Below are 57,671 nucleotides of genomic sequence, written 5' to 3' on the forward strand. Positions count from 1 at the left end.
CTCAATGCCTATTTCAATAAAGAAGGCATCACCATTGCCTTTTTACCAACACAAATATGTGAGCAGTTTATGACGCTAGAGAATCACTCTCTGCGCTATTTACTAACAGGCGGTGACAAGCTCAAACAGGTGAAGTCTGTTCGTTACACACTTGTGAATAACTATGGCCCAACCGAAAATACCGTCGTGGCAACAAGTGGGATCATTCACCCACATCAAGGCACGCTTCCTATCGGAACAGCGATTGCCAATACCCGCTTTTACATCATGAGTTCGTTATATGACCTCTCGCCGCCAGGCGTACCTGGTGAGCTGGTCATTGCAGGGAAAGGACTGGCAAGAGGGTACTGGAATTTGCCGGAGGAAACGGACAAACGCTTTGTGGCCGATCCATTTTATCCAGGCGAGCGCATGTACAAGACAGGCGACCTTGTGAAATGGACCGAGGATGGCGAGCTCATCTATCTCGGTAGAAAAGACCATCAAGTCAACATTCGCGGTTTCCGAATCGAGCTATCTGAAATTGAAGCTCAGCTGCTTGCGCTTGATGCAGTACAAGAAGCCGTCGTGACAACCACGCAAGATGGGAGCGGTCAAGACGCGCTTGTCGCTTACGTGATCACAAGTGAAGAAACGGCCACTGTGCAAGAAAAACTAAAGCGTACGTTGCCAGAATATATGGTGCCATCATGGATCATTCGTCTTGACCAAATGCCGATGACGGCAAATGGTAAAGTCGATCTCAAAGCATTGCCAGCTCCAGATATGGAGGCAAATCAAACGGCATACGAAGCGCCAAGAGACGAAGTAGAAGCCCTTCTGTGCGACATCTGGGCAGAGGTGTTAGGGGTAAATCAGGTCGGAATCCACGATCATTTCTTCTTCTTAGGAGGAGATTCGATTAAAGGGATTCAACTAGCGAGCCGGTTGACACAAAAAGGCTGGAAGCTTGATATGAAACTACTATTCCAATATCCAACGATTGCGGAAATTCGCCCATACATGGAAGAAGCCGATCAAATGGCAGTAGACCAATCACCGGTTGAAGGTGAAGTCATCTTAACGCCGATACAGCGCTGGTTCTTTGAAAGAAACTTTAGTAGCCAACATCATTGGAACCAATCCGTCATGCTTCACTCTACGAATGGTTTGGATGAAGCAATCGTCAAGCGAGTGATCGAGCAACTGATGATACACCACGATGCATTACGGATGGTTTATCCGATCGAAGAGGGACGTATGATTCAGCGTCATCTTGGCATACAAGAAAACGAAGTGACAGTGGACGTGATTGAAGTACAAGGTGGGCTATCACAGCAAATGCAGCAAGTAGAAGAATTGGCAAATGACGTGCAGGCAAGTATTTCACTAGCAGAAGGGCCATTAGTCAAAAGTACGATTTTCCGAACGGAACAAGGAGATCACCTATTGCTGGCTGTCCATCATCTCGTCATAGATGGTGTGTCATGGCGCATTTTCCTTGAAGACTTTATGGCGCTTTATATGCAGTCGAAGCGAGGAGAGGTCTTCACGCTTCCTGAAAAAACACATTCATTCCAAGAATATGCCCAGAAGCTGACAGAATACGCTATGTCAGATGATCTGTTAGCCGAAAGATCCTATTGGAAAAAGGTGCTTACCCATTCAGGCACACCGCTCAAGAAGGATCGCGTAACGGGCGACCAAAGAATGCTGCATACGCAGACACTTCGCTTTACGTTATCGGAGAAGGAAACACATAGCCTGTTGACTGATGTACACGAGGCTTATCACACAGATATAAATGACATTCTGCTCACAGCATTAGGATTGTCAATGAAAGAGTGGACAGGCGAAGACAAGCACTTTATTCATTTGGAAGGGCACGGAAGAGAGGAAATCCTTCCAGCGCTCAATCTATCACGCACGATTGGTTGGTTCACGAGCATGTATCCGGTGTTATTAGATATGTCTCATGCACATGATCTTTCCTATCAAATCAAGCATTTAAAAGAGGAACTAAGACATATTCCAAACAAAGGAATTGGCTATGGCATTTTGAAATACTTAACGCCTGACAAGATGAAGGACGATATCGACTTTGATGTTACACCAGAGATCAGCTTCAACTACCTTGGACAGTTTGATGAACACCTTGGTGGAAGTGAACTCAACCGATCCTCATGGAATGCGGGTCAATCACTAAGTCCTCATTCAGAAAAGCCTCATGCGTTAGATATTGTTGGGTTCGTGGAACAAGGCATGCTTCATGTGACGATTTCCTATCATGGTCTTGAGTTTGAAGAACGCACAATGGAGCAGTTCAAAGATGTATTAGAAAAGAACGTGAAGGTACTGATTTCTCATTGTATCGCACAGGATGAAACTCAGATCACACCAAGTGATGTAGGGGATGATGACCTCACAATGGATGAACTGGAAAAGCTGATGGATCTATTTTAAGCAAACGAAGAGGTGGCCTATGAGCAAGCAGAAAATTCAAAAGGTATATCCTTTAACACCGATGCAAGAGGGCATGCTATACCATGCCATGCTAGACCCAAATTCCTCCTCTTATTTCACACAGCTTGAACTTGGAATAAGCGGAGAGTTTGATCTAGGTCTTTTTGAAAAGAGTATCAATGAGCTCATCCGGACATATGACATTCTCCGTACAGCCTTTGTATATCAGCAATTACAAAAGCCTCGTCAAGTTGTACTTGCTGAACGTCATGCAGATGTCTATAGAGAGGATTTAACCAATCTCAATCATCAAGCACAACAAAAGGTTTTAGATCAATATAAAAAGCAAGTGAGGAAACAAGGATTTCATTTAACGAATGATCTATTGCTGAAAGTCGCTGTTTTTCAACTGGATGAATCAAACTGGCATCTGATTTGGAGCAACCATCACATGATCATGGATGGTTGGTCCATGGGTGTCATCATGAAAAAACTGTTTCATTATTATGAATCCTTCCGAAATGGGCATTCCCCTGATCGCACGCAGGGGAAGCCTTATGCAGATTACATTCAATGGCTTGGGAAGCGAAACAAACAAGAAGCAGAAGACTACTGGAAGAAACGTTTAGACGGTGCGATGCAGCATCAGGGGATATTACAGCAGAAAGATGCCAACGGTCAATATGATCACAAGGAATGGACGTTTACATGGGACGCAGAAATGGTAGAAGCCATTCAAGGCTTGGCAAGACAATGCCAAGTAACAGCACCCAACCTGTTCCAAGCTGTTTGGTCGGTTCTTTTAGGCACATACCATGCGTCCGAGGACGTTACATTCGGAACGGTCGTCTCAGGTAGACCGCCTAGTATATCCGGTATTGAGCAGATGGCAGGATTATTCATCAATACCATTCCTGTTAGAGTGACATTGGATCATAAACAAACGTTTAAACAACTTTTTCAACACGTACAGCAGCACGCGCTGGAAGCGGAAAACTATGATTTCATGCCGTTATATGACATCCAACAACAGACCGCTGCTGGAGGGCAACTATTCGATCATTTGGTTGGCTTTGAGAATTATCCGTTAGATCAAGAGTTATCAGGGGACACCATGTCCACGCGTCTTGGCTTTTCTATTGATGTGAAGGATGGCTTTGAACAAACGAATTTTGATCTGAATGTGCTTGTCTATCCAGGTAAAACGTGGACGTTGAAATTAAAATACAATGCGATGGCTTTTGAGGAGCATGTGATAGCGAACATCTCCAAGCACCTCACTCATCTCATGAAGCAAATCATCCAAGATCCGGATGCGTGCCTACATGAAGTGTCATGCATCACTGAAGAAGAAAAACAACAAATTGAAACATGGAACAAGACAGAACGGGATTACCCGAAGCATCTGTCGATTCTTGAACTGCTCAAAGAACGTATCAAGGAACAACCAGACCATCTCGCATTAGTCGAAGGAGATCAATCTTTCACATATCAAGAGCTTGGGAAAGAAATTGAACGATTAGCGGGTCATTTAGTCGAAAAAGGCGTAAAACCTGAAGATGCCGTGGCTGTGTATATGGATCGATCAGCAAATGCAGTCGTTGCCATTTTATCTGTCCTATATGTAGGCGCTGCTTATGTACCGATTGATCCAGCTCAACCTGAAGAACGAATGAGATGGATGCTTGAAGACAGCGGGGCATCACTTTTGCTTTATGCTGACAGACAGCCGCCAGTTGGGAAGGACATTCAAACTGTCGATGTGTTGCACGTACCTCACAATAGACAGACGCTATCACTCGCCGATGTATCTCCGTCCCAACTCGCATACATCATGTATACGTCTGGCTCAACGGGACGCCCAAAAGGTGTTCAAATCGAGCATCAACATATTGTGAGATTAGCCCTTTCACAGGAAAAACTCAGTTTAAGTACCGCGGATCGCATGGCACATACAGGTGCAGTCAGCTTTGACGCCATCACATTTGAAATTTTCACTACGTTGCTAAATGGCGCTACTCTGTTCCCTGTTGATCGCGACACTTTACTGGATATGAGCCGTTTTGAACAATTTATCCAAACGCATCAGATCACGGCACTCTTTTTAACGACAGGATTATTCAATCAGCTTGGTCAGCAACGACCACAGATGTTCAAAGGGTTAACCACGTTGATAACAGGTGGAGATGTACTGAATGTGAAAAGTGCGGAGCTTGTGAAAAAAGCCAATCCATCCGTGGTGCTACTGAATGCATATGGTCCAACAGAAAATACAACGATCTCCACGGTTTACGAAGTGAGTGGGGAGGAAACAGGCTCGATTCCAATTGGTCAGCCGATCAATCATTCGTCAGCTTATATTTTAGATGACTTTCAGCGGCTTCAGCCAATCGGCGCCCCGGGGGAATTATATGTTGGTGGTGACGGTGTTTCAAGGGGATACCTCCATCGTCCAGATTTAACAAATCAAGTGTTTATGGCGAACCCTTTTAAAGAAGAAGGACGCTTGTATCGCACCGGTGATGTGGTGAGGTATGGAGCAGACGGACAAATTGAATTTCTTGGACGGGCGGATGATCAAGTGAAAATTCGCGGCTTCCGTATTGAGCTCGGTGAAATTGAAGCCGTTCTTCAGCAAGTGGCAGGAATCGATGATGCGGTTGTACTTGTTCATGAGACTTCTTCTCATGAAAAGGAAATCACTGCTTACTACACAGGTGCCATCACAGAGGAAGAAGTTCACACGTTATTCAATCGAGATCTACCTGCTTATATGGTGCCGCATCATGTGATGAAGATAGAGACATTTCCACTCACATCAAACGGGAAAGTAGATCGAAAAGCATTACCAAAGCCAGATGAAGCGCAACGTATGCAAATTGAAACAACGCCACCTCAAACCAAGACGGAACAGGCGCTTGCTGATATTTGGGAAGAGTTGCTTGGGAAAACCGTTGGTGTAGAGGACCATTTCTTCATGGTGGGTGGACATTCACTGAAAGCCATGATGATGTCAGCAAAAATACAAGAAGTGTTTCAAAAGGAAGTCCCGATTCAGGTGATTTTCAAGCAACCGACCATTCGCTCACTTGCGGCGTATATTGATCAGGACGGACAGAAGCAAGAGCCTTCTATTCTACCTGTAGAAAAAGCGGAAGTGTATCCGGTGTCACCTGCTCAGCGGCGCTTATACATTTTACAGACGCTTGAACCTAACAGCACGAATTATCATATCCCGATTGTCTTAACACTCGAGGGTACACTTGATAAAGAAAGGCTTCGCTCAGCATTTGTGCAATTGATCCAAACCCATGAGATCTTGAGAACAAGTTTCCATATGAAAGGGGAAGACATTGTACAGAAGGTGCATGACCAAGTTTCATTTGACCTTTCGATTCATGATATCAAAGAAGAGGATGCAGAAACTTATCTCGCGAAGCGCCAAGCGCCGTTTGATTTAACAGCGGCACCACTTTTACGAGCTGAATTATTGAGAGTAAGTGAAGAACGTCATCTTCTTTTCATTGAGGTGCATCATCTGATTACAGATGGCACTTCCATGAAGACGTTTATTCAGGATTTAGCAAAGTCTTATGATGGGGAAACCTTGGCAGATAGAGTGATCCATTATAAAGACTATGCAGTGTGGCAGCTTAGCACACAGGAAACAGAGAAGCAACAGGAGCACCAAGCGTATTGGTTAAAGCAATTCGAAGGAGACTTACCGGTTTTAGATTTGCCAACAGACTACCCGCGCCCAGCTGAGCGAGACTTTTCAGGGGAACGTGTCATGTTTGGTTGTGACCAAGAGACGACTCAGCGCATTCATGAATTGCTTCAGAAAACGGATACGACCCTGTATATGTTTCTGTTATCTGCATTTCAGGTCCTTCTCGCGTCCTATAGTGGACAAGAGGATGTCATCGTTGGATCTCCAGTTGCAGGACGGACGCATCCTGATATACAGGACATGCCGGGAATGTTTATCAATACCATCGCGATGCGCGGAAAGCCGGAGCAGACGAAATCATTTTTACAGCTTCTTGAAGAAATAAAAGAAACAAGTGTAAATGCTTTCGCACATCAAAGCTATCCGCTTGAAGAGTTAATCGCCCGTCTGACACTAGACCGTGATACAAGCCGAAGCCCGCTGTTTAGCGTCTCATTTAATATGCAGAATATGGAGGTTCCAGCCTTAAAGCTCGGTGAACTTGAGATTTCGCCTTATGCCATTCAGCATCAATCGGTCAAATTTGATCTCTCACTAGAGGCATTCGAACGTGAGGGAGAATTAAAATTAAGTTTTGACTATGCAACAGCGTTATTTAAAGAAGAAACCATTCGCCAGCTAAGTACACATCTTCTTGCGATTATACGTGAGGCGATTCGCGAGCCTCAAAAGCGGATAGGTTCATTTCATATATTGAATGAACAAGAGCAGATGGAGCGTTTGAAGACAAAAGATGAAGAGCTAGTGAGTCACCATGAGCCTTTTCATGTCCAATTTTCACGTCAAGCAAAGGAATCACCAGATGCGATTGCTGTCATGGATGATCAAAGGAAACTCACTTATCGCGAGCTGGAGGACATGTCGAATGCACTCAGCTATGAGTTGATGGCTCGTGGCATTGAGAAAGAAAGTCCTGTGGCGCTTATCCTTGATCGATCCGTATATATCATCGTGTCAATGCTTGGTGTGATAAAGGCAGGAGGCGCATTTGTGCCAATTGACCCAGCATTTCCTGCTGAACGTATCCGATATACATTAGAGGACGCTGGTGCATCATTCATTGTGACAAATGAAGCCCGTCTAGATGTATATGAGGATCAGTACCCGATTCAGGTGATTCCTGTAGAAAAAGCCGTAGATCAAGCGCATTCGCAACGACCACTTCCAAAGGTATGTGTGGATCAGCTTGCTTATGTGATATATACATCCGGTACAACAGGAAAGCCGAAGGGCGTGCAACTCACACATCGCAATCTATCACACTACGTCAATTGGTTGACGAAAGAGGTATCGTTGCAAGAATGTGATCGCACAGCGTTGCTATCATCTTATGCATATGATCTAGGATACACGAGCATCTTCCCGATCTTGAAAGCGGGCGGTTCACTCTATCTTCCGCGTGAGGATGTGTATACAGATCCTGTGCAGCTGAAACGCTTTATGCATGAACAAGAGTTAACCTATATCAAAATGACGCCATCCCTGTTTCATATGATGGCAGATTCAAAGAATGATGACTTTGATACGTTGCGACTTGTCATTCTTGGGGGAGAACCAATAATCCCAGAGGATGTTGACACATTTATTCGACAACATCCATACGTCACGGTGATGAACCATTATGGACCGACAGAGACGACCATCGGTACAGTGTCAAAGCTAATCACAATGCAAGACCTAGAAGACTTGAAGGCGCGTCCGGTCATTGGACAGCCGATTGCACACACAAGAGCACTTGTATGCAATCAAGCGCAACGTCTCGTGCCATATGGCGCACCAGGAGAGCTGTATATATCAGGTGATGGTGTGTCTAGAGGATACTTGAATCAACCTGAATTAACAGCAGAGCGTTTTCTTGAAAATCCGTATTTCCCTAATGAACGGATGTATCGCACAGGAGACTTGGTTCGACAGCATGCAAATGGAGAGATTGAGTTTCTAGGAAGAGTGGATGATCAAGTGAAGATCCGCGGCTATCGTATTGAAAAGCAAGAAATCGAACATGCCGCACGCACCATTCCGCTTGTTCAAGACGTCTATGTCAAAGTGATTCAGATGTCCCGTTTACCAGAGCTGGTGCTATATTACACAGCGGATGAACAGATTGGAACACTGACGTTTAGAGATCAGCTGTCAGACATCTTGCCGAATTACATGATTCCGACTTACTTTGTCAAAGTAGATCACATCCCGCTGACGCCGAACGGGAAGGTGGATGCGAAGTCACTGCCACTTCCGCATCATCACGGTCAGACAAACCGAACGGAGCATGTACCACCAGAAACAGCGCTTGAACAGGCGCTATGTGACATTTGGTCAGAGGTGCTAGAAGTGGATTCAATCGGTGTCCATGACCACTTCTTTGAATTAGGTGGACATTCACTCAAAGGCATGGTGCTGATTTCTAACATGCAAGCCAAGCTGAACAAGCATGTGCCGCTCAAAGTCCTTTTTGAAAAACCAACGATAAGAGCGATTGCCGCATATATGGAAAAAGCAGATTCTTCGCTGGCTTCATCGATTCAGCCAGCTGAAAAGCAAGACTTCTATCCAGTCACTTCTGCACAAAAGCGAATGTATGTGATGCAACAGCTTCATCCAGAAGCGGTCACTTATCATATGCCAGCCGTTTTCATGATGGAAGGAAGCCTTGATCTTCAGAAATTAGAAGGAGCGCTTCAAGCATTAATCAATAGACATGAATCTTTGCGTACGGCTTTTGTTGAAATTGACGGTGTGCCTGTCCAAAAGGTCTATCGCCAAGTGCCGTTTACGTTAGAGGTTGTTGAAATAGAAGAAAAGCAGCAGCAGGCTGTCGTGGATGATTTCATCACACCATTTGCATTACATCAAGCGCCATTAATGAGAGCAAAAGTGGCCAAGCTGTCTGATGAGACATACATGTTCATGATGGACATGCATCATATCATTGCCGATGGTGTGACGCGTAGCTTGTACATTCAAGAATTGGCGCAGTTATATGAGGAAAAAACGTTGCCACCGATCCAATTGCATTACAAGGATTTCGCAGTATGGCAGCAAGAAGAAAAACAACAAGCATTACTTGAAAAAGAACGACAGTATTGGTTGGAGCAATATGCACAGCCTCCAGCAGATTTGGCGTTGCCACTTGATTTTCCGCGCCCTGCTGTTCAGACATTTGAAGGTGATCGCGTCGATCAATGGTTATCTGGTGAAAAGGCACAGCAAATCAAAACGCTTATGGCCGAAAAAGGGCTGAGCTTGAATATGGTGATGCAAACCGCCTTTGCGATCTTCCTTCATAAACTAACAGGGCAGACAGATATCGTCATAGGGGCTGTAACAGCTGGACGTACACAAGCAGCACTTGAGCATATACCTGGAATGTTCGTCAATACGCTCGCACTGCGTAATGAAGTGAAGCTTGAAGAAACAGTAGAACAGCTGCTTCAGAAAATGAAAGATCGTAACCTATCAGCCTATGAACATCAAGGGTTTCCATTTGAGGAGCTTGTGGCGTTATTAGATCTTCCAAAAGACACGAGTCGTAATCCGTTGTTTAGTGTCATGCTGACAACAGATGAACGGGATCTGACGTTACCTGATCTCAAGGGAGTGAAGCTCTCTAGAAAGGAGCAGGATACGGTCCATGCAAAATTTGACTTAACGCTCGGTGTATGTCAAGAGCAAGACCAGGTAGGTGTACGCTTTGAGTATGCAACGGCTTTGTTTAAAAAGAACACCATCGAGCGCTGGAGTCGATACTTTGTGCAACTCTTGGATGAAATGATGGCAAAGCTGAATCAGCCAATCTCAACACTATCGATGTTAACGGAAGCAGAAAAGAGAGACATGGTGAGCGAATGGACAGGCCCAGTCCTTGACGTTCCGACAGACCAAACCGTCCACGCCCTCATTGAAGCCGAGGCGCAGAAATCACCGCATCTGAAGGCAGCTACTTTCTGCCATACAAGCTGGACGTACGAGGAACTGAACAACCGGGCGAATGCAGTCGCCACGGGTCTCATGTCTCGAGGAATCAAACGAGGGGATCGGGTAGGGATTCTCACTCGTCCGTCTCTTGAGATGTCGGCCGCTGTACTAGGTGTTTTGAAAACAGGTGCGGCATTTGTTCCGATTGACGCCGATTATCCAGATCAGCGCATTGCATATATGCTCGAGGATTGCGGGGCAGAGGTGCTTCTCATCCAGAGAGGACTCACCGCACCATCTTCTTTCACAGGACAAGTCCTGCACATCGAAGAGGCGGTTGAAGGAGAAGCGCACGATATTCATGTTTCGATCACATCGAATGATCTTGCGTATATGATTTACACATCCGGTACGACTGGACAACCGAAGGGTGTCATGGTCGAGCATCAGTCACTTGTGAACCTTTGTTTCTGGCACAACGATGCCTTCCAGGTGACAAGTGACGATCGAACCGCGAAATATGCCGGCTTTGGCTTTGATGCCTCCATCTGGGAAATGTTCCCGACATGGATCGCCGGCGCGGAGCTGCACATCATTGACGAAGACATTCGTCTCGATCTGATAAAGCTCAATGCCTATTTCAATAAAGAAGGCATCACCATTGCCTTTTTACCAACACAAATATGTGAGCAGTTTATGACGCTAGAGAATCACTCTCTGCGCTATTTACTAACAGGCGGTGACAAGCTCAAACAGGTGAAGTCTGTTCGTTACACACTTGTGAATAACTATGGCCCAACCGAAAATACCGTCGTGGCAACAAGTGGGATCATTCATCCGCATCAAGGCACGCTTCCTATCGGAACAGCGATTGCCAATACCCGCTTTTACATCATGAGTTCGTTATATGACCTCTCGCCGCCAGGCGTACCTGGTGAGCTGGTCATTGCAGGGAAAGGACTGGCAAGAGGGTACTGGAATTTGCCGGAGGAAACGGACAAGCGATTTGTGGCTGATCCATTTTATCCAGGCGAGCGCATGTACAAGACAGGCGACCTTGTGAAATGGACCGAGGATGGCGAGCTCATCTATCTCGGTAGAAAAGACCATCAAGTCAACATTCGCGGTTTCCGAATCGAGCTATCGGAAATTGAAGCCCAGCTTCTTGCGCTTGATGCCGTACAAGAAGCCGTCGTGACAACTACGCAAGATGGAAGTGGTCAAGACGCGCTTGTCGCTTACGTGATCACAAGTGAAGAAACGGCCACTGTGCAAGAAAAACTAAAGCGCACGTTACCAGAATATATGGTGCCATCATGGATCATTCGTCTTGACCAAATGCCAATGACGGCAAATGGAAAAGTCGATCTTAAGGCATTGCCAGCTCCAGATATGGAGGCGAATCAAACGGCATACGAAGCGCCAAGAGACGAAGTGGAAGCCCTTCTGTGCGACATCTGGGCAGAGGTGTTAGGGGTAAATCAGGTCGGAATCCACGATCATTTCTTCTTCTTAGGAGGAGATTCGATTAAAGGGATTCAACTAGCAAGCCGATTGACACAAAAAGGCTGGAAGCTTGATATGAAACTACTATTCCAATATCCAACGATTGCGGAGATTCGCCCATACATGGAAGAAGCCGATCAGATGACAGTAGACCAATCACCGGTTGAAGGTGAAGTCATCTTAACACCGATACAGCGCTGGTTCTTTGAACGTAAGTTCAATCACCAGCATCATTGGAATCTGTCCATGATGCTTCATGCGCCGAATGGATTTGACTTAGCGATTACAGAGCGCGTCATGCAAAAACTGGTTTCCCATCATGATGCATTACGTATGGTCTATCGACAGGAGCATAATGACATTCTGCAATACAATCAGCTAGAACTCACAGAGACCATGTCCGTGATTTCTTGTGATGTCACGCAAGAGCAGGATGTGAAAACGGCGATCTCCACTTATGCCAATGAGTATCAGCGTCAGCTGAACCTTGAAAAAGGACCATTGATGAAGGTGATATGCTTCCATACAGAAAATGGCGACCATTTGTTGATTGTGACACATCATCTCGTCATTGACGGTGTATCATGCCGGATTTTACTAGAAGACTTTATGTCGCTTTATCAACAAGCGGAGCAAGGGAAGACGCTAGTCCTTCCGCCAAAGACACACTCCTTCAGAGAATGGGCTGGAGCAGTCGAGCGTTATGCACAGTCACATACATTAAAAACCGAGAGTGAATATTGGAGCGAGATTGAAAGTGTGCCATTTACGACATTACCTGTTGATCATCAAATCACAGCGAGAAAAGTGGCTGATGTCAAAGCTGTCCAAATGCAATTAACCGAGACAGAAACCGAGCACCTTCTCACCGATATTCATCACCCGTATTCAACAGATATGAATGATATTCTGCTTTGTGCACTTGGTCTAGCTGTTGGAGAATGGACCGGACAACCTCAAGTCCATGTGCAGCTTGAAGGGCATGGGCGGGAGGATATTTTATCAGGACTCGATGTATCCCGTACGGTTGGTTGGTTTACGAGTATGTATCCAGTCATTTTAAAAGCAAGTCCGGATCAAGACATAGCAGGTGCGATTAAAGGAACAAAAGAAATGCTTAGACGTGTGCCGAATAAAGGAATTGGCTACGGCATTTTGAAGTATTTGACCATGTCACAGTTGAATGAACAACCTTTGCAACCTGAGATTAGTTTAAACTACCTCGGTCAAATTGATCAGGATGTCACGACAGAATTGTTTGGACCATCCCCATATGATATGGGACGGCAAGCAAGTCCTGAATCAGAAGCCATTTATAAGCTAAATCTCAGCGGTCTCGTGAAAAACAATCAATTCATTCTCTCTTGTTCTTATTCCGCACAGGAATATGACGAACAGACCATTCAGCAGTTCGTGGCGCTGTTAAAGGAAAAACTAAAGGCGATCATCACGCATTGTTTAGCACAACATGAGCGTGAGTTTACGCCAAGTGACTTCTCTGCGTCCGGTCTTGGAATGGATGAAATGGATGATATTTTTGACATGCTTGAAGAGAAATTGACATAACACCACTAGATAGACATGTAAATAGGGAAGGGAGGAATGAAATAGATGAGTCAATTTAAAAGGGATCAAGTTCAAGATATGTATTATTTGTCACCGATGCAAGAAGGCATGCTGTTTCATACCCTCCATCATCAAGAAAAGGGCTTTTATGTAGAGCAAATGGATATGAAAGTGAAGGGTACACTGCGCCATGACTTGCTAGAGGAAAGCATGAATATCATCGTGGATCGGTACGATATTTTTCGTACCGTCTTCCTCCACGAGAAAGTGAAGCGCCCGATCCAAGTTGTCTTGAAGAAACGACCATTTCACCTTGATGTCATAGATATACAAGGGCTGAATGAAAAAGAGCAGCTTATGCGGATCGAGACGTTTAAACAAGAGGATCAACGAAAAGGGTTTGATCTTTCGAAGGATCCACTCATGCGTGCATCATTGTTTCAAACGGCTCCTTCAACCTATCGTTGGATATGGAGTTATCATCATATCCTTTTGGATGGCTGGTGTTTTGGACTTGTTGTACAAGAGTTATTTGCGGTGTACGAAGCGCTCCTCAATGGAACGTCTTATAAGCTTCAACCAGTTAAACCGTATAAAGAATATATTGAATGGCTAGAAAGACAAGACAAACAAGCCTCTCTTCAATATTGGCAACACGCGTTAGCGGGATTTGATGGACAATCGACCTTTAAAGAACAACGAAAACGAACAAAAGATCATGAGCTAAGTGAAATAGAATGGTCACTTAGCAAAGAAGAGACAGTTGCTTTATCGGAGCTCGCGTTACAGCAGAATGCCACATTAAGTAGCGCTCTTCAATCGGTTTGGTCCATTCTATTGAGCAGATATCAGCGATCAAACGATGTTCTGTTTGGTACCGTTGTGTCAGGTCGTCCGGCAGACCTTGCTGGCGTTGACAGAATGGTTGGACTGTTCATCAATGTCATCCCGCGAAGAATTCAACTGACAGACGAAATGACATTTCGTTCTCTATTAACAGACACGCAGCAGCGTTCACTTGCAGATGAACCACACCAATATATGCCGATTTATGATATTCAGGCAAAGGTAGGTCACAAGCAGCTCATCGATCATATTGTGGTGTTTGAGAATGTTCCGACTGCTAAGCAAGATCAGCAAGAGGCGCTACTAGGGTTTTCGATAGAAGAAATGAACATTTATGAAAAATCGAATTATGATCTCAATTTGCTCGCATCACCTGGAGAGCAATTGCAATTGAAGTTAGCCTTTAATCAAAAAGCCTTTGATCGCGCGTTTGTTGAACGATTAAAAGAACAGCTCACTTTCTTACTAAAAGAAGTGGTCAAGTGTCCGGATCAATCGGTTCATACGCTGACTCTCATTACAAAACAGGAAAAACAGCGAATTCTTGAAGAATTTAATGCACCAGAACTGGAGCATGATCAGCTCTATCTGACGAAATGGTTTGAGCATAATGTCCGTAAACAGCCAAATGCGATTGCATTGTCAGCCGGAGGGCAAACCATCACATATGCGGAGCTAAATGAACAAGCCAACCGAATGGCGAGGCATTTACAGAAAAATGGGGTGGCCCATCAAACGGTGATTGCCATCTTAGCAGAGCGATCGCCAGAACTCATTATGAGTCTGCTTGCTGTCTTAAAGGCGGGGGCAACCTACGTCCCAATTGACCCTGAATATCCAGACAGCCGCATTCAATATATGTTGAAAGATAGCAGAGCAACCCATCTTCTGACGCATTCATCCTTCATCAGTCAGGCGAAGGGGTTCGCATTTAGTGGCACATATCTTTTCGTAGATGATCAGGAAATTTCACTGATGAGCTCAGAGAATCTGCCACTTGAAGCTGGTTTGCACGACGTGGCATACATGATGTACACATCTGGCACAACGGGGCACCCAAAAGGGATTATGACTACACATTCTAATATCGCCAGGGTTGTCAAAAATACGAATTACTTAACCATTTCAGAGACAGATACATTACTCTCGTTATCAAATAGCGTTTTCGATGGCTTTACCTTTGATGTATATGGTGCTCTTTTAAATGGGGCAAGACTTGTGCTACCGAAAAAAGAAACCATTTTAGACATGAGACAGCTGACTGAACTCATAGCGAAAGAGCGCATTTCTGTCATGTTTGTCCCGACCGCCCTATTCAACCTCCTTGTAGATGAGGGGACAGATTGGATGCGCGGCTTGCGGAAGGTGCTGTTTGGAGGAGAGCGTGCATCCGTTCCGCATGTGAGAAAAGCCTTTGCTGTGATGGGGAAAGGGAAGTTGATCAACGTTTATGGTCCAACAGAATCAACGGTCTTTGCCACATATTATCCTGTAAATGAAGCCATTTCAATGGAGGAAAAGTCGATTCCAATTGGAAAGCCACTGAATCAGACGGGTGCTTATATATTGGGTGTGCAAGGACAACTTCAGCCGATTGGAATGATTGGAGAGTTATGTCTGAGTGGGAAAGGACTGGCAAAGGGTTATTTAAACCGTCCTGACCTGACAGAACAAGCCTTTATCTCGCATCCATTCGTTTCCGGTGAGAGATTGTATCGAACGGGAGATCTCGCTTATTTCCGAGAAGACGGCGTCATTGAATATGTAGGTAGAGCCGACGATCAAGTGAAAATTCGTGGACACCGCATTGAATTAACGGAAATTGAAGCCCATCTCCTCATGCAATCGGGTGTAAAACAAGCCGCATTGATCACTGATCATGATGAGACGAATCATACAAGGCTATTGGCTTATATCACGTGTGAGGATGATTGGAAGGACAAGCTCGATGTCATCAAAGCAGGGCTGAAAGAGCGTTTGCCTGCTTATATGTTACCTCACGAGCTGATCGTGCTTTCGAATTTGCCACTCACACCAAATGGGAAAGTCAATAAACGACAGTTGCCAAAACCGGAAGCGGTACAAGGCAATCGGCATGTGAAGCTTCCAGTGGATGAAGTAGAACAAAAGCTACTTCTCATTTGGAAAGACGTACTTGAACGAGATGATATTAGCACAGATGATCATTTCTTTGACATTGGCGGGCATTCCTTAAAGGCGATGTCTCTGTTGTCAAAAGTGTCTAAAGAATATCAAGTGCAGATCCCGATTCAACAGTTGTTTGAAACGCCAACAATTGCAGGACTTAGTCAATATATTCGTAAGCAGGATCAAGAGGCATTTGGCTATCTTGTGTTCAATGAAACTCAATCATCAACAGTCTTTGCACTACCACCATTACCAGGCTACGGCTTTATTTATCATGAAGCATCAAAAACCTTAGACGATGTTCGCCTCATCGCCTTTGATTTTATAGAAGCAGATCAGCGCATTGGGCAATATGTACAGCATATCCAACACCTTCAGCCAGAAGGGGCACTGACCTTAATGGGATACTCTGGTGGGTGCTATCTAGCCTTCGAACTCGTGCAGGCCATTGAACGTACAGGGCGAACGGTTGAAAAGGTCATCATGATCGATTCCTATAAAAAAATTGGCGAAAGTGATTTACAAGGACGATCCATTGAGGACGATATTCAAGCGATTGTACAACAATCGAAGCAAAGTGAACTCGCACAAGCGGCACTCGTCCAAGAGGACCTCGCAATGAAAACGCGGGCCTACTATGAAACGTTTGTCCATGGCATCAACAAAGGGGAAATACAAGCAGATATCTACTTCATCCAATCGGAAGAACACATTGCGATACCGGACTGGATGGAGGAGTGGGAGCATGCAACGACCGGTGCCTTTATTCACCTACAAGGCTTTGGTCAACATGCTGACATGTTCAAAAGAAAAGAATGTGCAGCAAAAAATGCACAGCTGATCAAACGTATATTGATGAACAGCGAGAAAGAACCAGTCTTGTAAACTTTAGCTTAGGCAGGGATGCAGTGTTGCCCCTGCCTAACAAAAAAGGGAAGGAACTCATATGAAACCATCAATTAATCAAACAAGTGAACATGAATCAATGAATACGATTTTACAAGATCTCAAGACGACGATCCTACAAACCAACGAAATCGAACGCTTCGCTGTTTTTTCACGTGAAAAAACCATTCGACCGCGGCCATATCACCTCTCTCATTTATTTCTCGACAAGCAAATTGTGCAGGAGGCCGCAGTTGAACAGACTCACACTCAAGCGGTCGCGCCTGTTTTGACAGACATGCCCCCAGCCCTTTCTTATGGAGGAGATCTTGATCTCACACGAGGAGCGCAAACGCTGCAAGAAGTGCTAACAGAGGCGACAAAAACGCCAAATGGGCTCACCTATATCGTGAATAGCGACAACGAACTACATCAATCCTATTTGCAGTTACAGGAAGACGCCGAACGAATTCTGACCGGCTTAAGGGCAAAAGGTCTTCAGCCGGGCGATCCTGTCTTCTTTCAATTTTCATCGAACCATGCCATGGTGACGTCATTTTGGGCATGTGTGTTAGGTGGATTTGTGCCGACGCTCGTCTCTGCTGCTCCGACCTACCGAGAGATGAATGCAGCGGTAAAGAAGCTCCATCATTCTTGGAAATTGCTAGATCACCCGCTCATTTTGACGGATGAAACATTGGTCGAAGAGGTACAAGGGCTGTCCTTACTGTGGCACACGAATCAATTGCGTGTAGAGGCTGTTGAGCCGATGTTGTCTCTAGAGAGGGATACACATCATCACCCTGTCACTCCAGATGACTCAGTCTTTTTTATCTTAACGTCTGGTAGTACCGGGATGCCAAAATGCGTAGAACACTCACACAGAAGTGTCCTTGCGAATGTAAAAGGAACAATTGCCGCGAACCAATTTACACAGAATGATGTCTCATTAGACTGGATGCCATTAGATCATATTGGCGGTATTGTGATGTTTCACCTTGTCAATGTATTTACAGGCTGTCAGCAAATTCGGGCAAAGACAGATGACTTTATTGCACAGCCATTGCGGTGGCTTGATTGGATCGAGCGTTACCGTGCGACAAAGACATGGGCACCTAACTTCGCCTTTGCGATGATCAATGATTATGAGAAAGAAATATCATCTCGATCATGGGATTTGTCTTCGATGACAAGTATGATCAACGGGGCTGAGGCAGTTGTGCCGAAAACGATCCATCGATTCTTAGATTTACTCGCTCCGCACGGATTAAAGGGAGATGTGATCAAGCCAGCCTTCGGAATGTCTGAAATATCATCAGCGGTTGTCTTTTCATTTGCCATTAAGCGAGGCGATGAAAACAGTGGAGTTCTGACCTTTGAAGAGACGTCTCTCACGGAACAGCTTCGTCCTGCCGCGGCGCGTGAAACAGGTACCGTCAGCTTTACAGAGCTAGGAAAGCCGATTCCGGGTATCACGATCCGCGTTGTCAACCACAATGATGAGATTTTACCAGAAGACCATATTGGTCGCGTGCAAATAAAAGGTTCAACGACAATGAAGGGCTATTATCAGAACGAAGAAGCGAATCAAGAAGTCTTTCAATCGGATGGCTGGTTTCACACCGGTGATTTAGGTTTTCTGCACGAAGGCAGGCTCACATTAACCGGCAGAGAAAAAGATATGATCATTATCAACGGGAAAAATTATCACAACTATGAAATTGAAGCCATTGCTGAAGAAGTGCCAGGTGTAGAAACGAGCTTTGTCGCTGCGTGTTCTGTTCGAATGGAAGCATCATCTTCTGATGAACTGATTGTCTTTTTTACACCAAAACTGTACGAGCCTTCTTATATCATGAGGGCTAGTCAACAAATGAAATCCCATATTGCGACAAAAATGGGTTTGTCTGCATCGCGAATCATTCCAGTCCAGAAGCACGCATTTCCGAAAACAAGCTCTGGAAAAATAGAACGAGCGCAGTTGAGCAAACGATGGCAAGAAGGCGAGTTTGACGAAATTATCAAGGAAATGGACATACGTCTGGAAAATGTTCATACCTTACCAGATTGGAGTTATCAAAAGGAATGGGCACCTGCTCCACTTGATCATTCAACAGACCAAACGATAGGTGACATCGTCATCTTTGCCGACTCATTAGGACTAGCTGATCACTTATCATCCCTTAATCACGCACAAGAAACCATTACGGTTGAACCGGGACTAGAATTTCAACAACTCTCACACACACACTTCATCATCCACCCGAATCGACCGTCTGACTACGAACAACTCTTTGAGACGCTCCGTTCGTATGGCGTTTCGGTGAAACAGCTGATACATCTTTGGAATTATACACACAAACAAGATCAACATGTGAATGTCGATATGGCAAAGCAAGCCCAGTCAACTGGCAGCATGAGTGCCTTGTTTTTAACAAAAGCGCTAGCCGCTTATGAGGAACAAGTGGCAATCACCTTTGTCTCATCACATGCCATGCAACTACCAGAAGACGAAAAACATGATGTAGAAAAAGCGACGACAGCAGGGCTCATGACAGCTGTCCAACATGAATGGCCGTTTATCGAGGTGCAGTGTCTAGATTTCTGCCTAACAGATTCAGGATCTATCGCATCACATGCAGCGGCGATCATGAGAGAACTGACACAGGAAACACGCCATCATCTGGCTGCTTATCGGGCTGGCGTTCGTTATATTCCCTTATTAACGCCACTTCCATTAGACAAAGAACAGCAGATGAAGAATCCGCCAATTAAAGCATCTGGTCTTTACGTGATGACAGGCGGGCTCGGTGGAATTGGAAAGATGATGAGTGAGTATTTACTCGACTCTCACCAAGTACATCTTGTCTTACTCGGGAGAAGAGAGAGACATGACCTCACTGAGGAGCAAAAGGAGACATTGTCATCGCTAGAAAAAAGAGCGCAAGTCGTGGGTGGCACGGTTGTGTATGAAAAAACCGATATCACGGATGCACAAGCCATTGAATCCATCATATCGAGGCATGAGGAGACGGTTGGCCAAACGTTACAAGGCGTGATTCATTTCGCTGGAATCATTCAAGAAGAGTTGCTGGCTGACATGACACCTCATTCCTTGAACGACATGTACGAAGCGAAAGTATATGGAACCGTTGCGTTACATGAAGCTGCTTCCCGACGACAGCATGTCTTATTTATGTCCAGCTCGTCCGCACGTACGCTTAAGGGCGGGATGACAGTCGGAGCCTATTGTGCCGCCAATGAGTTTGTCGAGCAATTTGCCCAATATCAGAAGCTAACGTCTACAGTGAAGCCGTATTGCTTTAGCTTTAGTATGTGGGATGAGGTCGGGATGAGCGAGGGCTCCATGATCAAAGGGATTTTAAAAGAAAGAGGCTATCTCCCAATTCCAAAGCAGGCAGGCTTCAATACGATACTGGCAGGGTTAATGACAAATGTCGAATTGATTTACACAGGTCTAGACCGAACGAAACAAGAGATACAAGAACTAGTGAACGAAGACATTCAAACGGAACAAGCGATGTATATCTTTTTCAAAACGGATCAAACAAAGGCAATAGAAGAACGGCTGTATCAATCGATCCATACATTTTTACAGCCACGTCTATCAAGTGAATTTACAGTGCACCTGTATCCTGAGGAATACTGGAAGGAAACAGAGGACGGGATGCCGGACGAAGCACATTTCTTTGGCCTAATTGAGGAGAGCAGTAAGGAATCAGAAAAAAGAGCACCACAAACAGGTTCTGAAAAACTGCTTGCCCAGATTTGGTCAGATCTCCTCGGTGTCTCGAATATAAGCTGCGGGGATCATTTCTTCCTACTCGGAGGTCATTCGCTAAAGGCAACGCAAATGTTATCAGCGATTAGACAAAGAACCGGTTTTGAAGTGCCGCTATCTGTTCTTTTTGAACATACAACACTCGGTGAATTAGCGGAATGGATGGATACACATGCGAAAGCAGATGAAGCCATTCCGATGAGAAAGATAGAAAAGGGCCAAGAGATTCCGATGTCTTATGCACAGCAAAGGCAGTGGTTCCTCTATCAATTAGAGCCAGATCTACCATTTTACAATAATACGATTTCGTTCCGAATGAATGGACCTTTAGATCTTGAAGTGCTTCAAAGTAGTCTACAACATATGGTGCAAAGACATGAATCATTGAGAACGTCCTTTGCGATGAGCGGAGAAGAACCCGTTCAAGTCATTCATGAAAACAGACACATTCCAGCGCTTGAGATCATTGATTTATCAGGACTGACATCGCAGGAAGAAAAAGAGCAAAAGGCTTCTGAATGGGCAAAAGTGGAGGCGAATACACCTTTTCACTTAGAACATGAAGCGGTTTTCCGTGTCAAACTGATCAGGCTTTCCGCCACAGAGCATATACTGCTCATGTCGATTCATCACATTGTATCTGATGGATGGTCTATTGGGATTGTAGCGAGGGAGTTATCGGAATGTTACACAGCGGCGATTGAAGGGCGAGTACCTGATTTGCCGGCGCTACCGCTTCAATATGCTGATTATGCGCTCTGGCAGAAGGAGTATTTGACAGGGGATACATTGGATGGACAGCTTGCTTATTGGAAGGAACAATTTTCAACACCTGTCCAAGAGCTGGAATTGCCGTATGATCAACCGCGACCAGCCGTTCAATCGTATAAAGGAAAAACGAAAAAATATCGACTGTCCAAGGCATTATCTGATCAACTTGCAACTCTTTCCAAGGAGACAGACAGTACACTCTACATGACAATGCTATCTGCTTTCTCTACATTGTTACATCGTTTGTCTTCCCAAGACGAGTTCGTGATTGGATCGGTCATCGCTGGAAGAAATCGAACGGAAATAGAGCACTTGATTGGATTTTTTGTGAACACATTGGCACTTCGGATCGATCATGGCAACAACCCATCCTTTATTGAATTATTAGAGCGTGTCAAGGAAACAACGATTGGTGCATATTCGCATCAGGACGTGCCGTTTGACATGGTGGTAGATGAATTGAACATTGTGCGTGATGCGAACAAGCAGCCACTCTTTCAAGTCATGTTCGTTCTGCAAAACTTGCCGCTTGAAGCATCTCCAATGGGAGAAGCGACATCGGTTTTAACCATTGAAGATAACGATACGGCGAAGTTCGACCTTTCCCTTTTTGTATTTGAAGGGGCAGAAGGGTTGCAATTATCACTTGAGTACCATGCGGATTTATTCCATGACGAGACAATGGATCGATTCCTCCGATATTACGAGCACTTGCTCGAAAGTATTTGTGAGAATCCAACACAGCCAATCAGACAAATGAATTTTCTACCGGAAATGGAAAAGCATCAGCTACTTTATGAATGGAGTGGCAAATCGGAGAAACCAACAGGTTCCCTTCTCATCACGGAACGATTTGAGGAGCAGGTGAGGAAAGCGCCACATGCGATCGCCCTTGAATTCCAAGGAGAGCAGTGGACATATCGTGATGTACAAGAGAAAGTCGATCGGTTAGCAGCTTATTTGCAGCAACGAGGCGTTGTCCCGCATGAACCAGTGGGTCTTCTCATCGACAGAACACCTGAAATGATCTTAGGGGTGCTGGCGATTATCAAAGCAGGTGGAGCTTACGTACCAATTGACCCTGAGTATCCAGATGCTCGAATCGAGTATATGTTGAAGGATACAGGAATCAAGATGTTGCTAACGAAAAACGAGTGGTTGAAAAAGGTGTCGATCAGTCAAACGGAGCTGATCTGTCTTGATCCAGGTTATGAAGAATTTTTACCTGATGCAGAAGTGACGCCTCCAGCCCTTTACCCAGAAGGTCTCGCTTATATCAATTACACGTCGGGATCAACCGGACAGCCAAAAGGAGTGCTCATTCCACATCAAGCGGTCATCCGGCTTGTATGTGAAACAGACTATGTCGCGCTTGATGAACAAACACGTATCTTGCAAATGGCTAGCTTCTCCTTTGACGCCTTTACGTACGAAATATGGGGCGCGCTATTAAATGGGGGAAGACTGATACTCACAGATCGAAATACCATTTTATCCATGGATACACTGGCTGACACGCTAAAGGCATACAACATATCAACAGGATTCCTGACTGTTCCGTTGTTTAATCGATTAACAGAAGAACATCCAGACGTTTTATCTGGATTCAAGGCATTACTGGTTGGCGGAGATGCCTTGTCAGCGGCGCATATCCGTAAAGCACTACCGTATTTGCCTGAAGGGCTTTTAAATGGCTATGGACCTACTGAAAACACAACGTTTTCTTGTGTGCATCATATTCGGGAATTGGACGAAAAGCAGACGACAGTACCAATCGGTCAGCCGATAGCCTATTCACAGGCGTATATATTAGACAAAGATCTCCAGCCAGTCCCGCAGGGCGTCATCGGTGAGATATACGTTGGCGGAACAGGGCTTGCACTCGGATATCTTGGAGACGAAGAAAAAACAATGCAATCATTTATTCCGCATCCTTTTCAAGAAGGAGAGCGTTTATATAAAACAGGCGATATGGGGCGCTGGCTACCAAACGGTATGATCGATTGTCTTGGCAGAATGGACCAACAAGTGAAAATTCGTGGACACCGTGTAGAATGTGGAGAAATTGAAGCCGCGATGCTGCGCTTTGAGGACATAACGGAATGTGCTGTCATCCCGCATCAGCACGAGAGTGGTCATAAACGATTAATCGGTTATTTTGTCCAAAAAGGCGCATTGACCCAGCAAGATATTCGCCAAGCTTTGAAAGGGATGCTACCAGACTATATGGTGCCAAGCCTATTCATCGAAATGGAAGAGTTGCCGCTCACACCAAATGGGAAGGTAGACCAAAAACGTCTCCCATCGCCAGAGTGGAAACAGGAAAACGTGGACACGCCGGTTGATGGACCAGTGAGTGAAGAAGAGCGCGTCTTAGAACGAGTATGGTGCCAGTTGCTCGGTGCGTCTGCCATTGGTAGACACGATAACTATTTTGAGCTAGGCGGCGATTCTATTATTGTCATACAAATGGTGGCTCGCTTGGCGCAGGAAGGTTATACAATTCAGCCGAGAGATGTATTCGAAAAGCAGACGATTTCACAGCTTGCTCGCGTCATGCATCAGGCAGATGCTTCTGTGTCATATGACCAGTCACCTGTCACCGGAGATGTTCGCCTGCTGCCAATCCAATCATGGTTCTTTGAACAATCCATGACGAACCAAGATTACTGGAATCTATCGGCACATATTGAAATCAATCAGTCTGTATCATTTGAACAGCTCACGCAGGTATTCACAAAGCTTGTTGATCACCACGATATGCTCAGAGCGAAATATACAAGACATGCTGACGGCACTTGGACACAAACCATTTGCGAGCCAGGCATCACCCCTTGTATCACATTCTTTGATTTAACGGACATTACTAAAGAGGAGGCGCTTGAGCAAATCCGCTTAGAGACAGGGGCTTGTCAAGCCACATTGTCATTAGAAAGAGGAGAAGTGATCAAGGCCATTCTTTTTCACACAAGTCATGATACTTCTGAACTTTTTATCGCTGCACACCATCTCGTCATGGATGGCATTTCATGGCGCATGATACAAGAAGATGTATTAACTGGATTACAGCAGCTTGGGGCAGGTCAGGACTTGGTATTTGCGAAGAAAACAGCCTCTTACAAACAGTGGGCAGATGCATTATATGACTATGCACAATCAGATCAATTACAAGAGCAGGCCGCTTTTTGGCAAAGCATGATCGACAAAGAGGAAGAGGGTTCGCCTTTTCATAGACCTGCGCTTTCTAATATAGAAGAACATGTAGACATTTTGTCAGTTCAATTGACGAAAGACGAAACAGAGCGTTTATTAAAGCAGGCATCACAAACGTACCGCACAGAGGTGAATGATTTACTGTTATCAGGGCTAGTACAAGCCATCGGACAACAGGTGTTGATTACGTTAGAAGGGCACGGACGCGAGGATATATTTGAACAGATGGATTTGTCACGGACAGTAGGTTGGTTTACAAGCTCTTATCCTATTTTTATTCCTTTTATAAAAGCCGATGTTGGTCGACAAATCAAAGACGTCAAAGAAACCTTAAGGGCTGTCCCGCAAAAGGGAATCGGCTACGGTTTGTTGCGATATATGACAGAATCTCATTCTCTCAAAACGGTGACACCACAAATGAGCTTTAATTACCTTGGTCAATTAGATCAGACGGATGATGAAGTAAAGCTTTATATAGCAGATGAACGAAATGGACATGTACACGATCCGAAGGCGGAAAGGCAGCATTTGATTGATGTGTACGGCTATGTCGTGAATGGACAGCTTCAGATGAACTTTATGATTCATCGAGAGCTACTCCAGCATGAAGAAGTACGCCAATTGTCTGAGCGATTCAAGGAGAAAATGGAGGAAGTTCTCTCCCATTGCTTAGAGGCACCTGGAGGTTATACACCATCTGATTTCCCGATGGTTCAGCTAACGCAGCAGCAAATTGATGCGCTCCCAGACAATGTGGTGGATGTGTATCCGCTCTCTCCGATGCAGCAAGGAATGCTGTTTCATGCGCTGTTAGATCAGGCGTCTCAAGCCTATTTTGGTCAGGTGCATATGACATTAGAAGGTTTAACAGACGGTCAAGCATATGAACAGGCATGGAATCTCCTTGTGCAGCGTCATTCCATTTTGCGGACAAGATTCGCATGGGAAGGGTTACAAGAGCCTGTACAGCTGATTCAATCTGAAGGACATATTCACCTCACTCAGCATGATGTGCGCCACCTGAGTGAACAGGATCAACAAGAGACAATTGAACAATTTTTGGCATCCGATCGTTTAAACGATTTTGCATTAGAAGATGTGGAAGAACCGCTTATCCGCGTTGCTTTATTCCATTGTGATGATCAGAAATCGACGTTTGTCTTTAGTTTTCATCATATTTTAATCGATGGCTGGAGCTTATTCAGCTTCATTGAAGAGTCCTTTGCGCTGTATCGTTCCCTTGTGGACAAACGAGAAATCAATCTTCCTGCTGTGCGCCCGTATAAAGATTTTATTGAGTGGCTGCACAAGCAAGATGAGCAAAAGGCCAATGAGTTTTGGAAACAATATATGTCAGGAGTAGAGGAAGCAACACCGCTTCCAGGAGATGGCGAGCGTGCGCTGAATCATGAAGCGGGCATTACGCAGTATAGCATCAAACTGACACCAGACATGCAGCGGAAGCTAGAAGAGATGATCGGGAAGCAGAAGGTCACGATGAGTACATTGATTCAGTCCGCGTGGGGGCTACTTTTGCACCTACATTCAGGTTCGGAAGATGTCGTATTTGGTGTGACCGTGTCAGGCCGACCGGCAGACTTACCAGATGTTGAAAGTATGACAGGGCTATTCATTAATACGTTGCCACTCCGTTTGCCACTTTCACCAGACTGGACGATTGCCCGACTACTGGCACATACACAGGAAACTGTTTTTCACATGCGAGAATTTGAGTATACGGTTCTGCCAGATATTCAACAGATGACCAATATCCCAAATGGAGAATCGTTATTTGATAGCATTGTTGTTTTTGAAAACTATCCGATTGAAACAATTGAGCCGCATGGCGTTCGTATACTGGACATCGCTAGCCATGAGGAAACCAACTATGACCTCACCCTTGTTGCGGTGCCGGGCGATACTTTGGAGCTTCGCGTCACATACCGTTTGGCTCAATATACAGAAAATCAAGTTGAAACGTTGATGCATCAGCTATTGGACACAATTGAAGCAATGACAGAACAAGTAGAGACACCGCTTTCTGCTTTCACCATCGTGACGAATGATGTGAAAGAACGGATGATGAACGATTGGGCGAGACATGCACAAGTAAACGTCCTGTATCCAGATCAAGAAGATGTCTATTCAGGCATTCATGACGCATCTTGTGAAACGGAAATTTATGTACTTAATGAAGCGTATCAACTCATGCCGATAGGGTTCCCAGGAGATATCTTTATCGGTGCAAAGGACATAAAAGCACTTTGCGGGGAACTGGCCGATTGGATGGAAGCGAATAAAATTCCGCATCCATTCAGGCGCCAAACAGACGAATACCTCTATCCAACAGGGGATGTCGGTGTTTGGACTGAAGAAAGAAAGATTCAGATTTTGGATTGGATGTAGGAGGAGAAATCATGTTAGTCAGTAGACGAAAAGGAAACGCAGGAAACCATATCGTAAGAATCAATGGGAAACGAATAGATATCAAAGCTTTGGAACGGGACATGATGCTTCATTTTCAACAACTAGAAGAATGTGCCTTGATCCCGAAGAAAAATGGAGAGGGACACCTTTCGCTTGTGCTATTTGCACAGGCGAAGGACCCTTCGCTCACAAGAGAAGATTTGATGAAAGGGCCGCTTCAACCGCATGAAGTGCCATCAGCTCTCGTATTATTACCATCTTTGCCTAAAACTGAAAACGGCAAGATCGATACGGATGCATTGCTCTCTATTGATGTGTTAGACGAAGAGGAATTAAAAAAGATAGAAGAACGCATGAGAGCCAGTGAAGGTGTACAAGAGGCGGCGGTTGTCGTCGAAAGTCAGACAGAAAAACAGACGCCCTATCACCTTGATGATTTGTTCCCTGATAGGCTTCGCACTCAAGGAAATGTGCAATCCGTCAAGGAACAATCAATTCAAGAAGCGCCAACATCGATTCATGACAAACCACCGGCACTTGTGTACGGAGGAGATGTCAACGTAAAACCAGGCACACCTGTCACATTGACAGAGGCGCTGATCAGGGCAGCTTTTATGACACCTGATCATGGTGTGACCTACATCAAAGAAGGTGGAAAAGCTGTCACCCAGACGTATCCTGAACTGTTAACTGCCGCTGAACGTGTTCTCTCTGGGTTAAGATCGGCAGGTTTGACAAATGGCGATCAAGTTTTGCTCCAGTTGAAGGATCATCAAGATTTCATCACGGTTTTCTGGGGCTGTATACTCGGTGGAATCATCCCGACACCTGTTTCTGTGCCACCTGTTTATGATGAGACACATCAAGGGGTAAACAAGCTAAGAGGCGTGTTTCAGCTCCAAAATGAGCCGTTCATTATTACAAATGAGGCGAGTGTTGAGGATATCTCACGGTTACGGGAAACGTTTACCATTGGTGCGATTCCAATTTTAACAATTGAAACCTTGCTTGCATGTGAACCGGATGAACAACATTATGAGCCGGAGCCGGATGAGCCTGTATTGCAGCTGCTGTCTTCAGGAAGCACCGGGGTACCAAAATGTATTCGTCACAATCATCAAAGCCTTTTATCGAGAATGATTGCCTTTGAACAGGCGAATGGTTTTACACATCAAGATATATCGCTTAACTGGATGCCACTTGATCATGTTGGAGGCATCGTGATGTTCCATGTACACGACGTCTATCTATGCTGCCAGCAAATTAGCCCATCTATTGATCAATTCATTGAACGACCGATGATTTGGCTTGAATGGGTGGAGACCTATCGCGTGACTAGAACGTGGGCACCAAACTTTGCGTTTGCGATGATGAATGAATATGAAGAGGAGATTGGTCAAGGGAGCTGGGATTTGTCTTCTCTCACCTATATCATGAATGCGGCAGAAGCCGTTGTGCCGAAAGTGACGCAACGTTTCATGCACATCATGGGTCAGCATGGGCTAAGCCGTCACGCGATGGTCCCAGCTTATGGAATGTCAGAAACATCTTCAGCTATCGTCCAGTCAAAAGAATTTATGAGACGTGATGATGATGATGGACAGTTGACCATCGACCAAACGACATTAACGAGTGATATTCAATATGTGACGCACGATCATCCGCACAAGGTCACCTTTACAGAAGTAGGTACACCGATTCCTTCCGTATGGATACGAATCGTAGATGCGAATCACAATGTGCTGCCGGAAGATCAAGTGGGGCGCTTACAGGTGAAGAGTCCGACGATTATGATGGGCTACTATCAAAACGACGAAGCGAATCAAGAAGTTTTTGCAGAAAGTGGCTGGTTTCATACAGGAGATTTAGGGTTTATCCATGAAGGACGCCTCGTTCTAACAGGTCGAGAAAAGGATATCATTGTCATCAACGGAGCCAACTATTTGAATTATGAAATTGAAGCAGTGGTAGAAGAAATTGATGGGGTTGAAGTGACTTTTTCCGCCGCGTACGGTATTTATAATCCAGAATCAAGCAACGATACACTGGCTGTCTTTTTTGTCTCGCAAAAGGAATCGATCGAGGACAAGATCACCATCATTCAGCAAATCAGAGAGGCAATTATTCGAAAAATAGGCATTGAACCTGACCACATCATCCCGGTGGAAAAAGAACAATTCCCGAAAACTGAGAGTGGGAAAATCCAGCGTGCCCAGCTTGGTGCGGCACTCAAAGATGGCGTGTTCCATGACATTGAACGGGCGCTTGATGTTGCGTCAGAAAATGAACAAACGTTGCCGGATTGGTTTTTCAAACGCATTTGGACGAAAGAGGACATTCGTCCGGCTCAACCCATGTCCACTGATCACGTGCTCGTATTTGAGGATGAAAAAGGGCTTTATCAACAGGTTTATGCCCAATTTGAACAAATGAAACAATCCTATGTTTCTGTGAAAAAAGGACATGAGTTTTTACGCCTGGCAAAAGGCGTATATCAAATGAACCCGAGAATCAAGGGAGATTACGTACGGCTCATTGCGGCACTTGATGCGGATGAATTGGATATTCACCAAATGCTCCACATGTGGAATGTGACAGACAAAGAGGACATCGCTGACCCTGTCCAGCTGAAAGAGATGAATAGCAGCATCAATCTATCCATTTTGTATCTCTATCAAGCACTAAGACAAGAAAATAAAGCGCCGATGCGTCTTGTCGTTGTCTCAAAAGGCGGTCAATTTGTGAACCAAAGTGACGAGTTGCATGTTGAAAAAACAGCGCTTGGCGGTCTACTAAAAACCATCCCGCAAGAGTGGGAAGGGGCAGAAGTGTCTCATATTGATGTGGAAGCGGAGAATCTTGTTCAAGATGCGAAGCGCTTGACGGAAGAGCTGTCTGCCGTTCACATGCAAGCAGAGGTTGCCTATCGAAACGAGCATCGACTCATACCGAAGCTAGAAAAGGTAGATATGATGCAAGCGCCTCGAGCAGAAGGATTTTTAGAGTATGATGGCGTGTACTTGCTCACAGGTGGACTTGGAGGCATTGGGTTTGAGCTCTCTAAGCAGATGCTTCAATTTGGATTAAAGCTTGTATTAATCGGACGGAGATCTCTGAAAGAAGATGAGGAAAGATATCTAGCATTCTCTCAATTGAAAGGTCTTGGGGATGTCATCTATGTGCAAGCAGATGTGACCAACTTGTCAGAAGTAGAGCAAGCCATTTATGAGGGAGAGAAACATTGGGGACAGTCGATTCGTGGAGCCATTCATTTAGCCGGAGCAGGCAATGTCACAGAGCATTTCCAGCATGTTGACAAATATTCTCTAGCACATACAACAGAAGAAGATTATATGAAAGAGCTATCCGGAAAAGCAGACGGCGCATGGGTGTTACAAGAGGCGTTCAAACATGACCCGACAGCACCACTTATCTTTTTTGGATCAGTCAATGGCTTTTTTGGCGGAACGACGTTCGGCGCATACTCTGCGGCCAACAGCTTTTTAGACGGGCTCGCACACGCTCTCACCTTCCATGAAGGAAGAAGAGCCATCTGTTTAAACTTTAGTATGTGGGATAATGTTGGACTATCTAAAGGGCATACTGGTGCAGCGCTAACGGTTCGCAAAGGATTCCAGCTGATCGGGAAGAAGCAAGGCATGCATTCATTTTGTTTAGGTGTACGGCTGAATGCAGCGCACGTATTTATCGGTTTAGATGGAACAAATCAAGAAATCGCCAAACAACTACATCCCGTTCCGTTACCGCGCTTTGAAAGAAAGATTTTTTATACAGTACAGCCCGGTCAAACAGCGCAGCTTGATGACATCACACATAACACAGATGGTAACTGGGAGATCAGACAAGTGCCAGAGATGCCAAAAAGGCAAGATGGATCGATTGATTATATGACCTTAAAACAGCTCGATCACAAAACAGCGCAACAGACGGAAAAACAATTGCCGGACACAGAAACAGAGCAGGTGCTCGCGGCTATTTGGGAAGATATTTTAGATGTAGAACGTGTGTATAGAGAAGATCAATTTTTTGACCTTGGTGGTCATTCATTAAAGGCGACACAGACGATTTCTCGTATCAATCATGAGTTTTCAATCAAGGCCCCATTAAAAATCTTATTTGAAAGTCGGAATCTAGCACACTTGGCGCAAATGGTGGACGACATCAAAGGAGCGCCAGCTGTTAGTGAAACGAAGATTCCTAAGCTGGATAAGAGAACAAGCTATGAGCTTTCACATGCCCAACAGCGTATTTGGTTCTTATCTACATTGGAAAAGAGTCATCATTACAATATATTAGGTGCTTGGAAGCTGACAGGAAGCTTACACATCAAAGCGTTAACGAAGGCCATTGGGCTTTTAACGAAACGTCATGAAGCCTTGCGTGCAACATTCCAGTCCATTGGAGGCAAGCCGGTTCAACTGATTCGTGAGGACCTTCCGCCATCTGTGACGGTTGCCAATTTCTCTTTATTTAATGAGAAAACAAGAGCAAGAAGACTTGAACAGCTGATTCAACAAGAAGCGAACCGCATCTATGATTTAGAAAGAGGACCGCTTGCACAATGGACCATTGTCGACATGGGCAAGGACGAATATTACTTACTTTGTGCCCAGCATCATATCATTTCTGATGCATGGTCGCTAAGCCTGCTCATTCAAGAATTAGAGGTTGTCTATGAGGACTTAATAGCAGAGAGAGTGCCACAGCTCCCAGCGCTTCAGATAGAATGGACCGATTATATTCATTGGCAAAATGAACAATTACAGCATCACCAAGAGGATCAAGCTTATTGGCTGGACGTGTTACAAGGCGAGCTGCCGATATTAGAGCTGCCATTTGACCGCCCACGCCCGCCGATCCAAACGTTCAACGGAGCAACTGAACAAATCGTATTGGATGAACGTCTCGTCCGCCGATTACAGGCGTTGTCCAAGCAGCAAGGCACGACGCTGTTCATGACGATGCTGTCTGCCTATTATGTGCTGCTTCACAAACTGTCAGGGCAAACAGATATGATCGTTGGTTCACCGATTGCAGGACGTGACGTTGAACAATCAGAGAAGCTCGTTGGGATGTTTGTAAATACACTCGCATTGAGACAAGATGTATCAAAATCGGACACATTTGCAGATTTATTAGCAAACGTGAAAGACATGACATTAAGTGCTTTTGAACATCAGCATTACCCATTTGACAAGCTTGTGGATGACCTTTCAATTGATCGAGAATTAAGCCGATCACCGATCTTCCAAGTGGCGATGGGGTATGTGACAAACGCATTAGATGTCCATCTAAAAGGAGTAACGTCAGAAAGTGTCATGGTCAATCATACTGTCTCAAAATTCGATCTCACCTTGCATTTATTCGAACAAGAGGATCAGTTGTCCATACATGTGGAATATAACACCGATTTATTTGACCAAGAGACGATTCATCGTTATATGAATTATTATTTGCACCTGCTGGATGGCATGACGACTGAGCCGCATCAAACGTTTGCGGATTTTTGCTTAATGGACGAAGTGGAACAAAATGAGATGCTGATAGGGAAAAACCAAACGGACACGCCTTATCCAAAGCAAACACTTCAAGAACTGTTTGAGGAACAAGTTCAACAGAACCCGCATCGCATTGCTTTGTCGTATGTAGAGGAGCACATGACGTATCAAACATTGAACGAAGAAGCAACAAAGCTTGCGGCCTATTTACAATCCAAAGGGATTGGACCGGGATCACTTGTCCCAATGCTCTTTGACCGATCCATTGAGATGATTGTGTCTGTCATCGGAATCATTAAATCGGGCGCTGCTTATGTTCCAATGTCACCTGACTATCCGGATGCACGACTTCGCCTCATTGTGCGTGATACGAAAAGTGACGTCATCTTAACCCAGTCTCATCTTGCAGATCGCCTTGAAGGTCTTGCCAGCACCATCATTGAGATGGACAAATCTTTACCAGAGACAGACATGGTGTACCAAAAAGAAAAATCAATCATAGATGAACAACAACTCGCCTATGTGAATTACACATCAGGATCAACAGGCACGCCAAAAGGTGTCATGCTCCCGCATGCAGGAGTGATCCGTTTGGTGAAGGAAACCAACTATATTGAATTAGGCTCGGAAGATAAAATGCTTCAGCTATCAAACTATGCTTTTGATGCCTTTACATTTGAACTATGGGGAATGTTACTCAATGGCGGTCAGCTGATTCTCATTCCGAAATATGCCGCACTGAATATGGATGAATTGATGCGTCTCATCCAAGTACATCAAGTGACAGCCAACTGTCTTCCAACTGCACTATTCAACCGTCTCATTGAGCACGATCCAACGAGTGTAGCGGGCTACCGTACTTTACTTGTTGGCGGAGAAGCGATGTCTAGTGTGCATGCGAGAAAGGCTTTGCCACATATGAATGGTGTGTTAATTAACGCATATGGCCCAACAGAAAACACGACACTCGCGACGACCCATCAAGTCACACATGTGCCAGAAGATGCGAGATCGGTTCCAATTGGCATTCCAGTCGCAAACTCAACGGTCGTCATACTTGATGAATATCTCAAGCCAGTTCCAGTAGGTGTCAAAGGAGAAATCTATATCGGTGGAGCAGGACTTGCCAAAGGATATCTAAATGATCCAGAACGCACGCAGGAACGTTTTATTGACAATCCATTCAAGGCATTAAAGGGAGAAAAGCTGTATCGTTCAGGTGACCTCGGGAAATGGCGCTCAGACGGCAGTATCGAATACCTCGGCCGAAAAGATCATTTGGTGAAAATAAGAGGCTACCGCATTGAATGTGGAGAAATTGAGACAGCGTTGTTAAAACATCCACAAGTAAAAGAATGTACGGTCATTGCCAAAACATATGGCAGCTCAAAAAGGCTAGCGGCATACGTAGTGACAGATGGAGAAAAGCCTGTACCTAGCTTTAAAGCATTTTTACAGGAAAGCTTGCCGAGCTATATGATCCCAAGCTACTTTATTACACTTGATGCGATTCCAGTCACAACAAACGGAAAAGTCGATCAAAAAGCTTTACCAGAGCCAACCGAAATGGTTTCGTCTGACCGTCAAGATGACAAACCAACAACTGAAAACGAACAACGCATTGTCACTGCATTCCAAGAAGTGCTAGGGGTGAAACAAGTCGGCATCCATGACTCATTCTTCGATTTAGGTGGAGATTCGATTATGAGTATTCAAGTCGTTGCCAAACTGAAGGAACAAGGGCTACGTGTTGATCCAAAATGGATTTTTATGCACGCTGACCCAGCCCAGCTAGCCGCTTATATTGACACATTGCCAGAAGTTGGTGAACGGAAGGAAAGAGAGCCGAAGGACTATGTGATTGAGCTGAAAAAAGGCGACCCAGCTGAACCGAGGATCTTCTTTGCCCCACCTGCTGGAGGAACCGTGATGGGTTATATTGATGTCGCCAAGCTAATGACGCATCAAGGAGCGGTGTATGCCTTACAGTCTCCTGGCTTATATGAGGATGAAGAACCGCAATTCCTTCATTATACGGAGCTTGTGACCATTTTCATTGAAGCAATCGAGACATTTTACAGACCGGGGATCGACTTTTTAGCAGGGCACTCAATGGGCGGCCATCTTGCCTATGGAATGAATCAGCGACTCTGCCATGCAGGAAAAGCGCCGAAAGGACTCATCATTTTAGATACAGTTCCAGTACTAAGAGATGAAGCAGACCAAGCACTTCATGCAGATATGAACGAAGAAGAAGTGAAAATGCTCGCACTCGTCCTTGGCATGGGGAACCTTGTCGGCATCCAGCCAGAAGCATTACAAGGACTGAGCTTCCAAGAAGTGAAACAAAAAATACTCAAAAAAGCCGAAAAAGATGAAGTGGTTCATCAGTTTATGAATGATCACTATTTAGATAAATACTTACAAATGCAAACACATAATACGATCATGTCACAAGCCATTGAATTAGAGAAAGAACCATTCTCTGTCCCATTTTATATTGTAAAAAGCAGCGATCACGCCTTAGATTTCCAAGAGAAATTCACAGATTGGGAGGCGTATACAAGAGAGGCATGTACGTATTATCAAATCAAAGGTGACCATGTCACCATGATGAAGCGTCCTCAAGCTGATGAGCTTGCACACATTCTTCAACATATCGTAAAGGGGTAACAATCGATGAATCCATTATTTAAAACGTTTGAAAAAAAACCAGATCTCATTCAGCTGATTTGTGTACCTTTTGCAGGCGGATATTCCGCCTCATACCGTCCGCTCTTTGAACAGCTAAAGGACGTCGCCGAAATCACGGCAGCAGAGCCGCCAGGTCACGGAACCAATCTCATGCCGCTGATATCTAGTATTGATCGGCTAGCTGAATTGTACAAAGAAGGCTTAACAGGAAGATTACAACGACCCTTTCTTTTATTTGGTCATTCCATGGGAGGGCTTGTGGTTTACAGGCTGACACAAATGCTAGAAAAGGAAGGCATTCATCCAGCAGCAGTGATCATTTCAGCTGTACAGCCGCCTCAAACGAAAAGAAAGGTGTTAACCCACCTTTCGGATGAGGCATTTGTTCAGCATATTGCCGAAATGGGCGGAATCCCTAAGGAATTATTGGAGAATAAACCAATGATGGATTATTTCACTCCCTCATTACGGGCAGATTACCAAGCATTAGAAACCTTCCAGCATATCGACCAAACCATCATCGAATCACCTGTTTATTTACTAAATGGAAGACAAGATGAGAAATGCATAGAAGATGCCAGCGGTTGGCTACCATGGGCCAAAACCATCGAACGAACCGATTTCGATGGGGGACACATGTACATCAACACACACATCGAACAATTTTCAGAACATATGAGACAAATCATTGAACACACAGAAAGTCAGCAATTCATCAAAAGTTAAACAAAAAACGGCCCGCGTTTGGTGGGCCGTTTTTTTGATATAATTTTAATTCGAATCATGTAAGGAGGTTTGATGATGGAGAAATATAGTTATACGACACCGTTGGTAAAGGGGGTCAAAAAGGCATTCGACATAAATGACGAAAACGGCGTATCCAAAGCGAAAATCCAAAGATATTATCCTAATCGGCTAAATCGATTCATGGAACTATTTTTAACAGGTTGGGAGGTTCATTTAAAGGCGACCCAAGACGAGAAAGAATATCTCATCAAAGAACATTTCCATTGGAGAAAAAACGAATGGTCTATTTTTGAAAACAACTCAAAAATAGGAACCTTGACTGACATTCAGAAAATTGAATTTGGCGATACGAAGGAATTCTCGATTCAAGGTAAAAAATATGTCTATCTGGATAAAGCACTACAAACCCAAACTCTCATTCAAGATGAAGAAAACAATGTGATTGCCGTGATTGATTATAACCGATTTGACTTATCTCGAAAAAAGGAAATCGCCGTGTATCGTAATGACATCGCACTCTCTTTGTTGGTCTGCATTGACTATGTTTCAACTCTAAAGAGGACATGATACGTTAGAGTTTTGATTTACATATTTCTCAACACATAAACCACAGTGTTGTTCGTTTTTCACAAGTGGACATAAGCATTCCTTCAACTTTTCCTTAGATCGAGGCTAACATCCCACCCTATTGAGTCCATTTACAAGTTGTATCGAGATCGCAACAATATGCTTCCCGCTTTTCAAAAACGGGACAGCACATCAGCACAGGTCAGGATCTCTATATTCTCAGGTAAAACCGAATCCCTCGTGCAAACAGCCATTTGATAGGCAGGATCAAGGGAGTATGTACGAATCAAGCAAGGTGCCTCGTGATCAGGCAATATCAATGAAGCCTGTCCATCGGCTGTCAGACGGGCGGTAAAGGACGAGAGATCGTAGGATAGTCCCTTTCCTGTCAGCTTGATAAATGCCTCCTTCATTGACCATAGCTGAAAGAAATAGGCCTCTTGTTTTTCAGCAGGCTGTGAGAGAAGATCTGCGTATTCATCTGGCGAAAAAAACCGTTTGGCAATCGCGAGGTCAATGGGCTTCATCTCTTCAATATCAATACCGACGGGTGCAGCATCGACTGCACACACAACCCAATCGCCCGAATGAGAAAGATTAAAGTGAAAGGAATCGATCTGTGAGACGAATGGTTTGCCATTTTCCTCTGTCTCAAAAGCAATCTGATCGATGGGCATGGCATACTTGTCAGAGATGATGTGACGAACCAACACTTCACCTAACAGTGTTCGTCTGGCATCTATGAGAAATCGAAACCGTTCAGCCGCCGCCTGTTTTTTAGGTGACACAAAGGGTTTCAGCTGGTCTATTTGTTTTCGTGCCTCTTTTTCATGTAAATGTTGTAATTGTATGGCGATTAGCTTCATCATGAACCTCAGTTTTTACATTTATTGTACCATCTGATGATCACCTGTGACACATTGATTTCAATCAAAGGGAAATTCCGGAAGGGAAATTTGGGCATAAAAAAAAGCCATTCTCTGTAGAATCGCTTTTTCTTATCGTGGAAGGGTTTGAACTGGTTTCTCTGCTGTTTTTGTAATAAGCAGCTGCAAGAGCCATGTCGATTGAGGCAAGGAGAAACGAAGTACAAGCCCTGTAAAGATGGCTGTTAAAAGGGTTCCAATTCCGATGGGCCCACCGAGCATCCAGGCAAGTAAGAGCACTGTTAATTCAATCCCATTACGAACCCACTGTACGTTCAACCCTGTTTTAGCTGATATGAGTAGCATTAATGAATCCCTTGGTCCAGCACCAAGATTCGCTGACACATAAATGCCGACACCATAACCAGAAACAACAACGCCTGTCATAAAGACATATAGAGCCGGTAAATACCCATGTGGCGCAGGTAATACGGCATTAAAGAAATCAATAAACACACCGATTAGCACCATGTTCAATAAAGCGCCAATCTTTGGCAATGACTTCGTAAAAACAGATGTCAGTGTCAAAATGATGGCACCGATAATGATGGACCACTGTCCAATTGTTAGTCCGAAGTGCTGAAATAGTCCGTAATGAAAAGCGTCCCAAGGGCCAATCCCGAGGATCTTGCCTTTCACTGTCAATGATAGTCCGAAAGCCAATACAATCAATCCAAAAAAATAAAAAAACCAACGTAAAAGATGTTCCCGCTTCAAAAGCTTTCCCTTCTTTCTTCAACACTCAATGACCATCGTACCATACTCTCACGCCCCTTTAAATGCCTTTGCCTATTGTAATCGCTTACTTAAATGGAGGTAAAAAAAGGCTATTTTCCCATGGTGAGAAAATAGCCTTTTTAATCAAACTGGATTCAAAATTCGGTTTAAGAATTGTTTTGTTCGCTCTTCCTTTGGTTGTTTGAAAATCTCCTCAGGAGGTCCTTGTTCAACAATGACACCACCATCTATAAAGATCACTTCGTCTGCCACCTCTTGGGCAAACTTGATTTCATGTGTCACAACGACCATTGTCCATCCTTCTTTTGCAAGATCCTTCATGACCTTCAATACTTCTCCGACAAGCTCGGGATCAAGCGCTGAAGTCGGTTCATCAAAAAGCATCAGCTCTGGCTGAATCGCAAGCGCACGGGCAATGCCGACACGCTGCTTTTGTCCACCTGACAGCTGGAATGGATAAAGATCCTTTTTATCTTCAAGACCGACCTTTTGTAATAGCTGGATGGCTTCTTTTCGAACCGTTTCCTTCGGTCTGCGTTGCACCTGAACAGGACCTTCCATCACATTTTCAAGTACTGTGCGGTGTGGAAATAGGTGATAATCTTGAAACACCATGCCAGACTTACGGCGAAGCTTCAGCAGCTCAGCTTGTTTATTTTTTTGTGAAAAATCAATGGAAAAATCATCGAAGGTAAAGGAGCCGCTATTTGGTATTTCAAGTGCATTTAGACAGCGAAGCATAGTTGTTTTTCCAGAGCCTGAAGGGCCAAGGATCGCTACAACCTTTCCTTTGTTGATCGTGAAATCAATGGACTTTAAAATTTCAAGATCACCAAAGGATTTCGTTAAGCCTTTGACTGTTAGCATGTGGTTCCCTCCTTACCTTGCGACATATCGATCAAGTCTTTTTTCAATTTGATGTTGCACGAGTGAAAGAATGAAACAGAATACCCAATAAATCAGGGCTGCTTCCATATAAATAAACAAAATTTGATCCAAGTTTGCCGCAGCAATTTCCTGTGATTTACGGAAGAGCTCTGCGACGAGGATTTGTGATGCAAGTGACGTATCCTTCACTAAGCCAATAAATGAATTAGACAGTGGTGGGATGGACACACGCACAGCCTGCGGCAAAATGACACGGAAGAGCGTTTTGCGATAAGTCATCCCGATGGAATAACCAGCCTCCCATTGCCCTTTTGGAACAGAAAGGACAGATGCACGGATAATCTCCGAGGCATACGCACCTACGTTTAATGAAAAAGCAATAATAGCACTTGGATATGGATCAAGTGTGATATTAAATGTCGGAAAGAAATAGAAAATAATAAACAATTGCACAAAAAGCGGCGTTCCACGAACAGCCGACACATAAATGGAGAATATCCATCTGAGCACTTTAAACTTAGACATTCTAGCAAGAGCTGTTACAAGCGCAATGATAAGACCTAGAATAAAGGCAATAATGGCCAAGGGAATTGAATAATAAATTCCCTGGGTCACCATTGGCCAAAAAGATTGTTGAAGAAGATCCCACGGAATGACGACTCCTAGGGTATTACTTTGAAACATCTTCACCAAACCATTTTTCAGAAATCTTAGCGAGTGTACCGTCATCTTTCATTTCTTTTAATGCACCATTCACTTTGTCAACGACTTCGCCGCTGCCTTTTCTGAAGGCAAAGTGAGTTTCTTGAGGATCTCCTGTTTCAAATGCAACTTTTAGGTTTTTATTACCGCTTGTTTTTAAGTAGTTCAATACAGCTAGTTTGTCATTGAATGTAAGATCGGCACGACCTTGCTGAATCAATTGAATGGCTTGTGCAAGACCTTCAATCCCTTCAATTTGAGCGCCTGCATCTTTTGCAAGTGTATTATAGTTACTTGTTAATGATTGTGCTGCTTTTTTCCCTTTGACATCAGCTAGTTCTTTGATATCGTTATTATCTGATTTTGTGACAACAATTGCTTGAGATGTTGTGTATTTATCAGAGAAATCATATTGTTTTTCACGACCAGTTTTACCAACTTGGTTTGCGACCACATCAAAACGTTTTGCATTAAGTCCAGCAAACATACTGTCCCATTGAGTTTCTTTGAATTCTGGTTTCAGATCAAGGCGTTTTGCTACCTCTGTAATAACCTCTACATCATAACCAGTTAATTTGTCTGTCTTTTTGTCATGGAATGTAAAAGGAGCATAAGTACCTTCAGTTCCAATCGTTAAAACACCTTTTTCTTTGATGGATTTCCATAGGTCACCTGATTCTTTAGACTCAGATGATTGGTTCGCGCTATCGTTTGCAGCAGATCCACAAGCAGTGATCAATGCAAAGCAAGCACCTAATATGATGGCAAAGAACATCTTTTTCATTTTATTCCCCACTTTTCTTGTTGGTATTTACAACTTATGATCTTACAGAGAAGCAACCTAAAAGTAAAGCATTTGAAGTTATCTTGAGCGAATCTTTTTAACTTTATGCCCTCAACTCATTTCTTTCAAACCTCATCCTTTGTGAAAACCGATAGGATTTATTTGTGTGAACATTACTAAAATAAAGACTTTGAAAGAGTGACCATAGAAGGAAGCATATTTATAATAAAAGATGTATAATTAGTAAGTTGTTTTAATGTTTGAATGACATGGAGACATGTTTTGATAGAAGAGCATCTTAGATGAAGGAGGACATCATTGTGGGTGTTGGTCAACATCAGCCTGAACAATTGAAAAGGGCGATGACTTCCCGCCATTTATTTATGATTTCACTTGGCGGTGTCATTGGGACAGGCTTTTTCTTAGGAACGGGCTTTACGATTGGACAAGCAGGTCCAGTTGGCGCCGTTCTTTCTTATATTGTGGGCGGATTCATTATGTATTTAACCATGTTATGTCTTGGGGAGCTATCAGTCGCACTGCCTGTGTCTGGATCGTTTCATACGTATGCAACGAAATTTGTGAGTCCAGCGGTTGGATTTGCTGTCGGCTGGATTTATTGGCTTGGATGGGCGGCAACTGTCGCGTTTGAATTCTTATCAGCGGGACTTGTGATGAGGCGCTGGTTCCCTGAAGTAGATGTATGGATTTGGTGTTTGGTGTTTGGGCTCTTTCTGTTCTTATTAAATGCCTTATCTGTGAAAGCGTTCGGTGAGTCGGAATTTTTCTTCTCAACCATTAAGATTGTCGCCATCTTATTATTCATTGGACTCGGTGGAGCTGCCATGTTTGGTTTGATTCAAACCACTGGAGGAGAGCCTGCACCATATTTTAGTCATTTTGTTAGTGATGGTCTGTTTCCAAATGGATTCCTCGCAGTTGTCATTACAATGATCACGGTGAATTTTGCCTTTCAAGGGACAGAGCTCATCGGGATTGCGGCGGGGGAAAGTGAAAACCCTGAGAAAACTGTCCCTCGTTCTATCCATCAGACGGTTTGGCGTACACTTGTCTTTTTTGTTTTATCTGTGTTCGTGTTAGCGGGTATGGTGCCCTGGAAGGAAGCCAGTGTGCTCGAAAGCCCTTTTGTCACAGTGTTTGAGAGAACAGGGATTCCTTTTGCGGCAGACATCATGAACTTTGTGATTTTAATTGCGCTCATATCTGTTGCAAACTCTGGTTTGTATGCATCGACAAGGATGCTGTACTCCTTATCAAAGGAAGGGATGGCAGGAAAGGCGTTCAGTCGTGTGAATCAGCGCGGCATCCCAATGAATGCTTTGCTGCTCACCTTCTTGTTTACAGGTATTTCGCTTTTATCTGGTTTCTTTGCAGAGGAAACCGTCTTTGTCTGGATCGTATCAATCGCCGGCATGAGTGCCCAGGCTGGCTGGATCACGATTACAGTATCACAGCTGCTTTTCCGCAGAAAGTATTTAAAAGCTGGTGGCAAGCTGGAAAACTTAAAGTTTAAAACACCATTCTATCCGGTACTGCCGATCATTGCGATTACGCTCAATACGATTGTGTTAATGAGTCTTGCCTTTGATTCAGAGCAACGCATCGGGTTATATGTCGGCGTGCCACTGATGATCATTGGTTATATTGTTTATCATCGCTATGTGAAGAAGCATCAGGTGAAAAGTGAACCGCTCAAATTGCACATTCACGGTGATGAAGAGATCCGTTTTTAAGGATAAAAAAGAAGCCATTCCCATTGGGAGGCTTCTTTTTTTATTTAATGTATCCCTTGCATGGCTTTCTTAATAAGAGGTGACACCACTATCATGACAACACACAAGACGATAGCAATCATGCCGATGATACCGAAATAGAGGGTTTCTGGCACTTTATCAAATAGTTTGACGACCTGTGCGTTGATTGCCTGTGCCATCGCATTTGAAAGGAACCAAAGGCTCATCGTTTGCGCGGAGAAGGCAGCAGGTGCAAGTTTCGTCGTCGCTGACAGACCAACTGGTGACAAACAAAGCTCCCCAATCACGACGAGGAAGAAGCTGAGGACAAGCCATAATGGGCTGACCAATGTGTTTGGACCAGACATGTATGCAGGAATGATCATAATGATAAAGGACAACCCTGCAAATAGAAGACCAAGTGAGAACTTAATCGGGGTAGATGGCTGTTTTTTGCCAAGTCTGACCCATAACCAAGCAAAGACTGGTGACAGTAGCACGATAAAGATCGGATTCAATGATTGGAACCAAGATGATGCCAGTGTGATCCCTAGGAAATTCAAGTCTGTTCGTTGATCCGCATATGTGGCTAAAATGTTTGAGCCTTGTTCTTGGATGGCCCAGAACATCACCGCAGCAATGAATAAAGGGATATACGCCAATACTCTCGATTGCTCCACTTTGCTTGTTTTTTTACTGAAATACATCACAACAAAATAAACAATCGGAATGGCGACCCCAAGAATACTAACAAACCAAGTGAAGAGATCGATGGTTAGACGACCAGTTTGAATGCCGATGACTGCAAAAACAGCCATAATCAAGACAATCAACGTACCGAAAATCTTAAAGTTCTTTCGCTCAGTAGGAGACAGCGGGTTTGTCACATAAGTCCCGGCAAGACCAAGGTTCGGCTTTTTCGTGATCACAAACGTAATCAATCCAACGAGCATACCAAAAGCAGCGATGGAGAAGCCAAGGTGGAAATTCACTTTTTGACCGAGTGTTCCGACAATTAACGGCGCAATGAAGCCCCCCATATTAATCCCCATGTAAAAAATACTAAATCCAGAATCACGGCGATTGTCCGCTTTTGAGTAGAGGTCACCGACCATATTGGAGACGTTAGGCTTTAGAAGACCTGTCCCAATGATAATGAGTCCCATACTAATAAAGAGAGCCGTGGCTCCGCCTGGCAGTCCTAAAATGACATGCCCCAGCATAATGAAGACTCCGCCATAAAAAACCGAACTAGACGAACCGAATACCCGGTCGGCGAGCCATCCACCGATTACGCCTGACATATAAACAAGCGCACCGTACACAGACATGATCGAATTGGCTGTGGTTTGATCAAACCCTAGACCGCCTTTGGTCACCTCTGTGTACATATAATAAATAAGCAATGCGCGCATTCCATAGTAAGAAAAACGCTCCCAAAATTCAGTGAAAAACAGTGTATAAAGTCCCTTAGGATGTCCGAAGAATCCTTTTTGAGGAACACTTTTCACAATTTTATCATGATCAATTGTAGACATTGGCATAGATCCTTTCTTAAAAAGACGATATGAGAAAATGATATTCTTGTATAGTACTTGTGTCAATATATAACTATTCTAAAATGGGGAAATATTAGTTCGATAGGTTTTTAGACCTAAAAGTGCCAAATGTCGCACGTCTATGGAGATTTGAAACGTTATTTCCATAAAATTTAAATCAAATGCAAGACATTGTACAAGCAAATTCCTTTCACACGCATAGGATGACGAGTGGACATGTGTGAAAGGAGGGAATTCAGTTGGATGAATGGAATGAAATCAATCTAAAGAAACCCGTTGTCAATGTATTAGATTTTGGCGTCATCGCTGATGGCAAAACAGACTGTACTGAAAAACTAAACGAGTGTTTAAAATGGACGAAGGCGCAAGGCTACTCTCATGTTTGGCTACCCAGTGGAACGTATCTGATCGATGCGGTATCGAAAGTAAATTCGTTTTTCCCTTTCAGGCAAGCAGGCATACAAGTGCCGAGTCATATATGTATTGACATGGCATCAGATGCCGTGATTCAAGTGAAACCAAATGATTCGTGGGGATATGCTGCCTTTTATATAGGGGAGGTGGAGCATGTGACCATTCGCGGCGGTCGGATTGAAGGTGATCGCGATGCACATGTGTACAAGTCTTTTCCTCCTGAAAGGAAAACCCATGAATGGGGATTTGGCGTCTGCATTGAAGGGGCTTCACATGTGAATATCCATCACATGCAGATGACTCACTTTACAGGAGATGGCATGATTGTCAGTCCGCTTGGTTTATTGTCAAATATTGAATCATACTCACCAGCGAAGTCCATTCACATTTCTGGTTGCACGATCACAGATTCAAGACGGAATAATATCTCGATTACCGGATGCGATGGCGTGGTGGTTGAAAATTGTTTGCTTGAAAGAGCTGGAGTGAATGGGGTCGAGCCGAGGATGGGAATTGATATTGAAGGATACGGTGAAAATGAAACCAACTTCGAAGAGCCGCTGAATATTCTCATCAAAAATAACATTGTGCGAGGTGGAGCTGCTAGCGCCATCTATAACTTCAACGGCTACGGGGTGATCATTGAAGGCAACCAAACAGACAGCAGCATCTCGTATGGCTTCGGAACCGAAACGATTATTGCGAATAATTTGATCCGTTCGAGGGGAGGGAGCGTGACAAAAGCAGGGATCACTAGCTTAGGTGTCTCGTTAGATCGAACTGAAAATAACGTGATCATCATTGGCAATATGATCGAAGGGTTTGAAAAGGGTATTGATGTGAGGGGAGACAGTGTTCAAATCACAGGGAATAAAATTAGTTTTTTTGAAGATGCGGCCATTTCCGTTTACATGGCTAATCGCGTATTGATCGATGGGAATCATATTGAATCAGGTACAAATCCAACAATCAGAAGTGCATCGCTGCGTATTGAACAATCAGATAGTGTGGTTTTTTCGAATAATACGATCTATTCCGTCATTGATGCGGCGATTGTGAGAGGAACCAATATCCTCATCCAGCACAACCAATTCAAAGAGTTTAGTAGGGGTATATGGGTGCAGGAAGGAGAAGTAGGGATCAATGGCAATCACTTTAATCAAGAAGATCAAACACCACTCACACCCTCGTATACGATCAGCATCACAGGAAATGCAAAGGCTTTCATTTGGAGGAACCGTTTCAAGCACTATGAAAATTACGCTGTTTATAGCAACACAACGGGTTCGTTAGAGGTGAAAGACAACTCCTTTGAAGAAACACCCTTATTTGTCGTCATGTATATTAAAAATGGCTCACCACAAATTGGAGATAACCGCTTTTATTTAAACCGTGCCATAGGACAGCCGACTGCCATTTTTATTGACCAAGCCACATCCGCTCGTGTGTTACGTAACAATATCATCAATCTCTCTCCGCAAAAAGCCATCGCTGTTCGTACGTTGTCTTCAACTCATTCAGTCATTGCCCATAACTTGTTAGAGCGCAGTCAACTGCTGACGCATTCAAGTGATCGCCTGATCGGAAATATAGATGTTGACACAGCACCACAGTAGGGAGAATTTTTCATTTTTCTTCCATCACGTTGAAAGAGGACTAAAATAAAATCATTTTAGCCCTTTGTCTATGATCATGAGCTCATCCTATACGATGAGTTTTTTTATTTCCAAAACGGATTAATTCTTTTTCGTAAAAGTTAACCCGATGTGTGCCAATGCTTGTGGCAAATCTTTTCGAATGGTAATGTCTTTGAATGAAATATGCGACTGAATGGCACTTAACGCAAGGTCTTGCTTGATGCCAGTTAAAACGGCAGAAATCCCTAACAACCTTAACGTTTGTGCATAGCTGACCAAATAGTGAATGCTTTGTTCATTTAGGCGTTTTGTTCCTGATACATCAATGACCAAATGCGAGAGCGATAATCGATAACTTTCCTGCAAAATGGTTTCTAAAATGTGCTGTGCCCTTGTTTCTTCAATATCACCAAGGAGTGGAAGCACCGCCACACCATCAACAACAGGAACGATCGGGACAGATAGATGCTGAATCTGCCGGTTCGCACGATCGAGCTCAAGGACATAGCTCAACAATGAAGCCATCGTTTCAAACATATGGATATGCTCTTCTGTGAATTGTTGCGGTCTGTGATCTAGTCCGCAAATGGTTCCGTAATTCGATCCGTCCGTAAAATCAATCGGGACGCCAATAAATGAGCCGCCTTCAAGCCCTTTTGTCACTTCTAAATACTTTGATCGTTCGTCTACTTGAATATCTGGAATCACGAGCGTATGTTGATGATCGACGGCTAGCTTGCAAAACGTCTTCTCAAAAGGGAGTTCATCCCCTTCTTCAACGAGCTGTTCGTTATGATTAAACACTTTGACAATGCGATTGGTCTGTTGATCATTTTTGGCAATAAACAACGTATTGACATCAATGAATTCACTCATCATGTTTAATATACTAGTGGACGCATCATGGAAATTGCGAAACTGTTTTAATAGTTGTTGACGAGGCATGGGTTAGGACTCCTTGTAAGCTCCGACGATAGACCGGAACAATAGTTAATGTGTTACTATCATACATAATCAAACGAGAAATAGATATACTTTCATGTGCTGACATCACGAGCAAAAAGACTGCCGATGCGAGATCTGGCAGTCTATCTATTAAATGGAGACAGGTGTCGTAGACATGGAGAAAAATTCTTCATACAATGCCCGAACGGCTTCTTTTTCTTGGGCCGCTTTGACACCAAACATCATGCTGACCTCTGAAGAGCCTTGGTTAATCATTTCAATATTCACCTTTGCTTTTGACAACGCTTTTGCCGCTCTTGCTGTCGTTCCCACGTTATGCCGCATGGCTTCTCCTACAACCATGATGAGGGAGAGGTTTCGCTCTAAAATGACTTCATCTGCCTCAAGGACCGATGTCAAACGGTCTAAAAGCTCCTGCTCAATGTGTTGCTCTTCTAATTGATTTTGTCTCAAAATAATCGTCATATCATCAATGCCAGAAGGAACATGCTCATAAGTGAGACCGTATTCTTCTAATGTTTGCAGCACTTTACGTCCGAATCCGACTTCTCGGTTCATCAAATATTTACTAATATAAATGCTACAAAAACCGTTGTCTGATGCGATACCAACAACAGGTCCGTTTGTATGGTCCCGCTGATTGACGATTCTTGTCCCTTTGGCTGATGGGTTATTGGTGTTTTTAATCTGAACCAGAATCCCTGCCCGGAAAGCTGGAATGAGGGCTTCATCATGGAAGACAGAAAATCCAGCATAAGATAGCTCTCTCATTTCTCGATACGTGAGTTCCGTGATTTCCTTCGGTGCGTGTACGATGGTCGGATTCACGGCATAGACAGCATCCACATCTGTGAAATTTTCATACACCTCTGCTTTAAGACCATTCGCCAAAATAGACCCTGTAATATCCGATCCGCTTCGAGAAAAAGTCACGATATCACCAGCGAGACTAAAACCGAAAAAGCCAGGGAAGATCAAAATGCCAGACCGTTCTCTTAATTTGTACAAATTCTCATATGACTGTGGAAGTACTTGCGCTTGACCAGGTTCATCGCTGACGAATAAGCCAGCATCTTTCGGATTCACATAATGCGCCTCCACCCCTTGATGGCGGAAATAGGCGGCAATCAGTTTTGCATTGTTATCTTCACCGCTTGCCTTTATCGCATCAAGATAGCGCTCGGGATGTGATGTGTCAGCACTTAATAGCGTATCTAAATCCTGACGGATGGTGTCGATGATCTCATGACCTAGTTCGAGTTCGTCGGCAATTGCGGCATATCGTTCAATGACTGCTTCCTGTTGTTCACGTGCCTCACCTAAGCGTAAATATTGTTCACCGCAACTAATTAAAAGATCAGTCACCTTTGTATCCGTTGAATGCCGTTTTCCTGGTGCGGAAACAACGACTGCTTTTCGAGCTGGATCTGCTGTGACAATGTCAAATACCTTTTGCAGCTGCTTGCCAGACGCAAGCGAGCTGCCACCAAATTTCACGACCTTCAATGTATACATCTCCTATAGTAGAAATTTTCTCACAAATTGAATGTTTCTATTATCAACTCTTTTAGCAAAATTATCAAGGATTTTCTTCGTGGTGAGAACAATTGTATTTTTGGAGAGGACGATAGGTAAAAAAAGAGCCGGCGTCTGCCGAGCTCTTTTCTCTTTTAAGAAGATGATGAGGAAGAAAGCTCCTGTTTCATCACTTTGTTCCCACGTTTTTCATTTAAGAAAATAGAAAGGATGAGTCCAGTCACGGCGATGAGACCAGCAACTAAAAATGACATATTCATCCCATGTACCGCTGATTTCAACGGGTGAGATATGTGAGAATTAGCGGCAGAACTGCTCATAATGGATACGAGAACTGCTGTCCCAATGGAACCGCCAATTTGTCTCATTGTATTATTCATCGCTGTACCATGCGGGATGAGATGATGTGGTAGCGAGTTAATCCCGGCTGTGGTCAACGGCATCATAATCATCCCTACCCCAATTAAACGGAGCGTATAAGTCACCGTGATCAGCACAATCGATGAATCAAGACTGAGCATCATAAACGGCAGGGAGGTCACGGTTAAAATCGTAAACCCACCGATTGCCAATCCCTTCCCGCCGACTTTATCAAAAATCCGTCCGATAATTGGGGAGAGGAAGCCCATGAATAATGCACCCGGTAATAAGATCAGTCCTGTGTCCAATGCCGACAATCCCCTGACGTTCTGCGTATAAAGCGGAAGGATGGTCTCAGTTGCAATCAGGAGCGCAAAGACCAGCATCCCGAGGAAGGTCGTTAAACTAAAGATCGCAAATTTAAATACACCGAACTCAAGCATCGGTCTTTTTAAATTCGATTGCCGCAGGATAAAGAAGAACAAGCTAACCGCACCGACAATTAACGAAATGAGGACAGTGGCACCCGTCCAGCCATACGTTCCAACACTAGAGAATCCGTACAGTAACCCACCGAATCCGAAAGAAGAAAGGATAACGGAAAGGACATCAATACGTGTCTCTCTTTGCTGTGTGACATTTTTCATTAAGAAGAACGCAAGAATGAGGTCAATGATTCCAATTGGCAAAACAATATAGAACAAGTACTTCCAAGAAAATGTATCCACAACCCAACCGGCAAGAGCTGGACCAATCGCCGGCGCGAACGAAATCACAAGTCCGACCATGCCCATCGCCTGCCCGCGTTTTTCTTTCGGGAAAATGGTTAAAAAGATGGTTTGCATCAGAGGCAATAATATTCCTGCCCCAGCTGCTTGCACAATCCGCGCAGTCAGTAACACAGGGAAATTCGTTGCGAATGAAGCAAGAATCGTTCCTGCTGTAAAAATACTAAGAGCCGTTAAGACAAGTGCACGGCTCGAAAATTTCTCAATTAAAAAGGCCGTAATCGGGATGAGAATCCCATTTGTCAGCATAAAGGCGGTTGTCAGCCATTGTCCTTTACTGACATCGATATTGAATTCCTCCATGATATGTGGAATCGCTGGTATCAGTAGCGTTTGGTTTAAAATCGCAACGAATGCCCCAACGAGAAAAATCCCAACAATCACAGATCGATTATACGATGTATGTGTGGTTGATTGGTTCAAAATAATCCCTTCTTTATCTATAAAATGATGCTTTTCAGCTGTGATACGTTTTGTGATAAAAGGCTATTCTTCCCTAGATAATCTAGTAATGAGTGGATTAAAAAGGTTTTCGGTTGATCCTTGGACAATTCTTGATTGAGCATGTCAAATGCAGCAAGCAGATCATCCTTCTGTTCATCATCTGAAAGCAAGTCTAGCTGTTTCTTCATATTCGTTAAGTACATGATGACATGCTTTTCTTCGTCATATTCGTCCTGTGAAGATAGCAGGTACGTGTCCATCAATTCCTCTGTTAAGACCGGCTCAATCGAGCAAGGCTTTTTCGAAATGCGATCCATCACACCGATGATCATTTCGGCGGCATATTCTAACCGAATGTTCTTATGCTCAACGGCTAGCATTAAGATGAATTCTCTCATGAGTCCATTCAGTACAATGACGAGATCCCAAACATAAGGTGCGACAGATTCACCGTAAGTGCTTAAGATGATGTCCCGGTGACGCTGCATGATAATAGCTCGTGTCTCACGTAAGTGCTTCTTGACAATGGGTGAGTGCTGAGAAAATGCTTCGAAGGACAGCATATTTAAAAATTTGTGGTTCTCTTTGAATTCTTCAAGCTCAATCTTGATCTTCTTCGTAAATTTTTCCTCTTTGGACAGCGTCGTTTCAGAATGAATGATGTGAGAGATATCCCTCATCTTGCGTTGATTATATTTGATGAGCTCCAAGAGAAGCGCTTCTTTTGAATCAAACAGTTTATAAATGGACGCTTTTGATATTTTACAGGCATCAGCAATCGACTGCATGGATACACTTAAATAGCCTTTTTGTGAAAACAATGTCTTCGAAACCCGCAGAATGTCTTCTTGCTTTTCGTTCATCTTCCTACGTCCTTTCCGTATCAGTAAAACCATAGGGTCACAATAGAAACCGATTGGTCACCTTTGCTATGATAACAAAACAATAGACTCCATTCAAGAAATTGGACTTAAAAAAACACCTGTCTATGTAACAGGTGTTTTATCCTTCTATAAGTGCGACATATATTTTCAATTGTCCGTTTTGTTCCACGATTAAAACGTCGTTTCGCTCCTTGGCAGCGTAAATCGCTACCCCTTTCTTCAATTGAGAGGCGGTGCCATGTTGGAAATTTTCGCTAGATGTTTTCTTGATAACGCCTACTTGCTGTTGCTTTGTGAGGGTTAGTTCTTTCGTCCAGTCTACGTTTGTTTGATAGACAGTTCCTTCCCACTGAAATAAATCTGCATCGTGATCAAGAGCCAATGCCTCTTCGGCACTTGGTGGTTTTGTCTGGAACTGGTAATACTCGCCTGATTGGCAGGCACTTAAGGGAATCATCAGTAACATGATGAAAAAGTTCATCCATATCTTACGTGTCAATTTAGTTTCCTTCCTTTCAAGAGAACCTATCATTTGAGACGTTTTCGCCTGTCATATCGTTACAATGGGAATGAGATTGTATGTTGAAGAAAAATACGATACATTGATCATATGAATAATCCAAATCACCCAAACCAAGAAGACATGACCCTGATATCTGTGCTACAAGCATTGGCAGATCCTGTCCGCTTAGAAATCGTTCGCTGCTTAGCAGAAGCTGGAGAAAGAACATGCGGTACGTACGATATGAACATTGCAAAATCCACGCTCTCCCATCATTTCAAAGTGCTAAGGGAGGCAGGCGTCGTGAAAGTCAGAATTGACGGAAAGCACCGCTATTATTCTCTTAGAAAAGAAGACATGGATACCGCCTTTCCCGGTCTTTTGACATCTGTTCTCACTGTAGACAAAGAGCGGTGGTCATGAAGAAAGCCAGCATACACATAACGAATCCCTAGAGCTAATGTGCTTTGGGGATTCGTTTATTTTCGCTATTTGGAAGCTTTTCTTTTAGATTCATATTCTTTTATGATCTCAATCGGTTCAATCGCATCATCTTCTTGTGCATATTGCTCTACATAAGGTGTCGTTAGCTTTGTAAACTTTTTTTCATCATCTACTAATGCCACGTAAAGTTCATAGCCTTCATAATCAGACGGGAACATATTGGCAACAGCACTTCCCGTTTCTAAAGCGACATCTATGGCCTTTCTTCATTCGAGCAACCCTTTTCTGTTTCCTAAAATAAATGCTTCGAAATGAAACGTTTCTTGGGCATAGACATTACAAAGTTCAAACACATCATCGTCATCCGTATGCTGAGACATGGAATCACCTCCATTAAACGAATTTACAATTATTCTACAATTTTCCATATTGTTTTTCATCCCTTTTCTTCTATTGTTATACAGGCAATGTGCACATGATTGTCGAATAGATCAAGATGCGTCGTACGATGTTTACATTTGGTCAATCAGCTCATGAATACATTGAGCTAAATTTTGCTTTTAAGTGGAATACTTACTGGGTATATACCCAATGTAATGAATCAAAGGACGAAGGAGAAGAGAGAGCATGACAAACGAACTCAAAGTGTATAATCCTGCAACCGGAGAAGAAATTGCCTCAGTTGTACAGCATACAAAAGAAGAAGTGGAAGATGCGATTTCACGCTCACACCAAGCATTCAAAACATGGGCAAAAACGTCCGCCCATGAACGTGCGACGATCATTCGTAAGTGGTTTGATTTGATGATCGAGCACAAAGAAAGGCTTGCAAAACTGATTACGGAGGAAAATGGGAAGCCGTATCAAGAAGCTTTAGGAGAAGTCGTGTATGCAGCGGGATATATTGAATGGTATGCCGAGGAAGCAAAGCGTATTTACGGCAGAACGATTCCGTCACATACGACAAATAAACGTCTTTTCGTCACAAAGCAGCCGGTTGGTCCTGTTGCAGCGATTACACCTTGGAATTTCCCTGCAGCGATGATCACGAGAAAGGCGGCACCGGCGCTCGCGGCGGGCTGTACGTTTATGGTGAAACCTGCTGAAGATACGCCACTGACTGCTATCGAGCTCGTGAAACTAGGTCATGAAGCTGGAATCCCAGAAGATGCGCTGCAATGGGTGATTGGAGATGGCAAAGAGATCGGGGAAATCTTCACAGATAGCCCATTGATTCGAAAAATCACCTTTACTGGCTCAACACCAGTCGGAAAACATCTCATCAAAAACAGTGCAAGTACGGTCAAACACGTATCGATGGAACTAGGCGGTCATGCACCAATGATTGTGGATAAGGATGCAAATCTTGAATTGGCTGTCAAACAAGCAGTAGCTTCTAAGTTCCGTAATGCAGGACAGACATGTGTCTGTGCAAACAGGCTAATCGTGCATGAGGATATCCATGAAGCCTTCACGCAAGCATTCAGTCAAGAGGTAGAAAAGCTGAAAGTTGGAAATGGATTAGAAGAAGGGACGTCGATCGGACCGATTATCAATAAGCGTGGCTTTGACAAAATTGTGGACCAAATTCAAGATGCAGTGAATAAGGGAGCGAAGGTGCTGGTTGGTGGAGACACACACTACGATGATGAGAAGTCTTATTATTTTGTCCAGCCGACGGTTCTCACACATGTTCAGACATCTATGAGCATCATGCATGAGGAAACATTCGGTCCAGTCGCACCAATTACAACGTTTCAAACGATAGATGAAGCCATTGCATTGGCAAACGATACGCCATTTGGACTTGCGGCCTATTTCTTTACGGAAAATTATCGGTATGGACTGTATCTATCAGAGAATCTGGACTACGGGATTATTGGCTGGAATGATGGCGGTCCATCTGCTGTTCAAGCGCCTTTCGGTGGAATGAAAGAGAGTGGCATTGGTCGTGAGGGCGGCATTGAAGGAATCGAGCCATATGTCGAAACAAAATATGTATCCATTGGTTTGGATGGATAATGGATCATGTAGACTGACCGAGCAGCCTCGGCAGTCTTTTTTTCAGTTAGACAGCAGGGGGGAATAGTTGATCCACTGTTTCTTGCGTTTCTTTCAGAATTTCGTGAATGTAATCAGCAGGTGCTTGATCGATACTGCCGAATAATAGCCGTTCCACAGGCTCAACGCCGATGAAATCAAAGACCTCCGTATCAGACGTCATCTGTTGGGAAGGGCTCACTGTCCAGTTTGAATCAATAAAGGTTCTTGGTGCATCGTGCGTGTTGATAATCACGCCTTTTTTATGATGGAGTAGATTTTCAATGCCGTGTTCTGTGGATCGATAAGCGAATCCTTCCGAAAAGACACGCTCTACATAGCCCTTTAACATAGCTGGCAACCCTGTCCACCATATTGGGAAAATAAAGGTGAGGACATCCGCTTTTTGAATGAGTTTTTGCTCTGCTTGAACAGCTTTAGGAATACGACCTGCTTTCAATGCCGCTTTTTCCTCGATAGTGAGCTCTGGCTGGAAATTGAGGGCATAAACATCTCGAACTGTCACATCATGACCATTGTTCAAAAGAGTGCTCACAACTAGATCTAATATCGTTTGATTCAAGCTTTGCTGGGGATGTGCAAATATAATGAGGTGGTTCATTTCATATCCTCCTAGATGGTCATGTGTTTCATTATGGCATGCGCCTTTATCCTATTCAATCCTATTATGGAAATGATAGGTTGGGAAAATAAAGAAAGAGCGACCGTTTGTGAAAAACGATCGCTCATGTACACATCTTATTTCTTTCTGAAAGCAAGACCAAGGGCGATAAGTGCTACGACAAGTCCTGCAATGGCAAGGCCAAGAGTCAGTGGTGAGGAAGAAGAAGTTTTTGTGACTGTTTCAGATGCTTTTTCCTCCGCTGGTTTTTCTTGACCGTGTGAATCCGTTACAGTATTAGAAGCGACAATGTTTGTGATGGAGTGTGGTTTGTCAGAGTCTTGGTCACCCGTCCATTCAACCACTGTGCCATCTTTATAGTACTGGTATGCATCCCATTTTGCTTCGCTTGCTTTGTCAGGGTTTTTCGCTACAAAAACGAATTGTTGGAATTGACCAGCAAGTACCCCATCACCTGTTGCTTCCCAAGTGACTCTTGTCACTTTGCCATCTTTCTCTTCTGTTGTTGTTTTCCATCCCGGTACTGGCTCGTATTGTTGGAATTCTACACCAGTAGGCATTGTCACGACAACCTTTGTTGTTGGACTTGCACTTTCAGACGGTACTTTTAACGTATAGGTTTCCCAAGCACTTGTGGCGGATGTGTCCGGCTTGACCGTCACGTGTGCGTGTGCAGGAATGGTGAGTAAAAATGAAGCAATCAGCATTGGTAATAAAGCTTTAACGTATTTTTTCATGTCATATGAACTCCTTTAGTTTCTTCTAATAAATGTTGTATCCATGTTTTCAAAAGAACCAGTTAATGCATGAATGTCAATTTTCCAAGTGCCTTTCTCATTTAACAAGAGATTTTCAGCGCTGAAATGTCCATTTTTTAATCGTTTTAGCTGAAATTCACTTGGAGTAGGTTCACCGAAAAGGGTGACTTTATGGATGGTTGCTGTCACGGATTGAATGTCTGTGATCGTTTGCCCATCTTTCTTTGTAAATGCGACCTCAAATGTGTTTTTTCCCGGGGCATTTGGTGTGATGCTTAAGGAAATAATATCACGGTGCTCGACCTGATTTGCGCCAAAGAACGGCACTGGTGCAGGTGGTGGAGGACTCGGAATATTGGTGAATACAGCTGTTAATAACAAGATGGCGACCCCAATCATCCATTCCGCACGTAAGGAAACGTGTCGTTGCTGCTTCTTTTTCCATCTCAGCATCAAGTAATGAAAAAGTCCAAGCAAGCCCATGACAATAAATAGCCCCATCTTGATTAAAAATGTGCGTCCATACGCTGTTTGGAACAGGGCATCAAATGATTGCAAAATGAAGATGGCATTGACAAAACCTGAAAACACGATGAGTCCAACAGCAATCAGCGCCCACGGTGTAAAGGTTGTCAGTGTACTGCGGATGTACGGCTGCTTTTCATTTGGCAATTTTTTAATCAAAAGAAGCACGATCGCTGTTAAACCACCGACCCAAATAGATGCAGAGACGAGGTGAATAAAATCAAGTGATGTCGTCAGTATTTTATTCTCCGTAGCGGCTGGATGCCCAATTTGTGCTTTCAACCAAAGGAGCACAGTGAAAATGAGTAACGGGAATATCCAGATTCGAACAGAGGTGAAGTTCCCTTTTCTCATCACCACGATCGTCCATATGGTCAGAAGAACAAACGTCGCCATTTGCATCAGCCATATACTTCCACCAGAAGTCGTTGCAATGGTTTCTTGTAAAAGCGATGGTTGAAGACCTTTCCAAAAAGACACGTTGGCGGCAGCTTTTGTTTGAATCGGTAATTGAAACAAGATGGCTCCGCCCATCATGATCAGTGACAACGTCAGTAGCCATTTCATTCGCTTGGCTAACTGGGCTGAGATATTCGATTGAAACCAAAACAGTCCAAATAAAATGGTTCCAATATATAAACTAAAGGATGTATATAGAAAGGCTTTGTCAATCGTCGAAGCCGTATCGATGGATTCATTTGATTGACCTTGATCTAATTGGTCAAATCCGCCATCCGCTTTTCCAATACTAAACGGAATCATGCCTGAGACAGAGTGTCCATCTGCTGATACCGCATTCCATTGGATCGTATAAATTCCTTTAGGTAAATCCTTTTTTAATTCCGCTTCCATGATCTTTTGGTCTTTGATGACCGTGTCTCCATGATCTACACGTTCACCTTTCGAATTGAGGACCGTAATGGCATGAAAGCCACTTTCTATCCCTTCACTAAATGTGATAGAGACTGAAGAAGGCTGCTTTTCTAGCTCTTCATTGGCCGCTGGATTCGAGCTCACCACATATGCATGGGCAAAAGCGTCCTTCGGTATGAAAAAAGTGAGCATCAGTGTGAGAAGCAACAGCCACTTGCTATATTTCCACAATGTTGATAACCGCCTTTCTACCTATGAAGATGTCTCAAATATCAGAAAGAAAGCGGCAGAAAACTGTGAGTCCCAGAAAAAACCCCTCTCCCTCATGTCCCGCCTTCATGTAAAAGAAGCGAAACAAGAAACAAGACGGTTCACCTTTTCTGTGTCACGTCCGCGCAGACGTTTCTTGAATGAATAGGTTTGATCAATATAAGCCTATTCTATTTAGGAAATGTAAACAAGAAGTCCCCCATTAAAAATTGTGAAATTCCAATGAATTTTCAATCTAAACAAGGCCAGATCAACCTTTCCACTCAATTTTTTCATAGTTAAAAGGAAAAACACACATCACTTTTCAATTTTGTCACACACTATGTGACAAAGTGGTGCTTAGTTTCAATTGAATGGTGAGTGAAAGCGTTTTAGGATAGGTGTAAGGGCTTCACTGACACTTGTCTTTATATCTTTTGACCTATAAAAGCCCTCAACAAAGGGAGAGTAGAAAGGAG

The 57,671-nt window shown here is 43.9% G+C and carries 26 protein-coding genes; 11 read left to right on the forward strand and 15 right to left on the reverse strand.

The features are described 5' to 3' along the window. The 7 genes from AB1K80_RS10355 to AB1K80_RS10385 form a co-directional block, all read left to right on the forward strand. Positions 1-2,442, forward strand: a 2,442-nt coding sequence (locus tag AB1K80_RS10355) for a condensation domain-containing protein (protein ID WP_412856541.1), incomplete at its 5' end; no start/stop codon positions are given. A 19-nt stretch (positions 2,443-2,461) separates the two neighbouring features. Beyond that, the gene (locus AB1K80_RS10360) at positions 2,462-13,159 is read left to right on the forward strand and encodes an amino acid adenylation domain-containing protein (protein WP_412856542.1); all 10,698 of its coding nucleotides are present in this window, start codon (positions 2,462-2,464) and stop codon (positions 13,157-13,159) included. 45 nt (positions 13,160-13,204) lie between these two features. Further along, entirely contained in the window at positions 13,205-17,038 is a 3,834-nt protein-coding gene (locus tag AB1K80_RS10365; protein WP_412856543.1) for a non-ribosomal peptide synthetase, read from the forward strand. A gap of 61 nt (positions 17,039-17,099) precedes the next feature. After that, positions 17,100-27,230, forward strand: a complete 10,131-nt coding sequence (locus AB1K80_RS10370) for an amino acid adenylation domain-containing protein (RefSeq protein ID WP_412856544.1) — start codon at positions 17,100-17,102, stop codon at positions 27,228-27,230. Between the two features lie 11 nt (positions 27,231-27,241). Beyond that, complete coding sequence (locus AB1K80_RS10375) at positions 27,242-35,443, forward strand: amino acid adenylation domain-containing protein (protein ID WP_412856545.1); 8,202 nt, start codon at positions 27,242-27,244, stop codon at positions 35,441-35,443. A 6-nt stretch (positions 35,444-35,449) separates the two neighbouring features. Next, positions 35,450-36,190, forward strand: a complete 741-nt coding sequence (locus AB1K80_RS10380) for a thioesterase II family protein (RefSeq protein ID WP_412856546.1) — start codon at positions 35,450-35,452, stop codon at positions 36,188-36,190. Between the two features lie 75 nt (positions 36,191-36,265). Beyond that, complete coding sequence (locus AB1K80_RS10385; RefSeq protein WP_412856547.1) at positions 36,266-36,778, forward strand: hypothetical protein; 513 nt, start codon at positions 36,266-36,268, stop codon at positions 36,776-36,778. Between the two features lie 173 nt (positions 36,779-36,951). On the opposite strand, the gene AB1K80_RS10390 is transcribed toward AB1K80_RS10385, so the two are convergent. From AB1K80_RS10390 to tcyA, 5 genes are all read right to left on the reverse strand, one after another. Continuing rightward, entirely contained in the window at positions 36,952-37,644 is a 693-nt protein-coding gene (locus tag AB1K80_RS10390; protein WP_412856548.1) for a 4'-phosphopantetheinyl transferase family protein, read from the reverse strand. A gap of 132 nt (positions 37,645-37,776) precedes the next feature. Beyond that, positions 37,777-38,421, reverse strand: a complete 645-nt coding sequence (locus AB1K80_RS10395; RefSeq protein ID WP_412856549.1) for a YczE/YyaS/YitT family protein — start codon at positions 38,419-38,421, stop codon at positions 37,777-37,779. Between the two features lie 144 nt (positions 38,422-38,565). Continuing rightward, positions 38,566-39,309 (reverse strand): amino acid ABC transporter ATP-binding protein, encoded by a 744-nt coding sequence (locus AB1K80_RS10400; protein WP_412856550.1) that lies wholly within the window; start codon positions 39,307-39,309, stop codon positions 38,566-38,568. A 12-nt stretch (positions 39,310-39,321) separates the two neighbouring features. Then, a complete protein-coding gene (locus AB1K80_RS10405) occupies positions 39,322-40,014 on the reverse strand; it encodes an amino acid ABC transporter permease (protein WP_412856551.1) in 693 nt (230 codons plus the stop codon). Further along, positions 40,001-40,816 (reverse strand): cystine ABC transporter substrate-binding lipoprotein TcyA, encoded by an 816-nt coding sequence (gene tcyA / locus AB1K80_RS10410; protein ID WP_412856552.1) that lies wholly within the window; start codon positions 40,814-40,816, stop codon positions 40,001-40,003. Before tcyA ends, AB1K80_RS10405 begins: the two co-directional genes overlap by 14 nt. Positions 40,817-41,136: 320 nt before the next feature. Here tcyA and AB1K80_RS10415 point away from each other — a divergent pair, with 320 nt between their 5' ends. Then, positions 41,137-42,570 (forward strand): amino acid permease, encoded by a 1,434-nt coding sequence (locus tag AB1K80_RS10415; RefSeq protein WP_412856553.1) that lies wholly within the window; start codon positions 41,137-41,139, stop codon positions 42,568-42,570. 44 nt (positions 42,571-42,614) lie between these two features. Here the strand turns inward: AB1K80_RS10415 and AB1K80_RS10420 are convergent, their stop codons facing one another. Next, the gene (locus AB1K80_RS10420; RefSeq protein WP_412856554.1) at positions 42,615-44,108 is read right to left on the reverse strand and encodes a peptide MFS transporter; all 1,494 of its coding nucleotides are present in this window, start codon (positions 44,106-44,108) and stop codon (positions 42,615-42,617) included. 260 nt (positions 44,109-44,368) lie between these two features. On the opposite strand from AB1K80_RS10420, the gene AB1K80_RS10425 reads away from it, so the two are divergent. Further along, complete coding sequence (locus AB1K80_RS10425; RefSeq protein ID WP_412856555.1) at positions 44,369-46,159, forward strand: right-handed parallel beta-helix repeat-containing protein; 1,791 nt, start codon at positions 44,369-44,371, stop codon at positions 46,157-46,159. Positions 46,160-46,279: 120 nt separating this feature from the next. Here AB1K80_RS10425 and AB1K80_RS10430 read toward each other — a convergent pair whose 3' ends face one another. The 5 genes from AB1K80_RS10430 to AB1K80_RS10450 form a co-directional block, all read right to left on the reverse strand. After that, positions 46,280-47,125, reverse strand: a complete 846-nt coding sequence (locus AB1K80_RS10430) for a GAF domain-containing protein (protein WP_412856556.1) — start codon at positions 47,123-47,125, stop codon at positions 46,280-46,282. Positions 47,126-47,275: 150 nt separating this feature from the next. Then, entirely contained in the window at positions 47,276-48,652 is a 1,377-nt protein-coding gene (locus AB1K80_RS10435; RefSeq protein WP_412856557.1) for an aspartate kinase, read from the reverse strand. Positions 48,653-48,816: 164 nt separating this feature from the next. Next, entirely contained in the window at positions 48,817-50,253 is a 1,437-nt protein-coding gene (locus AB1K80_RS10440) for an MDR family MFS transporter (protein ID WP_412856558.1), read from the reverse strand. Positions 50,254-50,270: 17 nt separating this feature from the next. Next, the gene (locus tag AB1K80_RS10445) at positions 50,271-51,137 is read right to left on the reverse strand and encodes a TetR family transcriptional regulator (protein WP_412856559.1); all 867 of its coding nucleotides are present in this window, start codon (positions 51,135-51,137) and stop codon (positions 50,271-50,273) included. Between the two features lie 139 nt (positions 51,138-51,276). Next, positions 51,277-51,657 (reverse strand): hypothetical protein, encoded by a 381-nt coding sequence (locus AB1K80_RS10450; protein ID WP_412856560.1) that lies wholly within the window; start codon positions 51,655-51,657, stop codon positions 51,277-51,279. 111 nt (positions 51,658-51,768) lie between these two features. Here AB1K80_RS10450 and AB1K80_RS10455 point away from each other — a divergent pair, with 111 nt between their 5' ends. Continuing rightward, the gene (locus AB1K80_RS10455) at positions 51,769-52,083 is read left to right on the forward strand and encodes an ArsR/SmtB family transcription factor (protein WP_412856561.1); all 315 of its coding nucleotides are present in this window, start codon (positions 51,769-51,771) and stop codon (positions 52,081-52,083) included. Between the two features lie 65 nt (positions 52,084-52,148). On the opposite strand, the gene AB1K80_RS10460 is transcribed toward AB1K80_RS10455, so the two are convergent. After that, positions 52,149-52,322 carry a hypothetical protein gene (locus AB1K80_RS10460; protein WP_412856562.1) on the reverse strand — a complete coding sequence of 58 codons (174 nt, stop codon included), beginning with the start codon at positions 52,320-52,322 and terminating at the stop codon, positions 52,149-52,151. A 409-nt stretch (positions 52,323-52,731) separates the two neighbouring features. Between AB1K80_RS10460 and AB1K80_RS10465 the strand changes: the two genes are divergently transcribed. Continuing rightward, a complete protein-coding gene (locus tag AB1K80_RS10465) occupies positions 52,732-54,126 on the forward strand; it encodes an NAD-dependent succinate-semialdehyde dehydrogenase (RefSeq protein WP_412856563.1) in 1,395 nt (464 codons plus the stop codon). 46 nt (positions 54,127-54,172) lie between these two features. Here AB1K80_RS10465 and AB1K80_RS10470 read toward each other — a convergent pair whose 3' ends face one another. The 3 genes from AB1K80_RS10470 to AB1K80_RS10480 all read right to left on the reverse strand — a co-directional run bounded on the left by AB1K80_RS10470 (position 54,173) and on the right by AB1K80_RS10480 (position 57,174). Then, a complete protein-coding gene (locus AB1K80_RS10470; protein ID WP_412856564.1) occupies positions 54,173-54,766 on the reverse strand; it encodes an NAD(P)H-dependent oxidoreductase in 594 nt (197 codons plus the stop codon). A 137-nt stretch (positions 54,767-54,903) separates the two neighbouring features. Further along, positions 54,904-55,524 (reverse strand): YcnI family protein, encoded by a 621-nt coding sequence (locus AB1K80_RS10475; protein WP_412856565.1) that lies wholly within the window; start codon positions 55,522-55,524, stop codon positions 54,904-54,906. 15 nt (positions 55,525-55,539) lie between these two features. Then, positions 55,540-57,174 carry a copper resistance protein CopC gene (locus tag AB1K80_RS10480; protein WP_412856566.1) on the reverse strand — a complete coding sequence of 545 codons (1,635 nt, stop codon included), beginning with the start codon at positions 57,172-57,174 and terminating at the stop codon, positions 55,540-55,542. Positions 57,175-57,671: the final 497 nt, after the last annotated feature.

Source organism: Bacillus sp. 179-C3.3 HS, from assembly GCF_047229225.1.
Classification (GTDB): domain Bacteria; phylum Bacillota; class Bacilli; order Bacillales; family Bacillaceae; genus Bacillus.

Coding starts and splice junctions, on each gene's coding strand:
- AB1K80_RS10360 (WP_412856542.1), top strand. CDS start 2,462: ATGAGCAAGCAGAAAATTCAAAAGGTATATCCTTTAACACCGATGCAA.
- AB1K80_RS10365 (WP_412856543.1), top strand. CDS start 13,205: ATGAGTCAATTTAAAAGGGATCAAGTTCAAGATATGTATTATTTGTCA.
- AB1K80_RS10370 (WP_412856544.1), top strand. CDS start 17,100: ATGAAACCATCAATTAATCAAACAAGTGAACATGAATCAATGAATACG.
- AB1K80_RS10375 (WP_412856545.1), top strand. CDS start 27,242: ATGTTAGTCAGTAGACGAAAAGGAAACGCAGGAAACCATATCGTAAGA.
- AB1K80_RS10380 (WP_412856546.1), top strand. CDS start 35,450: ATGAATCCATTATTTAAAACGTTTGAAAAAAAACCAGATCTCATTCAG.
- AB1K80_RS10385 (WP_412856547.1), top strand. CDS start 36,266: ATGGAGAAATATAGTTATACGACACCGTTGGTAAAGGGGGTCAAAAAG.
- AB1K80_RS10390 (WP_412856548.1), bottom strand. CDS start 37,644: ATGAAGCTAATCGCCATACAATTACAACATTTACATGAAAAAGAGGCA.
- AB1K80_RS10400 (WP_412856550.1), bottom strand. CDS start 39,309: ATGCTAACAGTCAAAGGCTTAACGAAATCCTTTGGTGATCTTGAAATT.
- AB1K80_RS10405 (WP_412856551.1), bottom strand. CDS start 40,014: ATGTTTCAAAGTAATACCCTAGGAGTCGTCATTCCGTGGGATCTTCTT.
- tcyA (WP_412856552.1), bottom strand. CDS start 40,816: ATGAAAAAGATGTTCTTTGCCATCATATTAGGTGCTTGCTTTGCATTG.
- AB1K80_RS10420 (WP_412856554.1), bottom strand. CDS start 44,108: ATGTCTACAATTGATCATGATAAAATTGTGAAAAGTGTTCCTCAAAAA.
- AB1K80_RS10430 (WP_412856556.1), bottom strand. CDS start 47,125: ATGCCTCGTCAACAACTATTAAAACAGTTTCGCAATTTCCATGATGCG.
- AB1K80_RS10445 (WP_412856559.1), bottom strand. CDS start 51,137: ATGAACGAAAAGCAAGAAGACATTCTGCGGGTTTCGAAGACATTGTTT.
- AB1K80_RS10455 (WP_412856561.1), top strand. CDS start 51,769: ATGAATAATCCAAATCACCCAAACCAAGAAGACATGACCCTGATATCT.
- AB1K80_RS10460 (WP_412856562.1), bottom strand. CDS start 52,322: ATGTTCCCGTCTGATTATGAAGGCTATGAACTTTACGTGGCATTAGTA.
- AB1K80_RS10465 (WP_412856563.1), top strand. CDS start 52,732: ATGACAAACGAACTCAAAGTGTATAATCCTGCAACCGGAGAAGAAATT.
- AB1K80_RS10470 (WP_412856564.1), bottom strand. CDS start 54,766: ATGAACCACCTCATTATATTTGCACATCCCCAGCAAAGCTTGAATCAA.
- AB1K80_RS10475 (WP_412856565.1), bottom strand. CDS start 55,524: ATGAAAAAATACGTTAAAGCTTTATTACCAATGCTGATTGCTTCATTT.